Genomic DNA, 57482 nt, shown 5'->3' with positions numbered 1-57482 from the left:
ACCAGCGCAAGCGCCATCCACCCGATTGAATACCCGCCCCCGTTGCTCACACTGCGCCCTGCCCGCCCGTGATCGCCCGCGCACACCGTGTCCGCTGTCGTCGGCGAGGATTATCGCATCATGGCGCGCCCCGCCAGGCCTCGGAGGGCCGCCCCGCGCCCACCGGCCGTATCGCCAGCTGGGTCATCCGCTCCAGCGGAATAGGCCGTTCGATCGCATACCCCTGCAGGCCCTCCACGCCCATCTGCGCCAGCTGATCGGCGACCACCGCCGATTCCACCCATTCGGCCACCACCATCATGTGCAGCTCGCGGCCGACCTCGGTGATCGCGCGCACCGCGGCGCGGTTGACCGGATCCAGGTTCATGTCGCGCACGAACACGCCGTCGATCTTGAGCATGTCCGCCGGCAGTTGCCGCAGGTAGCCGAACGAGGACAGCCCCGAGCCGAAATCGTCCAGCGCCATGCGGCAGCCACGCGCTTTCACCGCATCGATGAAGGCGCGCGCCTGGTCCAGGTTGCTGACCGCCGCGGTCTCGGTGATTTCAAAGCACAGCTTGCGCGCCAGGCCGCGGTTGCGTTCAAGCAGATCGGTGACGAAGGCCAGGAAGCTCGGCTCGGCGATCGACTGCGCGGACACGTTGACGTTGCACAGGCCCAGCTGCTGCACATGGCTCGGGCACACCTGCAGGTGCCGGAACAGCAGCGACAGCACATGCCGGTCCAGTGCCATGCCCATGCCGTATCGCTCCACCGCGCCCATGAACTCGGCCGGCCCCTGCAACGCGCCTTCCGGGCTGCGCATGCGCACCAGAACTTCGTAATGCAGGAACTCCGGATCGCCGACCCGCTCGATACGCTGGGCATACAACAGCATGCGGTTCTCGGCCATCGCGCTGGAAACATGGGCCAACCGCTCCGCTTCGCGCCGCCGCTCATCCAGCGCCATGCGGCTCTCGTTGTAGCAGTGCACCCGGTTGCGACCGGCTTCCTTGGCCGCGTAGCAGGCACTATCGGCGGCGCTCATCAACCAGTTCACATCCGGCGCATCCGGGCTGATCTCAACGACCCCGATGCTGCAGCTCACCCGGGGTGCGCCGTCGCCCTGCTGGATGCTGACCTGGCCAAGCGTGCGCACCACCCGCTGCAGCACCTGCTTGGCTTCATCCTGCCCGGCATTGGCCAGGAACAGGGCGAACTCGTCGCCTCCCAGGCGGCCGACCCAGTCGCCATCGCGCACCGCCCCCACCAGGTAATCGGCGAAGCTGCGCAGCAGCTGATCGCCAGCAGCATGGCCGAGCCCGTCGTTGACCAGCTTGAAGTAGTCCAGATCGATGTAGCACAGCGAGTGGGTGCCGCCCGCGGCCCGTACCGCCACCAGCGCCTGTTCGAGCAGCCGCTCGATCTCGCGGCGGTTGATCAGCCCGGTCAGCGGGTCGTGACTGGCGTGGTGCTCCACCTCGCGTGCCAGGGCATGGTTCTGCGAAACATCTTCCACCAGCGCGAACACCGCCGGCGCCCGCGCCCGGGTGTGCACCACGGTACCGCTCCAGCGCCCCCACATCAGGTTGCCGTCGGCACGCAGGAAGCGCAGCTCACCGGGGCGCAGCTGCCGCGGCCAGTCGATCCGGCCGTGCTCGTCCAGGACCAGCTCGCCCTCCACCAGCAGATCGGCCAGCGACAGACTGAGCAGCGCTTCGCGGCGTTGGCCGAGGATATCGGCCATTGCCTGGTTGGCCTCCATGATGCCGCCGTCCTCATCCAGCTTGAGCATGCCCACCGTGGCCTGGTAGAACGCGGCCCGGAACCGGCTCTCCTGTTCGGTCAGGTCATTGCGCACGCGCCGCGCCAGCAGCACGGCGACCAGGGTGATCGCCAGCACCGACAGCCCGCCGACGATGAAGGTCGTCATGCGCACCATCGCCGCGGTGTGCAGCAACGCGCTGGAGAACGCACGCGCCTGGTTCTGCATCCCCACATCCAGCGCCTGCACCCGGCGCAGCAGGGCCTGCTGCGCCGCCGGTGTCAGTGTGCCGGCGGCATGCCCGGCCTGGACCCGGTCGGTGATGGCCACCAGTTGCAGCAGATCGTTATCGGTGTCGCGCCACAGCCGTACCGCATCGCGGAAATACGGCTGATCGCGCAGGTAGCGATACGAGAGGATCAAACGGTTGATGTCGCCACGGGCGTTGCCGCCCTCAATGAAGCCCTGGCGTGCTGCGGCGATGTCCGGGTCGGCCTGCTCGAGGGCACGGCGGGCGGTGAGATCGCCCAGCGGCACCCGCAGCGCCTGCCGGGTTGCGCCCAGGTCAACAGCATCCCCCGAGGCGATGTACCGCGACAGCGCGTGAGTGGCCTGCTGCTGGCCACGCGACCAGTGGCTCTGGCCCATGATCCACGCCGTGGAGGCCGCCTGCAGCTCCTGGATCAACGCGGAAATCCCGACCAGGCCGATGGCCATGCCGGTCAACAACACGAAGCGCAGGGTCAGGCCCCGCATCGAACACGGTATCGCGGTCCTGCCACTCTCCCTGCGACCTCCAGACATCGCCGATCCCCCCGGGGCTGCGGATGTGGAAACTCATTCCATTGGAGCATGGTCCAATCCGCAGGCTAGGGCCAGCACTGTTGAGACGGTGCGAAACCGGTCGACCGGGACGCGGAGGCCGGATACGACGACGCCAGCCCGGAGGCTGGCGTCGCGTTGATCACCCTGGGGCGATCAGAAGTTGCGCGGACCGCGCGGCTTGAAGCCGTCACGACGCGGCGGGCGGTCGTTGCCGCCCGGGCCGCTGCGCGGGCCACCCGGACCGCCCGGACCACGCGGCTTGCCACCGAACTTCGGCTTGAAGGCCGGACGCGCCGACGGGGTCAGGTCTTCACCCGGCTCGACCTTGCGCATCTGAAGCTGCTGGCCCGAGACCCACACCTTCTTCAGGTGGGTCAGCAGGTCCTGCGGCATTTCGGCCGGCAGGTCCAGCACCGAGAAGTCGTCGTGGATGTCGATGCGGCCGATGAAACGGCTTTCCAGGCCGGCTTCGTTGGCGATCGCGCCGACGATGTTGCCCGGCTTCACGCCGTGGACGTGGCCCACTTCGATACGGAAGGTTTCCATGCCCGGCTCGGCGGCACCGCGCGGGGCGATGTCACGGCGCGGGGCGCGCTCGACGCCGCCTTCGCTGTTGCCGAAGTCGCCTTCCGGACGCGGCGGACGCGGGCCACGGTCGTCTTCACGGCGCGGACCACGCTCGAAGCGCGGCTCGAAACGGGCCGGACGCTCGCCACGGTCGTTGCTGCGCTCGTTGCGCTGATGCGGGGCACGCTCTTCACGGGCACCACGGACCGGCGGGGTCAGCAGGAACGGCGAATCACCCTGCAGCAGCTTGGCCAGCGCGGCGGCGATCTCGATCGCCGGCACGTTCTTCTCGCCTTCCAGGCGCTGCAGCAGGTCGCGGTAGAACTCGGTGCCACCGGCATCGAGCACATCGCTGATGCGGCTCATGAACTTGGTGATGCGGGTGTCGTTGACCGCGTCCACGCTCGGCAGCTGCATCTCTTCGATCGGCTGGCGGGTGGCGCGCTCGATGGCCCGCAGCATGCCCTTTTCGCGCGGGGTGGCGAACAGGATCGCATCACCGGTGCGGCCGGCACGGCCGGTACGGCCGATGCGGTGCACGTAGCTTTCGGTGTCGTACGGGATGTCGTAGTTCAGCACGTGGCTGATGCGCTCCACGTCCAGACCACGGGCGGCCACGTCGGTGGCGACCAGGATGTCCAGCTTGCCTTCCTTCAGCATGCCGATGGTGCGCTCGCGCTGGGCCTGCTGCATGTCGCCGTTGATGGCGGCCGCGGCCAGGCCGCGTGCCTGCAGCTTCTCGGCCAGCTCTTCGGTGGCTGCCTTGGTACGCGAGAAGATGATCATCGCGTCGAACGGTTCCACTTCCAGGATGCGGGTCAGCGCGTCCAGCTTGTGCATGCCGCTCACCCACCAGTAACGCTGGCGGATGTTGGCCGAGGTGGTCGTCTTGCTGACGATGGTCACTTCGGCCGGGTTCTTCAGGTAGGTCTGCGCGATGCGGCGGATCTGCGACGGCATGGTGGCCGAGAACAGGGCGACCTGACGGGTCTCCGGCAGCTTCTTCAGCACGGCTTCGACGTCGTCGATGAAGCCCATGCGCAGCATTTCATCGGCTTCGTCCAGCACCAGCGTCTTCAGCTCGGACAGGTCCAGGGTCCCGCGCTCGAGATGATCGATCACGCGGCCCGGGGTGCCGACGATGACGTGCACGCCACGGCGCAGGGCCGACAACTGCTGGCCATAGGGCTGGCCGCCGTACACCGGCAGCACGCGGAAGCCGGGAATGCCGGAGGAATAGGTCTGGAACGCCTCGGCGACCTGGATGGCCAGTTCGCGGGTCGGCGCCAGCACCAGCACCTGCGGCTTGGTCTGGTTGAAATCGAGGTTGGACAGCACCGGCAGCGCGAAGGCGGCGGTCTTGCCGGTACCGGTCTGGGCCTGGCCGAGCACGTCACGGCCTTCCAGCATGGCCGGAATGGTGGCGGCCTGGATCGGCGACGGGGTTTCGTAACCGACAGTGGCGACGGCCTGCATCACAGCGTCGGACAGGCCGAGATCTGCGAACAGCAGCGGCGCGGGGGATTCTTGGGACATGGGAAACTCCGAAACACCGCCGTTTTGGAAGGCAGTGAGATAAAAAAGGGGAATGGTCCGCGCTTTGGGCGCCCTTTCTTATCGCGTGCCCTGGCGCTGCTCGGTCGGAGGAGAATTCACTCACTCAGGGGGCGATGATACCGCATCGTTCCTGAACAACGTATACAGATTCCGGGATGGATCCCGTTGCCCCGCCTGCTGGCGCACAATACGCGCCCTTTCACGGCCCGGTCCCACGTCCGCGCCTCTTCCCAGGATACCCGCTCCATGCAGACCCTCGAATTTGAACTGGACCGCGACTACGTCGAGCTCAAGCAACTGCTCAAGCTGGCCGACCTGGTCACCAGCGGCGGCGAGGCCAAGACCGTGATCGGCGACGGCCAGGTCCTGGTCGACGGCGAGGTCGAGCTGCGCAAGGCATGCAAGATCCGCGCGGGCCAGCAGGTGCAGTTCGCCGACACCGTCATTCACGTGATCGCCGACAGCGACGCGCCCTGACCCTGTGTGACGACCAACGGTCATCACCTACCGGTGAGGTGGGCCGCGATCAGCTGGCGGAACGGGGCCACCCCGTGCGCCAGCCGCAGTCCGGCCCGGCGCAGCAGCCGCGCCGGCAGACGGTCATCGGTGTACAGCGAAGCGATCGCATTGGTCGCCTCGTAAAGCGGCCGCGAGGCCAGCCGGTGCCCGCGCTCGTAAGCGGCCAGCCCGGCGGGTGCGGCGATGTCGCGTCCCTGCCCGGCGGCCTTGCGCAGGCGCCCGGCCAGGCGATGCTGGCTCTGCAACCCCAGATTGAAGCCATGCGCGGTGACCGGATGCATGCCGACAGCGGCATCGCCGATCAACGCACAGCGATCGCCGGCGAACGCGTTGGCATACACCCCCACGAGGGGATAGGCCACCGGCGTGGCCACCGGCCGCATCGCGCCCAGCCGATGCTCGAAAAAGCCACTGAGGCTGCGGCCGAAATCGGCCTCGTCCTGGGCCATCAAGGCCGCGATCTGCCGCGGCGGCAGCGTGATGACGGCCGAGGCCTGGTCGCCATTGAGCGGCAGCAGGGCCATGGTGCGGCCATAGCCGAACCACTCCCAGGCGGTGTGCTGGTGCGGCACCTCGATCTGCATGCGGCAGACCAGCATCGATTTGCCGAAGTCACGCAGCTGCGCGCCGATCCCCAGCAGGCGGCGGGTGGAGGAGAAGCGGCTGTCGGCAGCCACCACCAGCCGCGCGGCCAGCTGGCGGCCATCGGCCAGGGTCACCACGCTGTGGGCCGGACCCGGGCTCACGGCCGTGACGCTGGCCTGGTCCAGGATCTCCAGACCGGCCTGGCCCTGCACGCTCTGCCAGGCGGCGCGGCGGATCAGATGGTTGGGCACCAGCCAACCGAGGTCGTCACCGGTGCGCTGGTCCGCGGCGAAGGTCAGCGCGAACGGCGAGCCGCCGTCCATCACCTTGGCATCGCGCAGTGGGGAAATCTCGGCGGGATCCAGCTGCGCCCACAGGCCCAGCGATACCAGGATCTGGCGGGAGGCATGGGTCAGCGCGATCTCGCGGCCGTCGAACGCGGCCTGCGCCAACGCGGCACGCGGCTGCTGTTCGATCAGGGTGACGCTCAGGCCGGTATCGGCCAGCGCGCGCGCGAAGCACAGCCCGGTCGGGCCGGCGCCCACCACCACCACATCCACTGACTGCATGATCCCATCCTGCCGTTACGTGTCCATCGCAGCTTAACGCCGCAGCGCCGGCGCCGTCCTTGATCTGGATCAGGCGCGCCAGCGCGGGTTCACAGCAGCGCCCACAGCAGCATCACGATGCCCAGCAGCGATACCAGCCACACCAGGCTGCGCACATACGGCACGCCGGCGGCGTACAGCGGCAGATAGATCAGTCGTGCCCAGAAGTACAGTTGCACGGCCACGGCCGTCATCCCGTCCTGGCGCTGGGTCAGCACCACCGCCAGCACCGCGGCGGCGAAGAAGGGGAAGGTTTCCATGAAGTTGCTCTGCGCCCGCTGCAGGCGCCCGGCCAACGGGCTCGGCGGCGGCATCGGCTGATCGCGCGCCGACGCATTCCAGCCGATCCCGCGCTCACGGGTGATCAGGGTGGAAGGCGCAAACACGTGCACGAGGCCGAGCAGCATCGACCACACCAGCATCTGGATCTCGATACTCATCTGTGCAGGCTCCGGCAATCAGGGGGTGGCGGCACGCACGCTGTAACCGGCCAGTCGCCAGATGCGGTCTTCATCGAACCGGAAGGAGACCAGTTCGCGCACCGGTTGGGCACTGTTGGCAAAGCGCGTGGGGAAACTGACGTTGATGTACAGGCCCTCCGGGACGGTCGCGCCGGCGGCGTACTTGACCCGGGTGACCACTGGCTGGCCGCGCGAGGCCAGCGCGCCAAGGCGCTGACGATCGGCGGTGAGCTGGCTGACGAAGGCCTGCTCGGTGACCGATTTCTTCGCCACGGCGGAGGCGCCTTTCCAGGCCTCGCCCGCACGGTTGGCATCGATCAGATGGGCGACCTGCAGTGCGGCCGCGCTCATCTCCGCATCCTGCTTCTGTACCTGCGCCTGCTGCGCCGGGCTCAATGCCGGGCGTGCCGAAGGAGCGGCGGCCGGCGCGGCAGCGGGCGCGGGGCGCGCCGGAGCCGGTGCAGGCGTGGCCGGCGGCGGAGGCGTCTGGGCCAGCGCGGCGAAAGGCAGCAGAGCGGACAACAGCAGCAGCGGAACACGCATCAGGACACCGTTGGCTGGAAGGAACTGCCTGCCAGTCTACGGGATGGACGTGAGTCCTCCGTCAGTTGCGCTCGGCCGCCTCGGGCGGTGCGGGGCGAGCATCGCCGAGGGTCTGCTCCACCGTCTCCGGCCGACCCGGTGCCGTCGTGTCCGGCAGCAGCGTGGAGACATCGATCTCCGACAGCGGGCTCTCGTCCGGGCAGGTCTCATCCGGGAAGCCGAAGCGCTGCTTCAGTGCCTGGCCACAGCTGTTGACGGCCTCCAGTTCACTGCCTTCGCGCTTGCACTCCTGATCGAAAGCGACCAGGAACGCATCCTTGCGGCGGACAAACGCATCGCCGCATTTGCGCATCTGCTTGATCCGTTCCAGGTCATCCTGCACCGCGTTGGTGCCATCCAGCCCGAACTGACGCAGCTCCTCGGCGGTGAGCAGGCGCAGGCTGCGGTTGGGCACCGTCATCATCAGGTCGGCCACGCCCACGGCCACGCCGTTGCGCTGCAGGTAATCCTTGACGTTGTCGTAGACCTCATGGAGTTCGCGGTTGAGCTCGGCGCGCGAGGTGGCCTTGGAGCTGATCCGCATCATCCGGTGGATGCCGACCTTGCCCGATACCAGCCGGTTGTCGCCGGCGGCCAGCACGAACACGCAGGCGCTGTGGCAGACCGAGCCTTCGCGCACCCAGATCGTCCAGTTGGATTCGCCAATGCGATCCCCCGCCACGATGGCGGCTTCGACCTGGCCACCACTCGAATCCAGATCCAGAATGCGGCGGGAAATACGCTGGGCATCGGCGACCACGGCCAGCCGCGCGACCAGCTCGGAGAAACCGGGATTGATCTTGCCCACATAGCGCACGCGCAGCAGGCCACGTTCGGCGCACGGCTGCAGGGCGGCATCGATACTGGGCCTGTCCAATGCCTCCAGCGGCGCGCCATCGCCCGCATCACCGGCGTAGTCGGTATCGCAGCTGATCCATGCCTTGCCGTTTTCCAGGGCTGCTTCCGGCCAGTTCATATCACCGCGCTTGGGCGCGGGCGGCGGCGGTGGCGGCGCGTCGGCAGCGTTGATCGAGACCATGTGGTCGCCATCGGCGGTCTGTGCCCGCACGGCCTTGTCGGCGGCAGTGACATTGCCCGGGTTTTCCAGCTGGCTGCAACCGGCCAGACCCAGGCACAACAACGGCAACCACCACGACTTGAGCAACATGGACAACCCGGAATCCTTGCGAGGGGGAATGCGCGGCAAAACCAGCGCAGATGCACAGTCTAGTGCGCGACCGGCGCGGCGCGGCAACCTGTCCTGAACCGGGCGACCCGGGGCTGGCATTGGCGTCCGAAAATGGCGAGCCAGCGCTGCTCACCGGGCATAGACTGGCCCCCATGGAGACCGCCCTGCCCCTGGACCACGCCGCCTGCGAAAGCGCCCGCCTTGCCCGCGATGCGCGCTTTGACGGGGTGTTCTTCACTGCCGTGCGCAGTACCGGCATCTACTGCCGACCGGTCTGCCCGGCACCGGCGCCGAAGCCGTCCAACGTCACTTACTACCCCACGGCTGCCGCCGCCGCAGCGGCCGGGTTCCGCCCCTGCCTGCGCTGCCGCCCCGAGTTGGCCCCCGAGGCGCAGGACGCACTCAACAATGAAACGCTGCAGCGCGCGCTCGCCCTGATTCACGATGGCTATCTGCAGGACCAGCCGGTGGCCGATCTGGCCACGCATGTCGGCTTGAGCGCCCGCCAGCTGCAGCGCCTGTTCGTGGCCCGGCTCGGTGCGGCGCCGGCGCAGATCCACGCGACCCGCCGGCTGTTGTTGGCCAAGCAACTGCTCACCGAAACTGCATTGCCGGTCACCGATGTCGCGATGGCCTCGGGCTACAACAGCCTGCGCCGTTTCAACGCAGCCTTTGTGGACGGCTGCGGCATGCCCCCGACCGCGATCCGCCGCCAGCGCGGTGCGCTGACCGAGGGCGCGCTGACCCTGCGCCTGGGCTACCGTCCGCCACTGGATTTCACCGCGATGCTCGGTTTCCTGCGCCGCCGTGCGATTCCCGGCATCGAGCAGATCGACACGGACAGCTACCAGCGCGTGATCGGGCCGCCCGAGCGCCCCTCACTGCTGCGCGTGACCGCCGATCCACGGCGCCCGGAGCTGTTGCTGCACCTGGGCCAGATCGATCCGCGTGCGATTCCGGGCATCGTGCGCCGCGTACGCCGCATCTTCGATCTCGATGCCGACCTGCGCATGGTGCACGCCACGCTCGCGCAGGAACCATTGCTGGCGACGGGTATCGCACAACGCCCCGGGCTGCGCGTACCCGGCGGCTGGGATGGGTTTGAAGTGGCCGTGCGCGCCGTGCTCGGCCAACAGGTCAGCGTGGCGGCCGCCGCCACACTGGCGCGCAGGGTGGTGGATCGCTTCGGCGCCACCCTCGAAGGCATGCCGGCAGGACTGGACCGCCAGTTCCCCTCGCCGGAAGCGCTGGCCCAGGCACCGCTGGAAACCATCGGGCTGCCGCGCACCCGCGCGGCCACCGTACGTGCGGTTGCGCAGGCGGTGGTCGATGGCCGGCTCGATTTCCGTGCCGGCCAGTCGCTGGCCGGCTTCGTGGCGCGCTGCGTCGCCTTGCCCGGCATCGGCCCATGGACCGCGCATTACATGGCACTGCGTGCGCTGGCACTGCCCGATGCGTTCCCGGCCGGCGATCTGGTGCTGCAGCAGGTGCTCGGTGGTGATACGCGACTGAGCGAACGCGCCACCGAGGCCCGCTCGCAGCCGTGGCGACCGTGGCGTGCCTACGCCGTTCTGCATCTGTGGCATCTGGCCACACCGTCTTCGGGAGTTACCTCATGACCCTGCTCTACGACACCTTCGACAGCCCGATCGGCGCACTCACCGTGGCCGGTGACAGCCAGGGCATCCACCACATCCTGTTCGAGAACAACCGTTACGACGCGAAGGGGCGCGAGCACTGGCAGCGCGATGCCCATGCGTTGCGCGGTGCACGTGGGCAACTGCTGGAGTACCTGCGCGGTGAGCGCGTGCGCTTCGATCTCCCGCTTGCCCCTCACGGCACGCCGTTCCAGCTGCGGGTGTGGAAGGCGCTGGCCGATATTCCGTTCGGCCAGACCTGGAGTTACGTGGCACTGGCGCGGCACATCAACCACCCCACCGCCAGCCGCGCGGTCGGTGCCGCCAATGGCCGCAATCCACTGCCGATCGTGCTGCCCTGCCACCGCGTGATCGGCAGCAGTGGTGCGCTCACCGGATTCGGCGGCGGCCTGGAAACCAAGGCTGCCCTGCTGCAACTGGAAGCACGGCGCGATTCGCTGTTCGCGTAACAGGGCATGCGCCGTGGGGTGGCGTATGCCATCGGTTGTCTTCGACGCGTCACCGCCACGCACTATCATGTCGTCATGATTTCCGTCCGCCTTCCACTGGCGCTTGCCGCCGCTCTCTCGCTGGCCGCCTGCGCCACCGCACCGTCTTCCCCGCCTGTCGCGTCTGCGGCGACCGTCGCCCGGAGCGTCCCGGCGCAGCAGCAGAAGCTGCTGCTGATCTCCATCGACGGCCTGCGCGCGGACATGCTCGACCGCGGCATTACCCCGAACATCAGTCGGCTCGTCCACGAGGGCGTGCGGGCGCAATGGATGACGCCCTCCTATCCCGCGCTGACGTTCCCCAACCACTACACGATCGTGACCGGCCTGCGGCCCAACCATCACGGCATCATCCACAACAGCATGCACGAGGATGCACTGGGTAGATTCCAGCTGCACGTGCGCGAATCGGTGGCCGATTCCCGCTGGTGGGGCGGTGAGCCGATCTGGGTGGGTGCGGAAAAGGCTGGCGTGCGCACGGCCGTGTGGTCCTGGCCGGGGAGTGAGGCGGCGATCCAGGGCATCCGCCCCAGCCAGATGCATGGCTACGATGAGACCGTGACCCTGCCCGATCGCGTGGATCAGGTACTGGGCTGGCTGGACCAGCACGGCCCGCAGGCGCCGCGACTGGTGACGCTGTACATGGAGCAGGTCGACAAGGCCGGCCACAATCACGGCCCGGAATCGCACGAGTACGCCGCCGCGGTGGCCCTGGCCGACGGCGCGGTCGGTCGCCTGCTGGACGGTCTGCAGGCACGTGGCCTGGCCGAGGCCACCAACGTGATCCTGATCTCCGACCACGGGATGGCCGGCGTGCCGGACGGCCAGGTGGTGGCCACCGAAGACATGATCGATCCCGCCATTGCCGAGGACATCTCGGTCGGCCAGTCGATCGGGTTCGCCCCGTTGCCAGGCAAGCAGGCGCAGGCCGAGCAGATCCTGCTGGGCGCGCATGCCCAGTACGACTGCTGGACGCGCCAGACCCTGCCGGCGCGCTGGAAGTACGGCAGCAACCCGCGCATCCCACCGATCGTCTGCCAGATGCACGAAGGCTGGGATGCGTTGACCCGCGAGCGCATCGCCAAACGCGGGCCGGGCGATCGCGGCTCCCACGGGTATGACAATGCGCTGCCGTCCATGCGCGCGGTGTTCGCGGCGCGTGGCCCGGCGTTCAAACAGGGGCAGACCCTTCCCCCGTTCGACAACGTAGATGTTTACCCGCTGCTGACCCGCCTGCTGGGGATTCCAGCGGCGCCCAACGATGGCGACGCCGAGCGACTGCTGCCTGCCCTGCGCTGAGCGCGCAGCGGTTTCGGCCGGAACGCAGGCAAAAAAAACGCGGCGCAAGCGCCGCGTTTTTCATGACCCGCCTGGCTGGATCAGCCGGCCTTGGCCACCGCTTTCTTGGCAACGGCCTTCTTGGCCGGCGCCTTCGTCACGGTCTTCTTGGCAACCGGCGCAGCTGCGCCCACGGCCGCCTTGCTCACGACGTGCGAACGCGAATTGCCGTAGCTGGCATTGAAGCGCTTGCCCTTGGCGGTCTTGCGGTCACCCTTACCCATGTCGTAACTCCTTAGTCTGAATGCTGCGAAATCTGATTACCCCGTACTGACACGGGTTCGGCGGGGCCGCCCTCTCAGGCGCCCCCGCGCACGATCGGAAAGCCTACCATGCGCGCTCTCAATGAGCACAGCTGGCGTCATGGACGTGGCCGTGGTTCAGGCGCAGATTCACCAGATGGGCCACGCCAACCAGCACGCCGCCCAGGGTCATCACCACCGCATGCGGCACCGCCGAGTGGTGCAGCGGGCCGTACAACAGGCCCGCCCACAACGCGGTCAGGCCCGGGATCAGGAAGCCCAGCGCGCGCAGCGCGCCATGCCGGCGCCAGCCCCAGACCAGGCTGAACAGGCCCAGCAGGGTGACGAAACTCACCAGCGCCAGCTCAACGCCGTCACTCATCCAGACCGACAGGCCCAGCGATGGCGCAGCGGCCAGCAGCACCGGGAGCACAGCGCAATGCACGGCGCACAGCAGCGAGCCGGTGGCACCGAAACGATCCAGCAGATGGCGAACACGAGCGAACAGGGGCATGACTTCCAGCAGGGTCGGCGAAGCGTTATGGAATAATATAACATCAATCCTGACGCGCACCCTTGCCTCCCCCTGACTTCCCTTCCCCCGTCCCGTTACGGGATTCGCGCGCCCCACCATTGATATATTGTAACAATTGACCGAAGGCCCCTGCCCTATGCGTTCCAGCTCCCTCCTGCTCAAACACCACACCCTGTCGCTGGCCCTTGCCGCCGCGATGCTGCCCTCGCTGGCCATGGCCGCCGAGGATGCCGGCAACCACAGCGACCGCCACCTGACCGAACTCTCCACCGTGAAGGTCACCGCCTCGCCGCTGCAGGGCGATGCCGAATCGCTGGCCCGCCCGGTTGATGTGCTGGCCGGTGAGCGCCTGGACGAGCAGAAGGCCGGCACCCTCGGCGACACCGTGGCCAAGCTGCCCGGCGTGCAGAGCACCTTCTTCGGCCCCGGGGTCGGCCGCCCGATCATCCGTGGGCAGGAAGGTCCGCGCGTGGCGGTGCTGTCCAACGGCATGGGCAACATGGATGCCTCCACGGTGAGCGCCGACCATGCCACCAGCATCGAGCCGTTCCTGGCCGATCAGATCGAGGTCCTGAAAGGCCCGGCGACCCTGCTGTTCGGCAGCGGCGCGATCGGCGGCGCGGTCAACGTGGTCGACGGCCGCATCGCCCGCGAACTGCCGGACCGTCCGCTCAGCGGCCGCGCAGAGCTGCGCGGCAATTCGGTCAACGACGAGCGCAGCGGCATGTTCCGCCTGGACGGTGTCAGCGGCAACGTCGTGCTGCATGTGGACGGCCTGGTCCGCAACGGCGATGACTACCGCATTCCCGGCTACGCGGTGATCGATGGCCTGGAAGATCACAGCGGCCACGACCATGAGGAAGGCGACACCGACGAACCACGCCGCGGCCGTCTGGACAACAGTTCGATCCGCACCCGCGCCGGCGGCGTCGGTGCCACCTGGCTGGGCGATGACGGCTACTTCGGTGTGTCCGCCAGCACCTACCGCACCAACTACGGCATTCCCAACGGCGCGCACGTGCATGCCGACGACGACCATGATCATGACCACGATCACGACCATGGCGATGAGGAAGAAGGTGACGAGCATGACGTCCGCATCGACATGGTGCAGAACCGCTTCGAAGCCAAGGGCGGCATCTACCAGCCGACCTCGTTCCTGAAGAACATCACCCTGCGTACCGCCTACACCGACTACGAGCACACCGAACTCGAAGCCGGCACGCCGGCCACGCGCTTCACCAACCGCGGCATCGAAGGCCGCCTGGAAGCCGTGCAGGAACAGATCGGTGGCTGGGACGGCGCGTTCGGCCTGCAGTTCGGCAACAGCGACTTCGGCGCCAAGGGCGAAGAAGCTTTCGTGCCGGATACCGCGACGAAGAACATCGGCCTGTTCGTGCTGCAGGAAAAGCAGTTCGGCGCGTTCAAGCTGGAGCTCGGCGGCCGCCATGACCAGGTCAAGCTGGACCCGACCGGTGATTACCGCGCCCGCACGTTCGACGCCACCAATCTCTCCGCCGCCGGCATCTGGACCCTCAACGACGCCGTCGACCTGCGCTTCGGCATCGACAGCTCCGAGCGCGCCCCGACCAACGAAGAGCTCTACGCCGCCGGCGCGCACATCGCCACCCGCTCGCTGGAAATCGGCGATGCGAACCTGAAGACCGAACGCGGCCAGCGCGTCGAACTGGGCATCCACACCCACAGCGACCGTGTCGACTTCTCCGCCTCCATCTACCAGACCAAGTTCAAGGACTTCATCTACCTGGCCGACACCGGCGTGGTCGAATCGCTGCCGGTCCGCCTGTGGACGCAGCAGGACGCCACCTTCAAGGGGGCTGAAGCCGAAGCGCTGTTCCATCTCTTCGAAGGCAACACTGGCGACTGGGACCTGCGCGTTTTCGGCGACTACGTCAAAGCAGAACTGGATGGCAGCGGCAGCCGCAGCGTCGACATCGCCGTCCCGCACGGTGATCACAACCACAACTACACCGTGGATCTGGCCAACACCGGCTACCTCCCGCGCATCGCCCCGGGCCGTGTCGGCGCGGACCTGCGCTGGGCCAAGGATGGCTGGCGCGCCTCGGTCGGTGCCGTGCGCTACAGCAGCCAGAAGGACGTCGCCCAGAATGAAGAGCCGAGCAACGGCTACACCCTGGTCGATGCCCACTTCGCCTACCGCTGGGACCGTACCGACAGCAACAGCTACGAAGTCTTCCTGGACGGCAGCAACCTGACCAACCGCGAGGTCCGTCCGCACACCTCCCTGCTGCGCGACTACTCCCCGCTGCCGGGCCGCGGCGTGGCATTCGGGATCCGCGCTTACTTCTGATCGATTCACTGGGTGGTTGCTTGACCCGAGGGGGCCGAAAGGCCCCCTTTTTTGGTGCTTGACCAACTACGTGCATATGCACGTATCATCCAGCACCCACCCCGGCGCACGCCCATGGACCCGCTGACCCAGAGCCCCTGTACCTGCTTCCGCCTGCGCCGCGCCGCACGCCGGCTCTCGCAGATCTATGACGCCCACCTCGCCCCCGCCGGGCTCAGCCTCAACGCGTACTCCATCCTGCGTCGCGCCCCCACACCGCGCCAGCTGGGCGACCTGGCCGAGGCGCTTGGCATGGACCGCACCACGCTCACCCGCAACCTCAAGCCCCTGCTCAGCGCCGGCTGGCTCGAACAACGCCGCGGTGATGACGCCCGGCAACGCCTGATCGTCATCACCGCTGCCGGCAAGGCCTGCCTGCGCCGCGCGCGTCCCCTGTGGCAACAGGCGCAACACGACGTGGAAACCATCTTCGGGCCCACCCCGACCGCCCGGCTCAACGCCCTGCTCGACCAACTCGACCACGCCCTGCCCACCGGAGCCGACGCATGAGCACGTCAACCCCTGCGACCCGCGCACCCTCCATGCATTGGGGCCTGCTGGTTGCGGCCTCCGCCATCCTCATGGTCACCATGGGCGTGCGCCAGACTTCCGGCCTCTACGTCGACCCCATCCACCGCGGCACCGGCGTCAGCATCGTCGAAATCAGCTTTGCACTGGCCATCGGCCAGTTCGTCTGGGGCGCGGTGCAACCCGTGTTCGGGGCCGTCGCCGACCAGCGCGGCGCATTGCCTGTGCTCATCTTCGGTGCCCTGCTGCTGGCGGCCGGGCTGCTGCTGGCACCGCTGCTGACCAGCCCGCTGGGCATGACCTTCACCCTCGGCCTGCTGATGGCCGCCGGCGCCGGCGCCGGTAGCTTCTCGGTCCTGATCGGCGCCACCGCCCATCGCCTGCCAGCGGAAAAGCGGTCGTTCGCCGCCGGCCTCATCAATGCCGGCGGCTCGCTGGGCCAGTTCGTGTTCGCGCCGCTGGTCCAATGGATCATCGGCACCGCCGGCTGGGCGCGGTCCATGATCACCATGGCGGTGATCACCCTGCTCTCGGTGCCCTTGGCCTGGCCGCTGCGACGTCGCGCGGGCGACCATGCGCCCACCGCCGGCGCCACCGATGATGGTGGGCTGCGCGCGCAGTTGCGCGTCGCGGTGCGCGATCGCAGCTACTGGTATCTCCATCTGGGCTTCTTCACCTGTGGTCTGCACATCGCCTTCCTGGTCACCCATCTCCCCGGCGAGATCGCGCTGTGTGGCCTCTCGCCCACCGTCGCCTCATCCTCCATCGCGCTGATCGGGCTGTTCAACGTCGCCGGCAGCCTGATCGTCGGCGCCCTCGGCCAGCGCTACCGCATGAAGTACCTGCTGTTCTGGATGTACGCCAGCCGCGCCGTGATGATCGGGGTCTACCTCGTTGCGCCGCCCACCCCACTCACCTTCTACGTCTTCTCCGCCGCGCTCGGCTTCACCTGGTTGGCGACCGTTCCGCCCACCGCCGGCCTGGTCGGCAAGCTGTTCGGCCCGCGCTACCTCGGCACCCTGTTCGGCCTGACCCTGCTCTCGCACCAGTTGGGCGGTTTCTTTGGTGCATGGCTCGGCGGCCTGGCGCTGGCGCACACCGGCAACTACCTGTGGATGTGGTACGCCGACATGGGCCTAGCCGTGCTCGCCGCGTTGATCAATCTACCCATCCGCGAAGCCCGCATGGGCGGCTGTCACGGCGTGCCCGCGCCGCGCTGAGCTCACCCGCCCTCGACATTGCCCAGCGCGCGCCAACCCGCGCGTGCCAAAACCGACGCCCCCCCTTCCGCGCCGGACAGTTGTGTCCGATGATGCGCGCATGCCTACCCAACGTGCCGACGCGGCCGCCCGCCGTGCCCAGATCCTCGACGCTGCCGATGCCGTGTTCGGCCAGCACGGCGTGACCGCCCCGTTGGACCTGGTGGTCGAGCGTGCCCAGGTCGGCCGGGCCACGCTGTACCGCAACTTCCCTGACCGTGCCGCCCTGGTGGAGGCGCTGCTGCAGCGCACCGTCAACCGCATCGCGCGCCAGGTGCAGACCCTCGGCGACCGCGACGATGCACTGTTCGAAGTGCTGGAAGGGATGGCGAACCGGATCGTCCAATCGCCGGCATTATCGGACTACTGGCGCGCGGTGGATCCGGATCAGATCCCGATCCGGGCCGCGCGCGAAACGATCTTCGAACTGTTGCGCGAACCGATTGCCCGTGCGGTGGCCGCAGGTCTGTGCCGCCCCGATCTGGAAACGACGGACATTTCACTCATCTCAGGCATGCTGGGAGCCGCGCTGCGTGGCAAGACGCGTGACGAACGCGCCCGGCTGGCCACACGCGCCCTGCAATTGCTGCGTGGCGGATTGCGGGGGCCTGCCGACGGGGAGGGATGATGCCGCAGTACCTCAAGCCGGTTCCGGACTGGGAGGAGCACGAAAAACCGACCCTGCCGGGCTCGGCTTCGATGCCGTGGCATCCGCCGCACCGCCGCCTCGCCTATGCGCTGGTGGCGCTGCTGGTCGGGATCACCGGCGGCCTGGGCAATGCGCTGGTCAGTGCCAACCTGCCGTTCCTGCAGGGCCAGCTCGGGCTCACCCCGGCGCAGGGCAGCTGGCTGGTGGCCGCGTATGCCATGGTCAACGTCACCGCCAACCTGCTCGCCTTCAAGTTCCGCCAGCAATACGGCATCCGCCTGTTCGCCGAGATCGGGCTGGGCCTGTATGCCGCGCTGGCGGTACTGCATCTGTTCGTCGGCACCTTCGAAACCACCGTGCTGATGCGCGCGGCCAGCGGCTTCGCCGGTGCGGCCTGCAGCACCTTGGGCACGCTGTACATGCTGCAATCGCTGCCGCGCAAATACACCGGCAATCTGCTGGTGATCGGCGTGGGCATCTCACAGCTTGCGGTGCCGATCGCGTGGCTGGTCTCGCCGGGCCTGGTGGACACCGGGCAGTGGCACAACCTGTATCTGTTCGAGGCCGGGCTGGCACTGTGCGCGTTCGCCGCCGTGGTGGTGCTCAAGCTCCCGCCGGGGGCACAGATCAAGGCGTTTGAACCGCTCGACTTCCTCACCTTCGCGCTGCTCGCTCCCGCCGTCGGCCTGCTGGTGGTCGTGCTGGCGCAGGGCTACACCCGCTGGTGGCTGGATACGCCGTGGCTGGGCTGGGCACTGGTCGCCTCGATCGCGCTGTCCACCACCGCCTTCATCATCGAGCACTACCGCCGCAACCCGCTGCTGCAGACGCGCTGGCTGGCCAGCCTGCCGGTGATGCACTTCATCATCGGTGCGTTCCTGATCCGCTTCCTGACCACCGAGCAGTCCTATGGCGTGGTCGGCCTGATGCGCACGCTCGGCATGGGCCCGGACCAGATGCGCCCGTTGTTCGCGGTGATCCTGGCCGGCGTGATCACCGGCATGGCCGCCAGCTCGCTCACCTTCGGCCCGAAGCGACTCATTCCGCAGTTGTTGATGGCCATCCTGCTGCTGGGCAGCGCGGCCCTGCTCGACCAGAGCCGTACCAGCCTGGATCGCCCGCACGACTTCTTCGCCAGCCAGTTCCTGGCGTCCGTCGGCGCCGGCATGTTCATGGGGCCGCTGATCATGCTTGGCATCACCCAGGCGTTGAAGCAGGGCGTGGACCACATGATCACCTTCCTGGTCACGCTCTCCATCACCCAGACCCTGGGTGGCCTGGCCGGCTCGGCCGTGCTGGGCACCTACCAGCTGCACCGCGAGCAGGTGTATTCCGGTGCGCTGGTCAGCCAACTGGATCCGGCCGACAACGTGGTTGCCCAGCGCTTGAAACAGCAACAGCAGCTCTACGCCAGGCTGATCACCGACCCGGTGCAGCGCAGCGCGCAGGGCACCGCGCAACTGGCGCAGATCACCCGCCGCGAAGCCAACGTGCGCGCGTTCAATGACGTGTTCGCGCTCAGCGGCCGCGTCGCGCTGGTCTTCCTTGGCTGGTTGCTGCTGCTGGCGGTGCGCACCGCCGTGCTCAAGCAATGGCGCAAACGCCACGCGCCGACACCGCCCCTTTCCGCGCCGACGCCTGGCAGCGTCGCGCCCCGATGAGCCCGCCCATGTCGACCCAACCCCCGCACGACGATACCGCCCCGGAGAACGTCAACCCACCGCCGCCGACCGATGCTGCGCCCGCCCCTGCCCCGCCACCCGCGGCGGCCCCCTCGGGCGTGCCCAAGTACCTCAAGCCGAGCCTGCGTGCTGTGATCATCATGATCGTGATCGCCCTGATCGGCATCGCGCTGATCCTGCGCGCCTGGTCGCTGTGGCCGTTCGAGACGTCCCGGGTGACCACCGACAACGCCTACGTGCGCGGCCAGATCACCGTGCTCGCGCCGCAGGTCAACGGCCATGTGACCGAGGTGCTGGTCAAGGACTTCCAGCACGTCAAACAAGGCGAGCCGCTGCTGCGCATCGACGACCGCATCTACCGCGAGAAAGTCGTCCAGGCCGAAGCCGATCTGGACAGCGCCAAGGCCGCGCTGGCCAACTCCGATCAATCCCAGGCACAGAACCGCGCGCAGATCCAGGCCGCGCAGGCCAACCTGTCTGCCGGCCAGGCCGAGCTCTCGCGCTCGCGTACCGAACTCAAGCGCTACGAAGAACTCGCCGACCAGCAACTGGTCGCCCTCAACGACCGTGACAAGTTCCGCACCACCACGCAATCGGCGCAGGCCAGCGTGCTGCAGTCGCAGGCCCAGATCCGCATCGCCGAGGAAACCCTGACCTCCACCCAGGTTGCCCGCAAAGGCCTGGAAGCCCGCGTCGAGACGGCCCAGGCCCAGCTGGAACTGGCGAAGATCGATCTCGCCAACACGGTGATCCAGGCGCCGCGCGACGGTCAGGTCAGCGAAGCCTCGGTGCGCCTGGGCCAATATGTCACCGCCGGCTCGCAGCTGCTGTTCCTGGTGCCCGATGCCTTGTGGGTGGTCGCCAATTTCAAGGAAGGCCAGACCTGGAAGATGCGCATCGGCCAACCGGCCACCTTCTCCGTGGATGCCTTCGATGGCCAGAAGCTGCACGGCCACATCGAACAGATCGCCCCGGCCACCGGCTCGGAGTTCAGTGTCCTGCGTCCGGACAACGCCAGCGGCAACTTCACCAAGGTCGTCCAGCGCCTGCCGATCCGCATTTCCATCGACCCCGATCAGCCGCTGGCACCGCGTCTGCGCCCCGGCATGTCGGTGATCGTCAGGGTGGATACCGCCGAATCGGCGACGCAGATCGACGACTCTCGGAACGCTGATATCATGCCGCCAGCCTCCAATGGAACACGCAGATGAACCCTCCTCCCTTCATTACTCGGGTGGTGCTTCGCAACTATCGGAGCATTGGACAGTGCGATGTCAACCTTGGTTCGCTGGTGTATCTCGTCGGCGCAAACGGCGCGGGCAAAAGCAACTTTTTGGACGCACTCCATTTAGTTAAAGATGCCCTGACTACGTCTCTTGATCAAGCCTTAAACCTCAGAGGCGGTTTATCCGAAGTCCGCCGCCGGTCCGCTGGCCACCCAACTCACTTTAGCATTCGCCTTGAGTTTTCAATTGACGGGAAGAATGGGCATTACGCATTTAAGGTCGGAGCACTGAAGAACCGAGGCTTCGAGGTTCAAACTGAAGAGCTCAGCTTCGGCGGGCAGGGCAAGGGCCCCTTTTACCGAATTGAAAGCGGAAGGGTTAAAGCGAGCAGCGAGGCAGTCATTCCATCACTTACAAGCGACCGCCTTGCTTTAGTAGCCCTGTCAGGCATCAGCTCGTTCAGGCCGGTTTTCGACGCACTCACATGCATGGGCTTCTACAACCTCAATCCAAAGTTGATGAGAGATCTTCAGCAACCCCAAGAGGGGCGGCTCCTTAAACCCGTGGGTGAGAACATCGCGAGTGTAATTGGACACCTGCAGAATGTTAGTCCCGAATCGATCGAAACAATCGAAGAATACTTGCGCACCGTTGTACCTACCGTCCATGGCGTCAACCGCCTTCAAGTTGGACCAATGGAGACTTTGCAGTTCAGGCAAGAAGTACCTGGAGTGAAAGACCCTTGGCGGTTCACTGCGCAAAACATGTCTGATGGAACATTGAGAGCCCTTGGCGTGCTTACGGCGCTTTTCCAGAGCAACCGAGACTTCGCGCCCACTTTCATCGGAATAGAGGAGCCGGAGACTGCACTTCACCCCGGGGCGAGTGCTGCACTGCGAGAAGCCTTGCACCGAGCATCGGTCACTACACAGGTCATCATTACCAGTCACAGCCCAGATCTTCTTGACGACATATCCATTGAAGACACACAGATTCTCGCTGTTGTATCAGAAGCAGGTGAGACCAAAATCGGCGCCATCGATGAAGCCTCGCGACGCGCTATTCGCGAGGGCCTGTTCTCGGCGGGCGAGCTACTAAAGCTTGGACAACTAAATCCGGACAAGGCAGATTTGGAAAGCCAGTCCAAGCAGATCAAGATGTTTGACGGAGTATCGAATTGAGCTGCGTTTCTTGCATCGTTGAGGGGGACGGGGAGGTCGCAGCACTTCCTATCCTGCTTCGCAGGATGGCGGCTTGGCGTAGTCCATACAACTACGTAGATATCCCACAGCCAATTCGAGTCAAGCGCGATAGATTTTTGAATAAGGAGACCGAATTCAGCCGTCATCTTCAATTGGCTGGAATGAAGTGTGGAGATGACGGCTGGGTATTGATCTTGCTGGACGCTGACGACGACTGCCCTGCAGAGCTTGCCCCTAGAATTCTGGCAAGGGCAGCCGCAGTTCTCCCTCATCGCTCTATATCGGTTGTTTTGGCAAACCGCGAGTTTGAGGCTTGGTACATCCGAGCCGCCAGCTCGCTTCATGGGGTAAGGGGTTTAGAAATTTCCGATCGCGACCTGACCTGTGACCCAGAGGCGCCCAGGGATGCGAAAGGATGGCTCCGGCTGAGGATGCGATCGGGAACGTATGGCGAAACGACAGACCAGCCTGCATTTGCCGCACGCGTCGATCTCGAGCTAGCGAAGAGAAGGTGCAGGTCCTTTCAGAAGCTCTGCAAAGAGTGGGACAACCAATTCAGCGTCGCGCATCAGCCAAACGCAGGGCAAAGCGATCCCGCTTAGTGCACTCTCTCGCCTGCGAACACCGACACTCCCCGCTCCGACGAATCCTCCCTCAACGTTTTACCGCCTCCCACATGAATTCCGGCTTCATGTGTGATCCTGCAACTCCGCCGTGGCAACAGCTTTCGTGAGACTGGTCCGATCGTACCGATACCGAGTCGTGATGCGTCTGCGGTGGAGTTCAACGCACTAGCACCGCAAGCCGAAGCCCTTCCTCGACCCCAGTCCGAAACCGTCGGGAAGCGAGTCGGGCAGCTTGGAGCGGGACCGTTGGAGCGGCATGGATGCCGCTCACGAGCCCCCAGGGATGGGTTTACGGCGCGTCCCGTTCCAGGCTGCCCGGCTCGCTTACGCAGAGGGAAACAGAGGGGCTGCTTCACATCTGCTCTCGCGCAGAAACGAAAAAGCCGCGCAGATGCGCGGCTTTTCAACATCAACAGCGTACCGACCAACGGTCGGTACCTACCCCGCACAGCGCGCGCACAGGCCATGCACTTCCAGCGTCTGCGCCTGCGGCTGGAAACCGAGCTCCTTCGCCCGTTTCTCCAGCTGGCTGACAATCTCCTTGTCCTCCAGCTCCACCGCACTGTGGCAACTGTTGCAGATCAGGAACGGCACCGAATGCTGCGCACTGCTCGGATGGTGGCACGCCACGAACGCATTCACCGATTCCAGCTTGTGCACGAAGCCATTGGCCATCAGGAAATCCAGCGCGCGGTACACCGTCGGCGGGGCGTCGGCACCGACGCCCTTGCCGTTGCGCACCCACTCCAGCAATTCGTACGCCTTCACCGGCTTGCCGGCCTCGGCAATCAGGCGCAGCACGTTCGCGCGGATCGGCGTCAGCCGCAGCCCGCGTTCCGAGCACACGCGCTCGACCACCTTCACAAAGTCGGAGGCGTCGTGAACGTGATGGTGCGGAGCGGTACAAGCGGTTTTTGCGGACATGCGCGGTCTCCTGTGGTCAGGCCGTCGGTACTTTAGTGAGTGCGACCTCGATGCGTTTCAAGGCCTCTTCACGCCCGGCCAGGAACACCGTCTGTGAAATGTCCGGGCTGACCTGGGTGCCGGTGATGGCCACGCGCAGCGGCTGGGCCACCTTGCCCATGCCGATCTCAAGCGCCGTCGCCACGTCATGCAGTGCCGCCGAAACGCTCTCCACCGTCCACTCCCCGGCCGCGCCCAACAGCTCGCGGGCCTTGCCCAGCGCCAGTTCGGCGCCCGGCTTGAAGTGCTTGGCCACCGCGGCCTCGTCGTATTCGGTCAGCGGCTGATACCAGACCACCGCCTTCTCGGCCATTTCCTTCAGCGTCTGCACACGGTCGCGCAGTGCCACCACCACGTCGGCCGGCGCCGGACCGGCGTTCAGGTCCAGGCCCAGCTTGTTCAGCTGGTAGACCAGGTGCGGAGCGATGTCGGCCGGCTGTTCGGTCTTCAGGAAGTGCTGGTTGACCCAGCCCAGCTTGGCCATGTCCAGGCGCGCGGCCTTGGAATTGCAGTTGGTCACATCGAACAGATCGATCAGTTCCTGGCGGCTGAACAGCTCCTGGTCGCCATGCGACCAGCCCAGGCGGGCCAGGTAGCTGAGCAGTGCGTCCGGCAGGTAGCCAGCGTCCTTGTACTGCATCACGTCGGCCGCACCGGTGCGCTTGGACAGCTTCGCGCCCTGCTCGTCCAGGATCATCGGCATATGGCCGAACTTCGGCACGGGGGCGCCGATGCCCTCGTACAGATTGATCTGGCGCGGGGTGTTGTTGATGTGGTCGTCGCCGCGGATGACCTCGCTGATGCGCATGTCCCAATCGTCCACCACCACCGCGAAGTTGTAGGTGGGGAAACCATCCGGACGGAAGATCACCATGTCATCGAGTTCGCTGTTGGCGATCTCGATGCGGCCCTTGATCAGGTCGTCGAACACCACCGTGCCCTCGAGCGGATTCTTGAAGCGGATCACGCGGTTCGGGTCGTCCTTGTACGGCAGGCCCAGCTCACGCGCGGCGCCGTTGTAACGCGGCTTTTCCTGCTTGGCCATGGCGGCCTCGCGCATCGCGTCCAGCTCTTCCCTGGTCTCGTAGGCGTAGTAGGCCTTGCCATCGGCGACCAGCTGCTCGGCCACTTCCAGATAGCGGGCCACGCGCTGGGTCTGGTAGATCGGGCCTTCGTCATAGCCCAGGCCCAGCCACTCCATCGCCTCCAGGATCGCGTCGATCGCGCCCTGGGTGCTGCGCTCGCGGTCGGTGTCTTCGATGCGCAGCACGAATTCGCCGCCACGGTGACGGGCCTCCAGCCAGCAGTACAGCGCCGTGCGGGCGCCACCAATGTGCAGGTAGCCGGTGGGACTGGGGGCAAAACGGGTGCGGCAGGTCATGGAGGGCTCAGGGCGGGAAACGGAATCCCGGCAATTTTACCCCGCCCCGGCCGCAAACCGGGCACTCCTTGCGCGGCATGGCGTGGGCGGCCATTTCCCGGCGGCCCACGCGGCAGCCTTCAGGGCGTCAGCAACGGCTTGCGCGGCAGCTTTTCATCGCGCATCGCCGCGTTGTAGACGAACGAGGCCACGATGGCGGCGGCCTGCTTCAGGTCCTCCGGCTCGGCGTGGTCCCAGGTGTCCAGGTTGCTGTGGTGGACGTTGGTGAAGTAGTCCAGGCGGTCCTGAATGAACTGGAACCCGGGCAGGCCAACGCGATCGAACGCGATGTGGTCGGTGCTGCCGGTGTTGCGGGTGGCCACGGTGGTCGCGCCCACGTCATGGAACGGGGCCAGCCACGCTTCGAAGATCGGCACCGCGGCCAGGTTCTCCTGCGCGTAGATGCCGCGGAAGCGGCCCGAGCCGTTGTCCATGTTGAAGTACGCCGAGAACTTGTCGTAATCGCGCTGGCGCTGCAGGGCGCCGGTGGGTTCGCGCATCGAGGCCGGTAGCTTGAGCTGCGCCGGGTCGGTCGGCTCGGGGTAGCGCGCGAAGTGCTTGGACACGTAGTCCTGGGAGCCGATCAGGCCCTGCTCTTCGCCACTCCACAGCGCCACGCGGATCGTGCGCTTGGGCTTGGCGCCAACCGCCTTGAGGATGCGCATGGCTTCCATCATCACCGCCACGCCGGCAGCGTTGTCGGCTGCACCGGTGCCGGTGTGCCAGGAATCCATGTGCGCGCCGAGCATCACGATCTCATCGGCCTTGCCGCTGCCGCGGATCTCGGCCAGCGTGTTGTAGCCCGGCTGGTCCTGCGTATCGGTGAAACGGGCCTCGACATTCACGCGCAGCTTGACCGCCTGCTTCTGGTCGACCGCCCGCACCAGCTGGTTGTAGTGCTCGGCCATCATCGCCAGCTCGGGCACGCCGACCGGTTCGCCCGCCTTGCGTGAGCCACCGCCGCCGACGCGGATGATGCCGTTGTCCCAGCCGCTGATGCTGATCGTGGCCAGCACGCCCTGCTCGGCGAAGAAGACGTTGGTGGCACGGGTCAGTTCCTGCTTCTCCAGGAACTCCTTGGCCTTCTTGGCACGGTCGGCCTTGGCATCGGCGACGTCCTTGGGCACCGCGAACACCTGCAGCTCGGCCAGGCCGGCGTCATCGTGGCGGTGCGAATCGGACTTGGTGGCCCGTTCGTAGTCGCGTGCATCATTGAGCAGCAGGATCTTGCCGGCGATCTTGCCCTTGTACTGATCCAGATCGGCGAGCTTCTTGATCTCGACCTTGATCACCTCGCCCTCGACCGGGCCGTTGGTGCCCGGGGTCCAGGCCTTCGGCAGCGCATACAGCGGCGCCACGCGCGGGCTCAGCAGTTCCACGCTGGCGTTGCTGAACTCCCAGCCGCGGCCGAACGCATCGAAGGCCTCGTCATGGACGTTGACCAGGCCCCACTCGTTGAACTTGCTGCGGGTCCAGGTATTGGCCTCGCCCATCGCGGGCGAATTGGTCAGGCGCGGGCCGATCTGCTCGGTCAGATGGCTGAAGGTCGCCATCACCTGCGACCGGTGGAAGGCTTCCTGGCGGATGCGGCTGACCATGTCCAGGTCCACCGTTTCCTTCGTCTGTGCATCGGCGACGCCACTCAATGCCAATGCCACGCTCAACATGCCCCACTTGAACACGATTACCCCCGCCTCTCGGCCAGACCACGAACAATCCCCGAGTCTATCGGGCGTGGTCCCGGTGCCCCCGGGCCAAGAGTCATGGTCACGCCATCCAGCCGTACCAGAGCTGGCCACGGGCAGGCAGTACCAGCAACCAGCGGCTGCGGTCTTCCGAGGCGCTGGCGTAGACCGCCGCATGCACCGGCCAGTCCGCGGGCAACCCGCGGATGCCGACCTCACGCAACGCCTGTGCACCCTCACGCCACGGCCGATAGTCGCCACACCAGTGCGGCAGCGGCAGGCGTCCGCGCGCCTGCCGTGCCTGTTCCAGAAAGCGTAGCCCGTGCACGGTGATCGCCTCGCAGGTGGCCGGGGCCAAGCCGAAACGCAGCAGCCCCGGCGCTGCCGGCGTACCGGGCAGCGCCCTCAGCGGTGACGGCCATCCCGAGGCCTCGCCCTCCAGCAGCGAAGCCACCTCCAGCCGGGCGGGCAGCGCCCGGCGCACTCGTTCCTGCAGACAGCGGCGCAAGCTCATGTCCGTTCCTCAGCTCAGGCGTGCGCCGAGTTCGTACCAATCGACCCGGCGGGTCACCCACATCACCGCGGCCAGCACGCCGAACAGCAGCAGCGAGCCCATCAGCAGCGCGTTGTTCTCCGAGATCAGCAGCCCGTACAGCGCGCCATACAGGGCACTGAGCATCAGCGCGAAGCCCAGGCCGCGTTTCCAGCTCTTCAATACGCCGGACAGATACACGGTCTGGATGCCGATACAGGCGAGCGCCGAGAGTGCATAGGCCTGCCAGAACGCGATGTGCTCGGAGAGGCTGAGCAGCAGCAGGAAGAAGATCGCCAGCGCCAGGCCGACCATCAGGTACTGCAGCGGGTGGATGCGCAGCTGCTTGATCAGCTCGAACAGGATGAAGCCGACGAAGGTGAGCAGGATGAAGAGGATGCCGTACTTGCTGGCGCGGTCGGCCTGGGTATAGACATCGACCGGATTGACCAGCTCCACGCTTACCGCCTCGGCGTCGATGTCCGGGCGGTTGCGCAGCTGGTGCTGGGCACGCGAGGCCAGCGAGGACACCGCCCACTGGGCGTCGAAGCCCTGCGCGTCGACCTTACGCTCGTTGGGCAGGAAGCTGCCACCGAACAGCGGGTGCGGCCAGGGCGAGCGCAGCGCGATGCGGCTGTCATCGCCCACCGGCACCACCGACAGCGACCGGGTGCCATCCAGCACCAGCTCCAGCTCGACCTTGCTGCCCTTGAGCACGCCACCCCGTTCATCCGCCAGGCCCGGCAAGCCGACATGCAGGCCCGTGCCGATGCCACTGACGCCGCCGGCATCGGGCAACAGCGTCACGGCGTTGCCATCCACGCGCACGTTCGGCGAACCGACCAGGCCACGCACGTCGGCGATGCCCACGGTCAGGAAAGGCGTGCCATACACGCGGCCGGCTTTCACCGGGTAGTCGTCATCGGCGAACGCGGCGCTGATCGTGGCCTTCCAGCTATAGACCGGGACGCGGAACAGGCCGACGCGGCGCTCGTCCGGCTGCATCACGCCGTCCACCGTGAGCGTGGCCGGCATCTGCAGCCACTGGCCCTGCTCGACCTGCTTTTCCTTCTTTTTGGTGCCGGCCGCATCCACGACCTCGACTTCGCGGGTTTCGGTCCACGGCACCACCCGGATCGGTCCGGTCAGAATCTGCGCGCCGGCGCGGCTCTGCGCGACGCGTTGGTACGCCTCGTCGCGGTAGGCCTCACGCTCGCGGATCACCCCCTTGATCAGGCTCAGCGGAATCAGCAGCAACAGGATCAGCCCGCCGACAATGGCGAACCGCAACAGCATCTTCAGGGATTTCATGACCCGTCCTCGGTTGGGAGGGGGCCAGCTTCCCGCGCGCCGGTGTGCGGGGTTTGTGCCGAGTTTGAAGTCTGTGTGAAGTGCAGCGGCGGTCAGCGCCGCGGCGGGACCGAAGGCAGCCGCGACGGCAGCCACAACACCGCCTGCGCGCCGCCGTCATCGCGGTTGCGCAGGCTGACACGGCCGCCGTGCAGGCGGGCCACTTCCTGCACGAACGACAGGCCGAGGCCGGAGCTGCGCTGGCCGGTGCCCGGGCGCGCCAGGGAATAGAAGCGCTCGAACACGCGGTCGAGCGCGTACTCGGGCACGCCACTGCCGCGGTCGGCCACGGTCAGCGCGATGCCCTCGCCTTCTGCACGCGCACCGAGCGTGATGCTGCTGCCGGCGGGTGAGAACGCCACGGCATTCTCCAGCAGATTGTTGAGCGCCTGGCGCAGCAGATAGCCGTCGCCCTGCACGCTCTCGGCCAGCGACTCCACATGGAGTGCTACGCCCGCCGCCTGCGCACGCACCGCCACCGCATCGGTCGCGGCCTGCAGCAAGGGTGCCAAGGCAAGCCGCTCGTGCTTGTGCAGCCAGCCGTACTGTTCCACCTCGGCCAACGCCAGCAGCTTGTCGATGGTTTCGGTGAGCCGCTGCGCCTGGCCTTCAATGCTGCGTGCAAAATGCGCACGGTCGGCATCCGGCAACGGCTCCTGCAACAGTTCGGCGGCACCGCGGATCGCGGCCAGCGGGCTCTTCATTTCATGCGTCAGCGATTGAACGTACTGCTCGACGTAGGCCTTGCCTTCCAGCTTGCGACGCATGGTTTCCAGCGCCTGGCCCAGATCGCCGATCTCGTCGCGGCGCGGCTTCGGCGGCGGCACCGGCTCACCGGCGCTGACCGCCTTGGCGTAGCGATTGAGCCGGCTCACGCCGTGCATCAGCCACGCGGTCATCAGCAGGCCGATCAGCGCCGAGAGACCGATCAGCCAGGCACCGCGCTTCATGATGGCGCGCTGGCTGGCGGCGATGAACGGATCGATGCTGCGGTTGGGTTGGGCCAGGCTGAGCACACCGATCAAGCGGCGCCCATCGGCCGGATCGAAGATCGGCGCGGCCACGTGCATCACCGAGTGGGTATCGTCGCCCGGGGTTTCCGGGCTGGAACGCGCGCCGTATTCGCCACGCAGGGTGCGATAGACATCGTTCCAGCGCGAGTTGTCGCGCCCCACATCGCGCCCGGTCGAGTCGTACACCACGATGCCCTTGGCATCGGTGATGGTGACCTGGTAATCCAGCGTGCGCTTGGGAAAACGCCACACCATCGCCTTCGGGTCACGCCGCTGCGCACGCGCCAGATCGGCGACAAAGCGGCCGTCGCGGATGTGCCCGGCCTTGAGATCGGCGGCGGCCATTTCAGCCAGCACGTTGGCCGCATCGACCAACGTCGACTCCATCGCCTGGCGCACGCCAGGCTTCACTTCGTTGACGAAAATACGCATCACGAAGAACGCGGCGATACCCACGATCAGGAAGAAGCCCAGGAACAGTTTCAGGCCCAGCCGCATGCCTACACCTCCAGTGCGTAGCCCAGGCCACGGTGGGTGCGGATCGGGTCGGTCTCGGCACCGGCGGCACGCAGCTTGGCACGCAGGGTTTTGACGTGGGTATCGACGGTGCGGTCGGCGCTGTCGGCGTCGCTGTCCCAGCCGCGGTCCATCAGCTGGGCGCGGCTGAGGATCGCGCCGGGGCGCTGCAGCAGGGCCGCCATCAGCGCGTACTCGTAGCGGGTCAGGTCCAGCGGCTGGTCACCGAAACGGATCCGGCTGCCCTCGCGATCAATCGAGAAGCGCCCAAGCTGCTGCCAGCCGGTGGTGTCGGCCGGGGCTGCGGACCGGCGCAGGCGCGCGCGCACCCGCGCCACCAGCTCGCGCGGCGAGAAGGGCTTGGCCATATAGTCATCCGCCCCCAGCTCCAGGCCGAGCACCCGGTCGAACTCGTCATTGCGGGCGGTCAGGAAGATCACCGGCACCTCGCTGAAGGTGCGCAACGTGCGGCAGACCTCGAAACCGCTCATGTCCGGCAGGCCGACATCCAGCACCACCACATCGAAGCCGTGCTGGCGCAGCCGGGCCAGCGCCTCCCCGCCGAGCAGGCAATGCTGGGCGCCGTAGCCTTCACTGCGCAGTGCATACAGAACGGTATCGGCGATGGCGGTTTCGTCCTCGACCACCAGGACGTTGTGCAGGGGGTGGCTCATGCGCGCAGCATAGCCGCTGGGCCCGCCGCCCCGTACACTGCGCCGATGAATTACCGCCACGCCTTCCATGCCGGCAACCATGCCGATGTGCTCAAGCACATCGTGCAGCTTGCCCTGCTCGACACCTTCAAGCGCAAGGACAGCCCGTTCTTCGTGCTGGACACCCACGGCGGCGCAGGCCGCTACCTGCTGGCCAGCGAGGAAAGCCGCAAGACGCTGGAGGCCGAAGACGGCGTGATGCGCCTGATGGCCCAGCCGCAGCTGCCCGCGGTGGTGGAGCGCTATCTCAAGGCAGTCCAGGCCGACAACCCGGTCGGGGCGATGATCAGCTATCCCGGCTCGCCCCTGCTGACCGCCCAGACCCTGCGCGAGCAGGACCGCATGGCCGTCTGTGAAGTGCAGGATGCCGAAGCCACCGCGCTGAAGGCACTGTTCGCCCATGACAGCCGGGTGGCCGTGTATCACGCCGATGGCTATGCCCAGAACAAGAAGCTGCTGCCGCCCAAGGCCAACGGCGTGAAGATCGGCCGGGGGCTGGTCCTGATCGACCCGCCCTACGAGGGGCAGGACGCCGAGTACCAGGCCATCCTGGCCTCGGTGACCGAGATCCTGGGCCGTTGGCCGCAGGCCAGCTTTGCGATCTGGTTCCCGATCAAGCAGCGCCGGACCATCCTGCATTTCCTGCGCAAGGCCTGTGCGCTGCCGGTGAAATCGGTGCTGACCGCCGAGCTTCTGATCCGCCCGGACGACTCCCCGCTGCGGCTCAATGGCAGCGGCATGCTGCTGCTCAACCCGCCGTGGCAGTTCGACCAGGTCCTGGCCCCGGCCATGCCGGCGCTCAAGCAGCACCTGGGCGAGGCCGGCGCCTCGACCCGCCTGCAGTGGCTCAAGCAGGCCGAATGACCCCCTGAATCCAGGCCGGAACCCCGGCCTGGCCGGCGCCTCCCGTCCGGCGCGGCGTGAGTGATCCGTTCACGGAACGCTGCCCCCGGGATGCGAGAATCCGAAGACCACCAAGGAATCACCGGTATGGCTACCCGTAACCGCATGCCGCCCTGGCACGAGATTTTCAAGGCCCCCAGTGGCCACGAGCTGCTGATCCGCCCCATCCGGCCCGAAGACGGCCCGCCGCTGCATGCCGCTTTCAGTCTGTTCGGTCCCGAAGAGATCCGCGACCGCTTCCTGCAGTCGGTAACCGAACTGTCGCCGGAAACGACGCAGCGCCTGACCCATCCCAATCCCAAGAGCGAAATCACCCTGGTCGCGGCCGAGTCGCTGCCCGCCGGTGAAGCCGTGGTGGGTGCGGTCGCGCGTGCCTCGATCATCCCCGGCACCCGCGAGGCCGAGTACGCCATCCTGGTCAGCCGCTTCCTGGTCGGCCAGGGCCTGGGCAGGCAGTTGATGCGCAAGCTGGTCAAGTGGGCGCGCGGCAAGTACCTGGATCGTCTGTACGGTGATGTTGCCGAAGAGAACGAGCCGATGAAGCAGCTGGCCGCCTCGCTGGGCTTCCAGCCGATCCCGCACCCGAACGGTACGCCGGGCCTGGTGCGCATGGTGCTGGAACTCGACAGCTGACGCGGGGGCGTCTTTCCGCGCCCTCATCGGCAGAGCCGGCCGCTGGCCGGCTGCCCGCACATCACGCATCGCCTGGAGCCGGCCAACGGCCGGCACTACCGGTAACGTGGATCGGCCGTACGCTTGCCTGCCGCCGGATGACACGGCCGCCACGCTGCGGTCTGCTAAAATCGACGGTTCATGTCACGCACCTCCTATCCCGTTCCGCCGCTGCCACGTCCTGGACAGCTCCGCGCCTGGTGGCGCGCCCCCGCTTCGGCCACGGCGCTGGCGTGGTACATCGCCCGCGCGGCGCAGTCGCACGACGGGCCGTTGCTGGTGGTCGCGCGCGACAACCATGGCGCGAACCAGATCGAAGCCGATCTGCACACCCTGCTCGGCACTGCCGGCGACGTGCCGATCGTGGCCTTCCCGGATTGGGAAACCCTGCCCTACGACGCCTTCAGCCCGCACCCGGACATCATTTCCCAGCGCCTGGCTGCGCTGCACGCCCTGCCTGCGCTCAAGCGCGGCATCGTGGTGGTGCCGGTGCAGACGCTGCTGCAGCAGTTGGCACCGCTCAAGTACGTCATCGGCGGCAGCTTCGACCTGACAGTCGGCCAGCGCCTGGATCTGGACGCGGAAAAGCGCCGCCTGGAATCGGCCGGCTACCGCAACGTGCCGCAGGTGATGGACCCGGGTGATTTCGCCGTGCGTGGCGGCCTGCTCGATGTCTACCCGATGGGGGCCGAGGCGCCGCTGCGGGTGGAACTGCTCGATGAAGACATCGATTCGATCCGCGCCTTCGATCCGGAGTCGCAGCGCTCGCTGGACAAGGTCGAGGCGGTGCACATGCTGCCCGGCCGTGAAGTACCGCTGGATGATCTCAGCGTCTCGCGGGTGCTCAACACGCTGCGCGAGCGCTTCGATGTGGATACCCGGCGCAGCGCGCTGTACCAGGATCTCAAGGCCGGTATCGCGCCGGCCGGCATCGAGTACTACCTGCCGCTGTTCTTCGACAAGACCGCAACCTTGCTCGATTACCTGCAGCCCAACGTGCTGCCGGTGCTGGCGCCGAACGTGTTCGATGCTGCGGCCGCCTTCTGGGCGCAGACGCAGAACCGCTACGAGCAGCGCCGCCACGATGTCGAGCGCCCGCTGCTGGCGCCGGAAGAGCTGTATGCCAGCCCCGAGCAACTGCGCGCCACGCTCAACGGCCTGGCCCGCGTCGAAGTCTGGCCGCTGGATCACGACCGCATCGGCGATGCACAGCCGCTGGGCGACCAGCCCCTGCCGCCGCTGCCGGTGGCCGCACGCGATGCCCCGGCTGCCGAGGCACTGAAATCCTTCATCGGTCATTATCCGGGCCGGGTGTTGATCGCCGCCGATTCCGCCGGCCGCCGCGAAGCCCTGCTGGAAGTGCTGCTCGCCGCCGAGCTGAAGCCGCCGGTGGTCGCCGATCTGCCCGGCTTCCTGGCCGACGACAGCGTGCGCTTCGGCATCACCGTGGCGCCGCTGGAAGACGGTTTCGCGCTGGAAAGCCCGCCGATCGCGGTGCTGACCGAACGTCAGCTGTTTCCCGAACGCGCCGGCCAGCAGCGCCGCAGCCGCCGGGCCGGGCGCGAGCCCGAAGCGATCATCCGCGACCTCGGCGAGCTCAGCGAAGGCTCGCCGATCGTGCATGAAGACCACGGTGTCGGCCGCTACCGCGGCCTGATCGTGCTCGATGCCGGTGGCATGCCCGGCGAGTTCCTGGAAATCGAGTACGCCAAGGGCGACCGCCTGTATGTGCCGGTCGCCCAGCTGCACCTGATCAGCCGCTATTCCGGTGCCTCGCCGGAAACCGCGCCGCTGCATTCGCTCGGTGGCGAGCAGTGGACCAAGGCCAAGCGCAAGGCCGCCGAAAAGGTCCGCGACGTCGCCGCCGAACTGCTGGAAATCCAGGCGCGTCGGCGTGCCCGTGCCGGCCTGGCGCTGCACGTGGACCGCGCGATGTACGAGCCGTTCGCGGCCGGCTTCCCGTTCGAGGAAACACCGGATCAGCTGGCCGCGATCGACGCGACGCTGCGCGATCTGGCCAGCAGCCAGCCGATGGACCGCGTGGTCTGCGGCGACGTCGGCTTCGGCAAGACCGAGGTCGCGGTGCGCGCCGCGTTCGCCGCTGCCAGTGCCGGCAAGCAGGTCGCGGTGCTGGTGCCGACCACCCTGCTGGCCGAACAGCACTACCGCAACTTCCGCGATCGGTTCGCCGATTGGCCGCTCAAGGTGGAGGTGCTGTCGCGCTTCAAATCCACCAAAGAGATCAAGGCCGAACTGGAGAAGGTCGCCGCCGGCACCATCGACGTCATCATCGGTACCCATCGCCTGCTGCAGCCGGACGTGAAGTTCAAGGACCTCGGTCTGGTCGTGGTGGATGAAGAGCAGCGCTTCGGTGTGCGCCAGAAGGAAGCGCTCAAAGCGATGCGCGCCAACGTGCATCTGCTGACGCTGACCGCCACGCCGATTCCCCGCACGCTCAACATGGCCATGGCCGGGCTGCGGGATCTGTCGATCATCGCCACCCCGCCGCCGAACCGGCTGGCGGTCAAGACGTTCATCACCGCCTGGGACAACGCGCTGCTGCGCGAAGCCTTCCAGCGCGAACTGGCCCGTGGTGGCCAGCTGTACTTCCTGCACAACGACGTGGAGAGCATCGGCCGCATGCAGCGCGAGCTGGCCGAGCTGGTGCCCGAAGCACGCATCGGCATCGCCCATGGGCAGATGCCCGAGCGCGAGCTGGAGCGGGTGATGCTGGACTTCCAGAAGCAGCGCTTCAACGTGCTGCTGTCGACCACGATCATCGAATCGGGCATCGACATTCCCAACGCCAATACCATCATCATCAACCGCGCCGACCGCTTCGGCCTGGCCCAGCTGCACCAGCTGCGTGGCCGCGTGGGTCGCTCGCACCACCGGGCGTACGCCTATCTGGTGGTGCCGGACAAGCGCGCGATGACGCCCGATGCCGAGAAGCGTCTGGAGGCGATCGCCTCGATGGACGAACTCGGTGCCGGCTTCACCCTGGCCACCCACGATCTGGAAATCCGCGGTGCCGGCGAGCTGCTCGGCGAGGACCAGAGCGGCCAGATGGCCGAGGTCGGCTTCAGCCTGTACACCGAGCTGCTGGAACGCGCGGTGCGCAGCATCCGCCTAGGCAAGCTGCCGGATCTGGATGCGGGCGAAGAAGCGCGCGGTGCCGAGGTCGAACTGCATGTGCCGGCCTTGATCCCGGATGACTACCTACCCGACGTGCATACCCGCCTGACCCTGTACAAGCGGATCAGCTCAGCGCGTGACAGTGCTGAGCTGCGCGAACTGCAGGTGGAGATGATCGACCGCTTCGGCCTGCTGCCGGACCCGGCCAAGCATCTGTTCGCGATCGCCGAACTCAAGCTGCAGGCCAACGTACTGGGCATCCGCAAGCTGGAACTGGGCGAGAACGGCGGCCGCATCGTGTTCAATCCCAAGCCGGAGATCGACCCGATGGCGGTGATCCAGCTGATCCAGAAGCAGCCCAAGCTGTACACGATGGACGGGCCGGACAAGCTGCGCATCAAGCACCCGTTGCCGCTGCCGGAAGACCGCTTCAGCGCCGCCAAGGCCCTGTTGCTGACCCTCTCCCCGCGCTGATTTCACGCCTGGCGTCGGTCGCCAGGCGCTATCGTTCACTGGGCAGGCGCCACGTGGCGGCCTGCCCGACCCCGGCACTGACGGCCGGCCATCCGACCCCACGTGACCGCCCCCATGTTCGACGACGCCCCTTCGCAGGTCTGCTCCATCGACGCGCTATCGATATCGTTGCAGATGCGCGACCAGTACACCCGTTTCCACTGCGACCGGGTCGGCCTGCTCGGCGATCAGCTGGGCCGCCTGTGCGATCTGGACGACACGCAGCGTGCGCATCTGGCACTGGCCGCCCGCTTCCATGACATCGGCAAGATCGGCATTCCGGACAACGTGCTGCTGTATCCCGCGCGCCTGGATGACGCACAGCGCGCGATCATGCGCACCCACCCCGAACGTGGTGAGCGCATCTTCGCCACCACCGGGCGCAGTGACGCCGCCGAGGTGGCGCGGTTGATCCGCAGCCATCACGAGGCGTTCGATGGCAGTGGTTACCCGGATGGCCTGAAAGGCAGCGACATTCCCCTGGGCGCACGCGTGCTGACCATCGTCGATGGCTACGACGCCATGACCACCACCCGCCCGTACCGCGGCCCGATGCCGCATGCCAAGGCGATGGGCATCCTCGCCGAGCAGCAGGGGGGGCTGGTCGACCCGGAGGTGTTCGGCCTGTTCACCCGGATGATGGCCGCCACTACCTAGTCTCGGCCTGGGTTTGCCGCGAGCGTGCTGGAAAAGAAAAACCCGGCTTTCGCCGGGTTTTTCATGTCTCACTCAACCGCGTGCGATCACCAGATCACAACGCGCTTGTCGTCGGCCCGCACCATTGCATCGCCGGCCTTGCACTCGAACGCCTGCGCGTACGCCGGCATGTTCGACGGCGCGCCGTTGGCACGGAAATTCGCCGGGGCGTGCGGGTCGGTGTTCAGACGCACGCGCAGCTCGCCCTCATTGAAGTTGCGGCGCCACACGGTGGCCCAGTTCATGAAGAAGCGCTGGTCCTGCGTGTGGCCGTCGACCGCTACGTTGGCCTTCGGGTCTTCCTTCAACGCCATCTGCAGCGCGTCGTACGCCACGGTCAGGCCACCCAGGTCGCCGATGTTCTCGCCCAGGGTCAGCTTGCCCTTCACGTTCACGCCCGGCAGCGACTCATAGCCGTCGAACTGCGCGACCAGCTGGTCGGTACGCTGGGTGAAGGCGGCACGGTCGCTGTCGGTCCACCAGTTGTCGAAGTTGCCGTTGGCGGCGAACTGGCTGCCCGAGTCGTCGTAGCCGTGCATCATCTCGTGGCCGATGACCGCACCGATACCGCCGTAGTTCAGCGCCGGATCGGCCTTGGCGTCGAAGAACGGCGCCTGCAGGATCGCCGCCGGGAACACGATCTCGTTCTTGGTGGCGTTGTAGTAGGCGTTGACGGTCTGCGGGGTCATGCCCCATTCGGTCTTGTCGACCGGCTTGCCGATCTTGTTGAGCATGAAGCGGTAGTTGAACGTGCGCGCGGCCTGCATGTTGCCCAGGTAGCTGTCACCGTTGGTTTCCAGGCCCGACCAGTCACGCCACTTGTCCGGGTAGCCGATCTTCGGGGTGAAGCTGGCCCACTTTTCCAGTGCCTTCTTGCGGGTGTCTTCGCTCATCCACTCCAGCTTCTCCAGGCGCGCCTTCAGCGCCACCGAGAGGTTCTCCACCAGGTGCTGCATCTGCACCTTGGAGTCGGCCGGGAACACGGCATCGACATACATCTGGCCCAGGCCTTCGCCGATGGCGCCGTTGACCGACTCCAGCACGCGCTTCCAGCGCGGCTGCATTTCCTTCTGACCACGCAGCGTGGTGCTGTAGAAATCGAAGTTGGCCTTTTCGAAGGCGCTGCTCAGGTACGGCGAGGCGTCATCGATGGTGTGGAAGCGCAGGTAGGCCTGCCAGGTGGCGGCCGGCACGTCGGCCAGCATCTTGTCCACTTCGCCGAAGAAGCCCGGCTGGGCCATCGAGAACTTCTGCGCGGCCGGCACCTTCAGGGTCTCGAACAATGCGGTCCAGCTGAAGTTCGGGGTCAGCTTGTCCGCGTCAGCCGCGCTGACCGGGTTGTAACGCTTGGCCGGGTCACGCATTTCGATGCGCGACATCGAGGCCTTGGCAAGACGCGTTTCGAAGTCCATCACGGCCTTGGCCTGGGTCTTGGCCTGCTCGGCGTCCACGCCGGAGAGGGTCAGCACCTGCGCGATGTAGGCGACGTAGGCGTCGCGGATCTTGGCCTGCGAATCGTCGAAGTAGTAGCCCTTCTCCGGCAGGCCGAGGCCGCCCTGGCCGACATAGGCGATGACGTTGGCCGAATCCTTGTAATCGGCATTGGCGAACAGCGAGAACAGCACGCCCTGGCCCACCGCCTGGCTGTCGCGCAGGTACTGGGTAATGGCGGCGGTATCGTTCAGCGCGGCGATCTTGTCCAGCTGCGGCTGCAGCGGGGTGATGCCGGCGGCCTCGATCTTGGCTTCGTCCGAACCGGTCTTCCAGATGTCACCGATCTTGGCTTCCACCGTGCCGGCCTTGGCCTGGCTGGCGGCAGCCTGCTGGACCAGCGCGTGCTGCACTTCCAGCGAGCGCTCGCGCAGTATTTCGAAGCTGCCCCAGGTGGTCTGGTCGTTCGGGACCGGGTTGGCCTTGAGCCACTTGCTGTTCACGAACCCGTTGAGGTCGGTACAGGCGGCGATGGCGGTGTCCAGATCGGCCGTGTTGAGCGAGATCAGCGCGGTCTTGATCTGCGACTGATCAAACGCCGGCTTGGCATCGGCGGTGGCGGCAGGCGCGGTATCGGTCTTGCCGCAGGAGGCCAGCGACACGGCGATGGCGGCGGTCAGGCCCAGCGGGACCAGCTTGGAAAACTTCATTCGACTCTCCGGCTACAGATGGATGCATCACCCGGATCACGGGCAATCGGGCAGCGTAGCGCGGGAGGGGCCGGGGCGGACCGGCCAAAGGTCACACCATCGCGCGCCGGTAGAGCCACCCCATGGGTGGCCGCGTGAACCGTGCATTGCATGCAGCCACCCGTGGGGTGGCCCTACCCGCGGGGGTAAAGAAAAGGCCGGCTTGCGCCGGCCTTTCGTTGTTATTTCGCCTTGCCCTGGTTGGCCACGGCCTCAGCGGCCTTGCGTGCCGCTTCCGGGTCACCCAGGTAGCGGAACGACTGCACGGTCAGGTCGTCGTTGAGCTCGAACAGCAACGGGATGCCGGTCGGGATGTTGAGCTCCAGGATGGCGTCCTGCGAGACGTTGTTGAGGTACTTGTACAGCGCGCGCAGCGAGTTGCCGTGGGCGGTGACCAGTACGGTCTTGCCGTCCTTGAGCTGGGGGGCGATCGCATCGAACCAGTACGGCAGCACGCGGTCCAGCGTGGTGGCCAGCGATTCGGTGCCCGGCAGCGCGTTGCGGTCCAGGCCGGCATAACGACGGTCGTGGATCGGGTGGCCCGGGTCCTCGATGTCCATCGCCGGCGGCGGGATGTCGTAGGAACGGCGCCAGATCTTGACCTGGTCCTCGCCGTGCCTGGCGGCGGTCTCGGCTTTGTCCAGGCCCTGCAGGCCGCCGTAATGACGCTCGTTCAAGCGCCAGCTCTTGCTGACCGGCAGCCAGTCCTGGTCCAGTTCGGCCAGGGCACCCTGCAGGGTGTGGATGGCGCGCTTGAGCACCGAGGTGTGCGCGACATCGAACTGCAGCCCTTCTTCACGCATCAGGCGGCCGGCGGCGGCGGCCTCGCGGCGGCCCTGTTCGGTCAGTTCCACGTCCACCCAGCCGGTGAAGCGGTTGTCCAGGTTCCACTGGCTCTGGCCGTGGCGCAACAGTACGAGTTTCCGGGTCACTGCAGTATCTCCGACAGATGGCAAGGCAGACCCGCATTGTAGCGGCAACCCTGCCCTGCCCGTCCGCCGCGGCCGGCCCCTGACCCTCAGGGATGCGGATGCCCGTGGTGGCCCTGCGCGTCCGGTGCAGGGCGGCGGCTGTCGTGGCTGTCGTGGCTGCCGTGCGCGTGAGCGGCGTGGTCGTGCCCGGCATGGTCATCGGCGTGCCGGTCGCGGGGGCTGCCGACGCTGCAGGGATCGCCGCAGTGGTCGGCCTCGATCTGCAGGGTCACATGGTCGATGCCGTACTGCTCGTGCAACCGGGTGCCCAGTTCGCGACGCAGGCGGTCCGCATCCACGCCGGTGCCCATCACCACGTGCGCGGTCAGTGCGGGTGTGCTGGAAGCCAGCGCCCATACGTGCAGGTCATGTACGTCCACCACGCCATCGTGTGCGCACAGGGTGCCGCGTACCGCCGCGACATCCATGCCCTTGGGCACGCCCTCCAGCAGCACGTTGATCGCCTCGCGCATCAACACCCAGGTGCGCGGCAGCACCCACAGGCCGATCAGCACGGCCAGGATCGGATCGATCGGCTTCCAGCCCGTCCAGCGGATCAGCAACGCGCCGAGGATCACCGCGACCGAGCCAAGCATGTCCGCCCAGACTTCCAGGTACGCGCCTTTGACGTTGAGGCTCTCGCCGCTGCCGGCGCGCAGCAGCCGCATCGAGATGAGATTGATCACCAGTCCGAACACCGCGATCACCAGCATGCCGGTGGAGGCGATCTCCTGCGGCGCGCGGAAGCGCTGCACCGCTTCCCAGAGAATGTAACCGGCGACCACGAACAGCATGCCGCCGTTGATCATCGCGCCCAGAGCCTCCAGCCGCGCGTAGCCGTAGGTGCGCTTGGCATCGGGCGGGCGCCGGCTGAGCCGGACCGCAACCAGTGCGATCATCAGCGCGAGGGTATCGGTGGCCATGTGCGCGGCATCGGACAACAGTGCCAGGCTGTTGGTCCAGAATGCGCCGGCCACCTCCACCAGCAGGAAGGTGGTGGTCAGCCCCAGCGCCCACCACAGCGGTTTTTCGTGGCGGATCTCGCTGGGCAGATGGTCGTGGTCGTGACCCATGAAAGCTCTCCTGGACAATGCCGGCAGGTTAAGCAGCGCCTCGCGCGGAGACTATTACACTTACCGCAGCGTTCAGTTTGCCATTCAATAACAACAGCGTCCGGCCGCTACCTCTCGACGGCCTGTGTGGCGGGAAGACAATCGTGCATAACGTTCCAAATCTTGATGAGGCCAGCCAACCGCTGGCGCTGGCCTGGGCACAGACACTGGCGCAGACGCCGGCCGCGGCGGCGACACTGCTGGCGAGCCTGTCGGCCGAGAGCCCGCCCGGGCTGGCCCACCACTTCTACGATGTGCTGCTCGAAGACCCGCGCGCGAGCCGGTTCCTCTCGCACGACCAGGTGCGGCTGCGCCTGAAACCGGCGATGCAGCGGTGGCTGCAGCAGATCCTCACCGCCACGCCGGACAGCATCAACGCGCTGGTCGCCGCGCAGCGCGTGATCGGCGACGTGCATGCGCGCGTGGGGATTCCGGTGGATCTGGTGGCGCGCGGCGCGCGCGTGCTCAAGCACCGCCTGTTCGACCGCATCATCGCGCAGGCCGACGAAAGCACGACGGCGTTTGCGGCGATCCACTGCCTCAGCGCTTCGATGGATATCGCCCTGGAAGGCATGACGCTGGCCTACACGCATGCACGCGAGCGCTCTTCGCGCACCGATGCGGCGTATCGCCTGTTCTCGCTGGTGCAGAACGTCAGCACCGAGCGCGAACGCCAACGCGCCCTGCTGCTGGATTGGGAAAACGCACTGCTCTATGCGATGGCGAGCCAGAATGCCGAGGCCGAGCTCACCGGGCTGGCGCAATCGGAGTTCGGCCTGTGGTTCACCCACAAGGGCATCCCGAGTTTCGGCGAAAGCAGCGAGACCGGCCAGGTCGGTGCACTGGTCGCTGCGGTCGATACGCAGTTGCAGGAAGCGCTGGCGCATGCCGATTTCGCGGCGCGCTTCGGGGCATTGCAGGGCATCCGCGAGCGCCTGGCGCAGATCCGCACACTGATGGGCATGTTGTTCGAACGGATCGGCGAGCTCGATGCCGGCAGCGATGCACTGACCAACCTGCTCAACCGTCGCTTCCTGCCGACCGTGCTGCGCCGGGAAATCGAACTGGCCAATTCCACGCAGACGCCGTTCTCGGTGTTGCTGCTGGATCTGGACCATTTCAAGGCGATCAACGATGCGCACGGCCATGACGGCGGCGACCGCGCCCTGCAGCACGTGGCCGCCCTGCTCGGCCAGCTCACCCGCGGCAGCGACTACCTGTTCCGTTATGGCGGTGAGGAATTCGTGGTGGTGCTGGTGGCCGCCACCGCCGCCCAGGCCGAGGTGATCGCCGAGAACCTGCGCAAGCACATCGCGCAGAGCCCGGTGCAACTGGGCAGTGGCCAGAGCCTGTCGCTGACCACCAGCATCGGCGTGGCCGCGCATGATGGCCATCCCGACTACGAGCGGCTGATGGCGCGCGCCGATGCGGCGATGTACCAGGCCAAGAAGCGCGGCCGCGACCGGGTGGTGCTGGCCAGCGATGACCTGCCCGATGCGCCCGGGCGAAAGGCGCTGCAGCGCGGGTGACCCTGTGTGGCCGACGGCAGCGCCGGCCCATCCGCCCGTTGCGGCACGCATGGCTGACCAATGGCGCATGCCCCGCGCGCCCCGTGCGGCGTAGCATCGCGGCATTGCCGTCCGCCACAGGAATCCCCCGATGTCGATCCGCCGCGCCCTGACCCGCCCTGCCCTGCTGCTGCTCCAGTCAGCGCTGCTGATGACACCGCTGCTGGCCACTGCACGCGAGGTGGCGACGCCGGCCGAGCATGTGGATGCCGATGGACCGTACGTGTTCCGTACCGCCAAGGGGCTGGAAGCGGCCTGGGTGTGCAAGGACCACGTGATCCGCCGCGAGCTGCCGGCACGCGGCGAGGCCACCGTGGTCGCCCCCGAGTGCGGCTATCCGCACCCGCTGACCGTGCTGCCGCCACGCACGGCGGAGATCGGCCGGTTCCCTGCCACGCCGCGGATCGTCGCGCTGTCGGACATCCACGGCCAGTACGGCCTGCTCGTGACGCTGCTGCGCGCCCACCACGTGATCGACAGCGAAGACCGCTGGTCGCTGGGCGACGCCACGCTGGTGGTGGCGGGCGATGTGTTCGACCGCGGTCCGCAGGTCACCGAAGCATTCTGGCTGCTGTACAGCCTGCAGCAACAGGCCGCGGCAGCCGGCGGTGCGGTGCACTTCGTGCTCGGCAACCACGAGACGATGGTCCTCTACAACGACCTGCGCTACGTCAACCCGAAGTACCTCAAGACCGCGCAGCTGCTCGGCCGTTCCTACCCCGCGCTGTACGGTCCGGATTCGACGATCGGCCAGTGGCTGCGCACCCGTCCGGTGCTGCTGCGCGTCGGGGACACCCTGTTCCTGCACGGCGGCATCGCACCGGAGAACCTGGACCTGGTGCGCAACATGGCGACCACCAACGCCGGCTACCAGGCCGCAGTCGGGCTGCCCAAGGAGCAGGTCAAGGCCGCACCGGATACTGCCCGCCTGTTCGATGGCAAGACCAGCCCGATCTGGTACCGCGGCTACTTCGATGGACGCATGGATACCGCCCAGGTCGAGACGCTGCTCAAACAGCTCGACCTCGCCCGCATCGTGGTCGGCCACACCTCGATGCCGCATGTCAGCAGCTTCCATGGCGACCGCATCATCGCCATCGACAGCAGCATCAAGAACGGTGAAAACGGCGAGCTGCTGTTCATCGAGAACGGCGCGCTCAGCCGCGGCCTGCTGGATGGCTCGCGGGTGCCGCTGGCCGAAGGCCGGCTCGGCGAAAGCGACTGACCTGGCCGTTCCCGCCGGTCAACCCGCCGCAGCTCACCGTGGCTTGTAGATGCGCGAGACCATCCAGCCGCCGTGACTGCGGAAGCGGCCGCTGTCGCCGGTCAGGGCAAAGCGCAGCGCGACCACCGCGGCGCGCCCGCGGGAGCAATGCCAGTCACGCGCTTTGCGGTAGGCCTTCCGGAAGGCACGGAACGGGCCGCGGGCCTGCGTGGTGTCCAGTTCGGCCTCACGTGCTTCCATCGCCTCAGGTGGGTCCATGGCCTCGGCGGAGGCGGCTGGCGGATGCGCTGCAGCGCGGGTGGCATCTGGATGGAGAGGGTTTGACATGGCGTTCCTTCGATCAACGAGGCCCGGAATCGGCCTCCTGATCGATAAACCGAGAAAACCATCACAAAACTATCGCCCCCGGGACAGACCCGCGTCGTGATCCGCCATGCGCTGCTCCAACCCCTTGATGCGACTCAGAAATTCCGACGTCGGCGCCAGTTCCTGCAGGTGCGGCTGGGCCCGGGCGATCTGGGCGCGGGCGCCAGCGCCATCGCCGTTGGCGAACAATGCCTCCGCCAGCGGGATACGCCACTTGGCGGTGGCCGTGGAATCCGCCCCGTAGAAACCAGCGAATGTCTCCACCAGCTGGGCCGACAGCGGCACTGCCGCGGGATCGCCACGGCGCTGGGCAAGCAGCGCCTGCTGCATCTGCAGGCGCAGCCCCAGCCACGGGGGCAGGCTCGGGTGGGCCTGGCCGAACGCGGCCAGGGCCCGGGCGGCCTCGGCATGCTGTCCGTCCCGGATCAGCCATTCAATCTCGACCAGGCGCAACACCAGCAGCTGCGGCGACTCGGGCGGGAGTTCGCGCCGCCACAGGGCGGCCACCTGCTGCAGCGGTGCCTGCGCCTCGGCCGTGCGGCCGGTACGCAGCAGCAACCGGGCCAGCACCATGTCCACGTCGAGTGTGTCGGCATGCTCAGGCCCGAGCAGCGCCCGATAGCGCGCCAGCGCAGCGCGGTAGTTCTGCTCGGCCTGCACATAGTCGCCGCGGGCTTCCTCCATCAGGCCATGGGCATACTGTTTGACCGCGTAGGCGCGGCTGTCCACGCCATCCACCGCGGCGCTGGTCTGCAGGCTGTTGCGGAAGTGCTGATCGGCCGCCTGGTAGCGGCCAAGATCGAGATACTGTCCGGCCAGCGCGGCTTCGGCCGAGGCGGTGTAGCTGCTGCCTGCGCCGAACATCTGCCGGGTCAGCGCGAAGCTGCGCTCGGCCAGCGCCAGCGCTTCATCGATACGGCCCTGGTTGAGCAGCGTCGAGGACAGCGCGCGCAAGACCCGCTGGTACTCGGCCCCCTGGACACCATGCTCCCGCGATGCCTCTGCCAGACCCTCGCGCAGGATCGCTTCGGCCTTGTCCAGCTCGCCCTGGCTCCGGTACAGATCGCCGAGGTTGGCCATCGCCGCCAGGCCGCCGCGCTGAAGCGGTGCACCGTTTCCCCGCCGACTCAACGCCAGCGCGGAGCGGAAGGAGTGTTCCGCCGCCGCCGGCTGCTCCAGCTGCGCCTGGGCCAGGCCCCGGGCGTTCAAGGCCTTCACCCGCACCGCCGGGGCATCGTCCTGCTCAAGCAGGCCCAACGCGTCCTCTGCACTGCCCAGCGCCTCCTCCTCACGCCCGGCGCTGAGCAGTTGCACCGCCAGACTGGCGCGGGCGTCGGCGATCTCATGCGGCGCGGCGCGCGTGTGCACCAGCCCCTCCACGCTGTCCCGCAGCAGGGCCTGCGCATCCTGCGGTTGACCCAGGTTCTGGTAGGCGCGCCCCAATGCAGCCTGCATCCGCGCGCGCAGCGCGGGCGACACGGTGCGGTCCTGCTCAAGCCGGCGTGCGCCCAGATCGAGCACCTCACGCGCGGTCATCGGCGTGCCGTGGCGCAGCCCCGGATCGGCCGCATCGAAGGCGGCCACCAGTACATCGGCGATGCCGGCGGCAGCCACCGCATTCTGCTCGGCCTGCCGACGCGCCTCGCTCAAGCGCAGCACGAAGGCCAGCACCATCACCGCCACCAGCGCGACGATCACACTGGCGCGCCATTGCCGCCGCAGCAGCAGGCGCGCACGATGCCAGCGGCTGGGCCGACGCGCGCGCACCGGGCGGTGTGCCAGATACCGTTCAATATCCTCGGCCAGTGCGTCGGCAGAGGCATAACGTTCGGCCGGATCCGCGGCAGCGGCCTTGGCCGCGACCGCCAGCAGGTCGGCGGGCACGCCGCGCGCCGGCGGCGGCGTGGCCTGCAGCAGCGCCTCCAGCATCACGCCCAGACTGTAGACATCGCCCACCACACTGGCCGGGCGTCCCGCCAGGCGCTCGGGGCTGGCATAGGCCGGGGTGAGGAAGGCCGCGGCATCGTTGGCGTCACCGAGCAGATGCGCGATGCCGAAATCCAGCAGGACCGGCTGGCCGTCGGGGCGGACCAGTACGTTGCCGGGCTTGAGGTCGCAGTGCACCACGGATTGGGAATGTGCGGCCTGTACCGCGCCGCAGATCTGCACGAACAGGCGCAGGCGTGCGGCCAGATCCAGCGCCAGGGTGCGACAGGCGTCGTCCAGCGGTTCACCCTGTACGTATTCCATCACCAGGTAGGGCTGACCGCCCTCGGCCACGCCCACGTCATACAGCCGGGCGATATGCGGGTGCTGCAGGTCGGCCAGGATCTGGCATTCGCTGGCCAGCCGCGTGGCCAGTACCGGGTCGTAGGCGCGGCGGATCAGCTTGATCGCCACTTCGCGCCGGTACAACGCATCGGCGCGCTCGGCCAGGAACACCACCCCCATCCCGCCGACGGCCAGCAACCGGCTCAGGCGCCACGGGCCAAGCCGCTGCCCGACCAGCGTGGCCGGATCATCCATCGCGGCCATCACGGCGGCGAGCGCGTGCTCGACCCGGCCCAGGTCGGCGGTCTGCGCGCGCAGCAGCTGCAGGGTTTCGTCGATCGCGGCCGGGTCATCGCACAGCTCACCCAGCGCCGGGCGCCAGCGCGCCTCGGGCAGATCGCAGACCGCGTCGAACAGCCCCCGCACCGTCTGCCAGCGGTCTGGGCCGGTCATGCGCGCGTGGCCGGCCCAGCCAGATGCCGGTTCAACCACGCCTTGGCAAACCGCAGATCGCGATCGACCGTGGGCACCGACACATCCAGCGCCAGGGCAATCTCTTCGCGGCTCATGCCACCGAAGTACATCCATTCCACCGTGCGTGCGGCGCGCTCATCCAGGGCGGCCAGTTCCTCCAGCGCGCGGTTCAGGGCCAGCACTTCGAAGGCATCGTGATCAGGGCTGGCTTCCAGGTCGGCATACGACAGGGTCAGGTTGATCGCACCTCCGCCCCGCTTGGAAGCCGCCATCGCGCGTGCGTGGTCCACCAGCACGCTGCGCATCTTCAGCGCCGCCAATGAAAGGAAATGCACGCGATCGCGGTAGCCGATCTCCCCACCGATCATCCGCATCAGGGCCTCGTGCACGAGCACGGTCGGCTGCAGCACGCCATCCTGGGGGGTGCCCAGCCGCGCCACGGCCATGCTACGCAGCTGCGCATACAGAAGCGCCAGCAGTTGATCGCGGGCGGCGATGTCCTGCTGCTCGCTCCAACGGCGCAGCAAACGGGTGACATCCTGGCGCTCGGCCGCTGGAGGTGTCGCGTCAAAAGACATGTGGGGCGGGTCCGTGCATCACAGCAGGCGATCAGCCTGCAGTATCGCCGATCCCCATCCCCATGGGGCGGCGGTGCCGCGGCGATCTCCATCACCGCGGCACCGCAACCGGGCTACTTCCCGCGCTTGGCCAGATTCTCGCGTAGCGTTTCCAGCCGCGTGGAGAGATCCTTCAACGCGCTGCCGCCCTTGCCGACCAGCCAGGACACCTCCTCTTCCATGAAACCGGTACGGCTGTGTTCGGTGTCCGGGAGCGGCGGCAGGATGTGCGCGAAGTAGGTCTTGTCGAGCACCCGCCGCAGCAGTCGCTCGCCCGGGAAGGGTGCGTTGTTGTTGAGCGCACGCGCCGCCTTGATCAGGTTGCGGATGTCGTACTGGGTCGGGCTCAGGTCCGGCACCTGCTTGGGCAGGTCCAGCAGCGTATACACCGCCACGCGGGCGGTGCGCACCGAACTTTCCATGGTGAACACCACATCGTTGTGGGTCTCCACGAACTGCCCCAACAGGCCAAGGTTGGTGCAGCCCCCGGGCACGACGTGCGGGCGGTCGCCGGCCGCGCGTGGCATGAACTGCGCCGTGATGTAGGGCATCAGCGCGGTGCGCACCTTGGTGTTGGCGACGATCTCATCAAGCTGATCGACGATGCCCAGGTGGTAGCTCAGCTCGGCCAGGATCTCGCGGCCGGTACAGGCTGGCATCGGCTTGGCCACGTGGTTGCCGTTCTGGTCCATCAGCAGCGCATACACCCACACCACCAGCACATCCTTGGGCTGGTCGACGAAGTGCGGCTGGCGGTTGACGGTGAAGCTCAGCACCCAGGTGGAGTCGGTGAAGGTGATCACGCCGCCGGTCACGGTCCTGCCCGAGTACGGGTCGTTGACCGAGAGTTCCCTGATCTTGTCCACCAGTGGCGAGGGGCGGCAGGTCAGCGTGGCCGACTCCCACATCGAGCGGTTGATGTCACCGTGGAATTTCTCCGGTTTGCCGAAGATCGGCGACTGTGCAGCGAGGTTGCGCCACAGTGCCCAGTCACTGTCCTGCCCCCGTGTTTCGCGCGGACGCTGCAGCACCGGCACCGTGTCCATGTCGCCATAGACGGTGCCCTCGGTCATCGAGCCGGTCAGCGCGAACACCAGGTCGCCCTCGGCCACCGGCAGCAGCGTATCGTTGCCCGCCACACGGCAGCGCAGCCCGGTGACGGTGCGGGTATCGCCTGCCACGCGCATGTCCAGATCGTACACGCGGGTACCGAAGGTGACCTGCACCCCCTGGTCGCGCAGCATCTTCACCAGCGGTTTGACGAAGCTCTCGTACTGGTTGTATTTCGGGAACACCAGCGCGGACATGTCGTTCAAGCCGTCGATGGCGTCCAGGAAACGGTGCATGTACAGCTTCATTTCCAGCAGGCTCTGCCAGTTCTCGAAGGCGAACATCGAACGCCAGAAGAACCAGAAATTACTCTGCAGGAAGCCATCACTGAAGTAGTCCTCGATGGTCACATCGTCGAGATCTTCCTTGCGTTTGAGCAGCAGCTTGACCAGTTCCCACTGCTGCGGCTTGCTCAGCCCAAAGGTGGAGAAGTCCTGGATCTTCCCCTGCTGATGCATCAGCCGGGCCTTGGAGTAGTTCGGGTCGTTGTCGTTCACCGCCCGGTACTCGTCCAGCACGCTGTAGCCGGCGGGCAGTTCCAGCGCAGGCACGTCCTGGAACATGTCCCAGAAATTGTCGTAGTTCCAGTTCATCTCGCGGCCGCCGCGAACCAGGTAGCCCTGCTCGGGGTCGCCGGCCCCATCGAGCGAACCGCCTTCGATGTCCAGGCTGTCGATCAGGGTGATGTTCGCCGCAGGCATGCCGCCATCGCGGATCAGATAGAACGCCGCGGCCAGGCCGGCAATACCGGTGCCGATGATCCACGCCTTGCGGTTCGCCACGCCGGCCGGTGCGACCGGGCGATTGCGCATGTAGGCGCCCATCATGTCCGGCGGCGGCAGTGTGTTCTCGGGCCGGTTGGACCAGTAGGCCCCCGTGGCATCGGGTTCTTTATCGATCACCGGTGCCCGGTGCACGCCCTGTTGCTCGACAGCCATATCACCACGCCTTTTTCGATGGACCCACAGGAGGCACCGGATGGGCCGGTACCTGGCAGCACGGTTTCCTTACCGCACGGCCCCCTGCTGGCACCGCGCTGCACCCTTGGATGGTACGCACCCCACCTGTGGCGGCATTGATCCGCATCAATGACACCCCTGTTGCATCTCATGCGACACATGTCGCACACTTGCGACACCTCGCCACACCGGGATTGCCATGTCTGCACTGCCTACCCCTTCCAATGCCGAACTGGAACTGCTCAAAGCGCTGTGGCGCCAGGGCGCCTGCAGTGCGCGCGAAGTCCACAACGGCGCCGCCGCGGCGCTGGACTGGTCCTACTCGTCCACCCGCAAAACGCTCGAACGCATGGTCGACAAAGGGCTGGTGGAAGAAACGGTCGAGCACGGGCTGAACATGTACCGCGCCAAGGTCGGCAAGGTGGCCACGCTGGCGGCACTCAGCACGGACTTCGCGCGCCGGGTGCTCGAGATCGATGGCGCATTGCCGGCACAGGCCTTCGCCGACAGCCGCCTGCTCAGCGAACAGGAACTGCAGCAGCTCGATGCGCTGCTGCGTGCCCCCGCCAAGGACGATCCGGCATGAGTGGGCTGACGCTGGGCTTCTGGGGCGTGCATACCGTTGGCGCCCTTGCAGGCGGCTGGGTGGCGTGGTCTGCCGGGCAACGTGTCCACCGGCGGCTGGGTCTCTCCCACGCCGCGTATGGCTATTGGATGGGGGTGTGGTTGCTGGCGGTGACGCCGGTCCTGCTGTCGGTGGGTATGGCGCTGTGGGCCCCCGCACCGCTCATCTCGTTGCCACCGGCACTGATGATGCCGCTGCCGGTCGCGCTGGACCTCGGGGCTGCCGGTGCGGCGGAAGGGCGCCTGGTGAGTTCCCCTTGGGCGGGGGTGGCCACTACCACGTGGCTGGCCGCGCTCTATGTCACCGGCCTGGGTATCGCATTGCTGCGCGTGCTGGTTGGCACGCGGGCGACCGGCCAGCTGTGCCGGGCGACCCTGCCGATCGCAGCGGAGGCCTGGCCGGGCCCGCGCAGCCGTGCGTCGGCGCAGCGGCTGCGCTCGGCCGGCATCGTCTGCCGGGTCAGCGCGCTGCCGGTGAGTCCGTTCGCGGTGCGCTGGCCGCGCCCGTTGATCGTGCTGCCCCTCTCGGCCGTGGAGCAGCTGGAGGATCGTGCACTGAACCTGATCCTGGGCCATGAGGCGGCGCACCTGACGCGCCGCGATCCGCAGCGCGCCGGCCTGATGGCGATACTCAACGCCCTGCTGTGGTTCAACCCGTTCCTGCGCCGCCTCACCGCGCGCGTGCAGCTGGCGGCCGAGCTGCGATGTGATGCGCAGGCCCTCGCGGGGGATGCACAGGGCGGGCGTGACTTCGCCACGGCGTATGTGCGCACGCTGCGCCTTTCCGCAGCGGCTCACGCACCCACCACCGCCCTGACCCACCGCGATCTGGCCGGGCATGAAATCCGCATCCGGCACATGCTGCATGGCGATGCCGCGCGGCCGCTGTCGGGATCGCGACGCGCGCTCCTGCTGGGCAGCGCACTGCTGATCGGCGCCCTGTTGGTGGTCATGCAGGCCAGTGCCGCGCGCCCCGTGCCGGGCCCCGCCGTCACTGGCACCCCAAACGAGATCTCGGCGACGGAGGCGGCACTGCCGCTGCCGCCGTTGAGCGAGGCCCCCATCGAGGTGCAGTTCCAGGCACCGCTGGCCGCACCGAGGATCACCGGACATTTCGGCGATACCGGCAGCATCCGCCAGCGACCGCATCGCGGCACCGATTTCGGCGCGCGCCCGGGCACGCCGGTCCTCGCGCCGGCAGACGGCCGCATCGTGGCGGCAACCACCGCCTACCCCGACGGTCCGCAGTACGGCACGGTGGTGGTCATCGACCACGGTCAGGGCTGGCAGACGTTGTACGCGCACCTGCAGGGCGCCGATGTGGTGGTCGGCCAGCAGGTCCACGCCGGCGAGCAGATCGCACGGGTCGGCAGCACCGGGCGCGTGACCGGACCGCACCTGCATCTGGAGATGCTCCGCAACGGTGAGCGCGTCGATCCGCAGGCGCACCTGCCATGACCGGCTAACCCGCTCCACATCCCCACCCCACTGCTGCATTTCGTTTTCCTGGCCACAGGAGGGGCGCGTGTTGCCCCGCGAAATGCCCCCTGCCCTCCTGCACGGACCGCCCCATGTCACCGACGTTCCGCATCGTACTTGCCCTGACCCCGCTGTGTGCCGCGTTCTCCAGCGCTGGACAGTCACTGCCCGCAAAGCAGGCGCCGCCGCCCACCGAACTGGAGACCGTGCAGGTGCAGGGCACCGTGTACGACGCACGCCGCGAGGACACCGCCACCCGGATCGTGGTCGACGCTGAAGCGCTGCGCCAGTACGGCGACATCGGTCTGGTGGACGCGCTCAAACGCCTGCCCGGCATTACCGTCGGCACGGGTGCGCCCGGCCGCAGCGGCACGCTGTCATTGCGGGGGTTGGGTGCGGGCTATACCCAGATCCTGCTCAACGGCCAGAAAGCGCCCGCCGGGTTCGACCTGGACTCGCTCACGCCGGAGATGGTCGAGCGCGTGGAGATCATCCGCGCACCCACCGCCGACCAGCGCGCCGAAGCGATCGCCGGCTCGATCAACATCGTGCTGGCCGCAGGCGCGCGAAAGGACAGCGGGCAGCTGTCGGTGGCCTGGGGCAACAGCAACGGCCGGAACACGCCCTCGGTCAGCTGGCAGCGCAACCGGCGCGCCGACCACCGCAGCAGCGCGATCACGGCGACCGCATCGCGCCGCGAGTTCCTGGTCGAGGAAACCGGTACCGAGCGTGCATGGAATCGGCAGGGAACACCGACCACCCTGCGTGACACCTCCCTGCGCGCCAGCGGAAACCGCGATGTGCTCTCAGTGGCCCCCAGCCTCGAAGCGACGCTGGAGAACGGCGATATCTTCGCGCTGCAGGGCTTCGCCGATGCGAGCCGGTTCAACCGCATCACCGACATCGACTGGGCCACCACGCTCGGCGCCCCACTACAGACCACCCGCTATCAACAACGCACGCGCATCGACGTGGCGCAGGCCAATGGCAGCATGACGTGGACGCGGGCGTTCGAACGGGGCGGCACGTTCACCACCAAGCTGCGCCTGGGCGGCAACCGCGAGCGCTACGCCTATCGCGAACAGGGCCAGGCAGCGGATGGGCGACAGAACCTGGAGGACCACACCGACGCGCGGTTGACCGTGGGCGATCTGAACAGCAGTGGCAAGTACACGCTGCCCGCCCGCGGGCGGCATGCGCTGCAGCTCGGCTGGGAGGGCAGCGAGGATCGCCGCGATGAAACACGCGTGCAGCAGCTGTTGCCTGTCCACGAGGGCGGCGTGGTGGCGATCAGCGACCTGGCTTTCGACGCGCGCATCCGTCGCCTGGCGCTGTACGTGCAGGATGACATCTCGCTGAGCGAGCGCTGGTCCCTCTATGCCGGCGCACGCTGGGAACAGATCGATACCCGCAGTGACGGCAGCAGCTTCAGCGGCATTCAGCGCCGTGACCAGGTGCTCTCACCGGTGTTGCAGTCACTCTGGAAAATGCCCGGCACCCGGGGCGACCAGCTGCGCGTCGCGCTGACCCGGACCTATCGCTCGCCTACGCTGGCTTCGCTGATCCCGCGCCCGTACACCTCCACCAACAACCGCCCGCTCAACCCCGACGAACGCGGCAACCCGGCGCTGCGGCCCGAACTGGCGACCGGCGTGGACCTGTCCTACGAAACCTACGGCAAGGACGGCGCGCAGCTCAGCATCGGCGGTTATGCGCGCCGGATCAGTGAGGTGATCCGCACCGAAACACATCTGCAGGACGGTCGCTGGGTGGCCACGCCGGTCAACGGCGGCACTGCGATGACCTGGGGGCTGGAGATGGATACGGCATTCCGTCTGCCGCAGCTGATCGCAGGCGCGCCGGCCGTGGCGGTGCGTTTCAATGCCACCGCCAACGATTCGCGCGTGGATGATGTGCCCGGTCCGGACAACCGGCTTGATGAGCAGGTGCGCTTCAGCGGCACCTTGGGCGCGGATTACGAGATCCGCACCGGCTGGACGGTCGGCGGCAGTTACACCTACCGCACCGGCGGCACGGTGCAGGTCAGCCCCGGCCAGTTCGAGATCAGTGCGTACGGGCGCGAGTTGGACCTGTACTCGCTGTGGTCGCTGCGCGCAGGCAGCAAGCTGCGGCTGAGCCTCAACAACGCGCTGCACCGGGCGCTGCACACGGGGCAGGAGCGGGTCAGCGAAGACGGTACCGAGCAGCTGCGGCGCCAGCGCAGGGCATCCCCGCTGCTGCGCCTGCAGCTGGAACTGCCGCTCTAGCCCGGCTCAGCCCGGCTGGCGGCTGGCCTCACCTACCGCCGGCAGCGCACGCGCGCGGCCCGGCTTGCTCGGGAAGGCATGGCGCACGATCCGCCACATCACCTGGCCGAACTGCCGCGGCAGCGAACCGGTGTTGTAGTGCTGGCCGTAGCGCGCGCAGATGTCCTTCACTTCGACCGCGATCGCCGCGTAGCGGTTGGCCGGGATGTCGGGGTAGAAGTGATGCTCGATCTGGTGGCTGAGGTTGCCCGACATGACGTTCATCAGCTTGCCGCCGGTCAGGTTGGATGAGCCGCGCAGCTGGCGCAGGTACCAGTGGCCACGGGTCTCATCACGCACGCATTCCTTCGGGAAGGTTTCGGCCTCGGCGGTGAAGTGGCCGCAGAAGATGATCACGTAGGTCCACACGTTGCGGATGAGGTTGGCGACCACGTTGCCCAGCAGCACCGGCAGGAAGAAGGGGCCGGCCAGCGCCGGGAACAGCAGGTAGTCCTTGAACATCTGCTTGCCCATCTTGCGGCCGACCGGGCGGAACTGCCTGCCCAGCTGCTTGAGCGTCATTTTGCCGGCAAACACGCGGCCCAGGCGCAGGTCCTGGATCGCGATGCCCCATTCGAACAGCAGCGCGAACACCACCGCGACCACCGGCTGCATCAGGTAGAACGGGCGCCAGCGCTGCTCGGGGAAAATGCGCAGCAGCCCGTAACCGATATCGTCGTCCAGCCCGCGCACATTGGTATAGGTGTGGTGGCGGAAGTTGTGGGTCTTGCGCCAGGCGTCGGCGGTGCCGACGATATCCCACTCGTACGTGCTGCCCTGCAACTGCGGATCGCCCATCCAGTCGTACTGGCCATGGATGACGTTGTGCGCCAGCTCCATGTTTTCCAGGATCTTGGACAGCGCCAGCATCACCACGCCGGCGATCCACGCCGGGATCAGCACGCTGTGCACGAAAGCGCCGAGGAACAGCAGCGCGCGGCCGGCCACGCCGGTCCAGCGTACGGCGGCCACGACGCGGCGGATGTAACGCGCGTCGCGCGCACCGAGCGTGGCCAGCTGGCGCGCGCGCAATGCATCGAGTTCAGCGCCGAAGGCCTGCAGTTCGGCCGGGGACAGCGCGCGGTTGTGCACGGAAGACATGGTCACAGCTCCAGGATCAGGTCGGTGCTGGCGCTGTTCACGCACAGCTTTACTTGCGTGGCCGGTTCGGCCGCATGCTCGCCGGTCAGGGTGTGGCGGGTGACGCCGGACACCTTGCCGCAGACACAGGTGTTGCAGATGCCCATGCGGCAGCCGCTGGCCGGGCGCAGCCCTTCGGCTTCCAGCGCCTGCAGCAGCGACGTGCCGCGTGGCAGGGCAAGCGTGCGGCCGCTGCGGCGCAGTTCGACCTGCACCGTGCCCTCTTCGGCATCCGGCAGCACTGGCGGTGTGAACGCCTCGGACTGCAGCGACGCGACCTGGCCCTGCAGCCGCGCCTGCGCTGCATCGACGAAGCCACCCGGGCCGCACACCAGAGTGCGGGCGGTGCTCAGATCGCCCAGCGTCGCGAAGGCGAATGCATCCACACGCGACGCCGGTGCCGCCGGGTCGCGGGTCAGCGCGATGTGCAGCGTGAACGAGGGATGGCGCGCCGCCAGCGCGGCCAGCTCTTCGGCGAAACAGACTTCCTCACGCCGGCGTGCCCAGTACACCAGGTCCACCTGGCCCGGCATGCCGGCACCATCGAGCTGACGCAGCAGCGCGCGCATCGGGGTGATGCCGCTGCCAGCGGCCAGCAGCAACAGCCGCGCGCCAGAGGCCTTGGGCAAGGTCATTTCACCGAACGCCTGGCCCAGCTCAAAGACCTCACCGATCGCCGCGGCATGGGCCAGATGCTGGCTGACGGCACCGCCGGCGATGGCCTTGACGGTGATCGCCAAGCGACCGTCGGCCAGCACGGTCGGGCTGTAACTGCGCGACAGGCGGCGGCCATCGACTTCGACGCCGAGGGTGACGTGCTGGCCCGGCAGCAGACCACGGAAATGGCGGTTGGGCTTCAGCACCAGGGTGACCGCATCCGCGCTCTCGGCGGTGCGCGACAGCAGCCGGGCCAAGGGGCGGCGCAGCGTCCACAGCGGGTGCAGACGGGTGCCCCAGAAGTCGAACAGCGCTTCGGGGACCCAGCGGCGGGGGCTGGCGGCGTGACGGCGGGCGGCAATGCGCGGGACGGTGCTCATGCTTCGCACTATACGGCCGAGCATACGACTGTGTATACAGTTGTATATTGCCGGGACGGGCTATGATTCAGGGACTTGACCCCGCTGCCCCTGATGACCTCCCCAGACCTGCCCCTGCCCGCCTCCGACGACGCCCATCCCGCGCGCAAAGCCTCCATCTCCCGCGAGGATCTGCTGGCCGCGGCATTGGCCCTGATCGGCCCGCACCGCAGCGTCTCCACGTTGAGCCTGCGCGAGGTCGCGCGTGAAGCCGGGATCGCCCCGAACTCGTTCTACCGGCAGTTCCGCGACATGGACGAGCTGACCGTGGCCCTGATCGACCTGGCCGGGCGCTCACTGCGCACGATCATCGGCGAGGCGCGCCAGCGCGCCGCCTCCTCCGACCGCAGCGTGATCCGCCTGTCGGTGGAGACCTTCATGGAGCAGCTGCGCGCCGATGACCGCCTGCTCCATGTCCTGCTGCGCGAAGGCACGGCCGGCTCGGATGCGTTCAAGCATGCGGTGGATCGCGAACTGAATTACTTCGAAGACGAACTGCGGGTCGACCTGATCCGCCTGGCGGCCGCCGACGGCGCGCGGCTGCATGAACCGGCCCTGGCCTCCAAGGCGATTACCCGGCTGGTGTTTGCGATGGGTGCGACGGCGGTTGACCTGCCGCCGGAGAAGGATCCGGAACTGATCGAGCAGCTGACCCAGATGCTGCGGATGATCATCACCGGGGCACGCACGTTGGCAGGCAGTCCGCCGCTGCGCTGATCCGGCCTGCGGGCCTCGCACAAAAAAATGACGACCCACCGGGCCGTCATTTTTGATCCTGTTGCACGCCGCAACTGCAGCGCAGTGGGCGGCGCTTGATCAGCGGTACTGACGTTCGCAGCGACGCTCAACCACGCGATCACCATTCTTGGACTGCTGGTTGCCCTGGATCTGGCGGCCTGCGGCACCACCGGCCACGGCACCGGCAACCGTCGCCAGCTTCTTGCCGTTGCCGCCACCCACCTGGTTGCCCAGCAGACCACCCACGACCGCGCCGGTCGCGGTGCCGGTGATGCGGTTGGGATCCTTGGAATTACGCTGGACCTCGACGTTGTGGCACACCACCTTGCTGCCGTCGTTGAAGCGGCGTCCCTCGTCCTTGGGGCCATAGGTCTGGGCGCCGGCAACGGCCGATACGGCGAGCAGACTGCCCAGGCACAACACGCGGAAGCTCGTCTTCATGGTCGATCCCTGTTTATGGAACATGGCCCGAGTGTCTGCCTGCCGGCGGCAAGCCCGGGTGAAGTTGCGTCCACGCCACGTCAACGCCAGCGGCGGCGTTCAGGCCGCAGCCATCCAGCCATGCGCGCTTACAGCCGCTCGCGGATCGTCTGCCGCAACGCGTCCAGATCCTTGGCGAACGCATCGATGCCGCTGGCCAGCTTCTCCGTCGCCATCGGGTCGGCCGCCAGATCCGCCGCAAAGCGCGCCGCATCGATCGGCGTCACCTGCACC

47 protein-coding genes and 1 pseudogene (1 of these 48 running past the window's edge) are annotated in these 57482 nt (G+C 67.3%); 21 read left to right on the top strand and 27 right to left on the bottom strand.

Annotation, left to right across the window (positions count from 1 at the left end; all coding sequences use genetic code 11):
• From ABE546_RS15675 to ABE546_RS15665, 3 genes are all read right to left on the bottom strand, one after another.
• On the bottom strand, positions 1-17 hold the 5' end (the start) of the coding sequence (locus ABE546_RS15675) for a diguanylate cyclase (protein ID WP_346464418.1). It extends 1618 nt beyond the left edge of the window; 17 of the gene's 1635 nt are visible here — the first part of the coding sequence; its start codon is at positions 15-17; its stop codon lies off the left edge, out of view.
• 101 nt (positions 18-118) lie between these two features.
• Positions 119-2500, bottom strand: a complete 2382-nt coding sequence (locus ABE546_RS15670; protein WP_346464417.1) for an EAL domain-containing protein — start codon at positions 2498-2500, stop codon at positions 119-121.
• A 222-nt stretch (positions 2501-2722) separates the two neighbouring features.
• Positions 2723-4672, bottom strand: coding sequence for a DEAD/DEAH box helicase (locus ABE546_RS15665; RefSeq protein ID WP_346464416.1), 1950 nt, complete (start codon positions 4670-4672; stop codon positions 2723-2725).
• 267 nt (positions 4673-4939) lie between these two features.
• Between ABE546_RS15665 and ABE546_RS15660 the strand changes: the two genes are divergently transcribed.
• Positions 4940-5170, top strand: a complete 231-nt coding sequence (locus ABE546_RS15660; RefSeq protein WP_019184435.1) for an RNA-binding S4 domain-containing protein — start codon at positions 4940-4942, stop codon at positions 5168-5170.
• 23 nt (positions 5171-5193) lie between these two features.
• On the opposite strand, the gene ubiM is transcribed toward ABE546_RS15660, so the two are convergent.
• The 4 genes from ubiM to ABE546_RS15640 all read right to left on the bottom strand — a co-directional run bounded on the left by ubiM (position 5194) and on the right by ABE546_RS15640 (position 8613).
• On the bottom strand, positions 5194-6366 hold the full coding sequence (gene ubiM, locus ABE546_RS15655; RefSeq protein WP_313217693.1) for a 5-demethoxyubiquinol-8 5-hydroxylase UbiM: 1173 nt from the start codon (positions 6364-6366) through the stop codon (positions 5194-5196).
• 89 nt (positions 6367-6455) lie between these two features.
• Positions 6456-6845, bottom strand: coding sequence for an MAPEG family protein (locus tag ABE546_RS15650; protein ID WP_346464414.1), 390 nt, complete (start codon positions 6843-6845; stop codon positions 6456-6458).
• Between the two features lie 18 nt (positions 6846-6863).
• Positions 6864-7409: a DUF4019 domain-containing protein gene (locus ABE546_RS15645; RefSeq protein ID WP_313217691.1), complete on the bottom strand. Its 546-nt coding sequence runs from the start codon at positions 7407-7409 to the stop codon at positions 6864-6866.
• A gap of 61 nt (positions 7410-7470) precedes the next feature.
• Positions 7471-8613, bottom strand: a complete 1143-nt coding sequence (locus tag ABE546_RS15640; protein ID WP_346464424.1) for a hypothetical protein — start codon at positions 8611-8613, stop codon at positions 7471-7473.
• 176 nt (positions 8614-8789) lie between these two features.
• On the opposite strand from ABE546_RS15640, the gene ABE546_RS15635 reads away from it, so the two are divergent.
• From ABE546_RS15635 to ABE546_RS15625, 3 genes are all read left to right on the top strand, one after another.
• Positions 8790-10256 (top strand): AlkA N-terminal domain-containing protein, encoded by a 1467-nt coding sequence (locus ABE546_RS15635; protein WP_313210787.1) that lies wholly within the window; start codon positions 8790-8792, stop codon positions 10254-10256.
• On the top strand, positions 10253-10744 hold the full coding sequence (locus ABE546_RS15630; protein ID WP_313210785.1) for a methylated-DNA--[protein]-cysteine S-methyltransferase: 492 nt from the start codon (positions 10253-10255) through the stop codon (positions 10742-10744). The genes ABE546_RS15635 and ABE546_RS15630 overlap by 4 nt, the downstream gene beginning before the upstream one ends.
• Before the next feature lie 75 nt (positions 10745-10819).
• Complete coding sequence (locus ABE546_RS15625) at positions 10820-12082, top strand: ectonucleotide pyrophosphatase/phosphodiesterase (RefSeq protein WP_346464412.1); 1263 nt, start codon at positions 10820-10822, stop codon at positions 12080-12082.
• 80 nt (positions 12083-12162) lie between these two features.
• Here ABE546_RS15625 and ABE546_RS15620 read toward each other — a convergent pair whose 3' ends face one another.
• On the bottom strand, positions 12163-12345 hold the full coding sequence (locus ABE546_RS15620; protein ID WP_019184443.1) for a 30S ribosomal protein THX: 183 nt from the start codon (positions 12343-12345) through the stop codon (positions 12163-12165).
• 118 nt (positions 12346-12463) lie between these two features.
• A complete protein-coding gene (locus tag ABE546_RS15615; RefSeq protein ID WP_121041406.1) occupies positions 12464-12877 on the bottom strand; it encodes a MerC domain-containing protein in 414 nt (137 codons plus the stop codon).
• Positions 12878-13034: 157 nt separating this feature from the next.
• On the opposite strand from ABE546_RS15615, the gene ABE546_RS15610 reads away from it, so the two are divergent.
• The 7 genes from ABE546_RS15610 to ABE546_RS15580 all read left to right on the top strand — a co-directional run bounded on the left by ABE546_RS15610 (position 13035) and on the right by ABE546_RS15580 (position 21794).
• Entirely contained in the window at positions 13035-15230 is a 2196-nt protein-coding gene (locus ABE546_RS15610) for a TonB-dependent receptor (protein ID WP_346464410.1), read from the top strand.
• 114 nt (positions 15231-15344) lie between these two features.
• Positions 15345-15779 carry a MarR family winged helix-turn-helix transcriptional regulator gene (locus tag ABE546_RS15605; protein WP_346464408.1) on the top strand — a complete coding sequence of 145 codons (435 nt, stop codon included), beginning with the start codon at positions 15345-15347 and terminating at the stop codon, positions 15777-15779.
• The gene (locus ABE546_RS15600) at positions 15776-17017 is read left to right on the top strand and encodes an MFS transporter (RefSeq protein WP_346464406.1); all 1242 of its coding nucleotides are present in this window, start codon (positions 15776-15778) and stop codon (positions 17015-17017) included. The genes ABE546_RS15605 and ABE546_RS15600 overlap by 4 nt, the downstream gene beginning before the upstream one ends.
• A 100-nt stretch (positions 17018-17117) precedes the next feature.
• Complete coding sequence (locus ABE546_RS15595) at positions 17118-17684, top strand: TetR/AcrR family transcriptional regulator (protein WP_313210773.1); 567 nt, start codon at positions 17118-17120, stop codon at positions 17682-17684.
• Positions 17681-19366 carry an MFS transporter gene (locus ABE546_RS15590; protein ID WP_313217681.1) on the top strand — a complete coding sequence of 562 codons (1686 nt, stop codon included), beginning with the start codon at positions 17681-17683 and terminating at the stop codon, positions 19364-19366. The genes ABE546_RS15595 and ABE546_RS15590 overlap by 4 nt, the downstream gene beginning before the upstream one ends.
• Positions 19367-19374: 8 nt before the next feature.
• Positions 19375-20598, top strand: a complete 1224-nt coding sequence (locus tag ABE546_RS15585) for an HlyD family secretion protein (protein WP_346464404.1) — start codon at positions 19375-19377, stop codon at positions 20596-20598.
• A complete protein-coding gene (locus ABE546_RS15580) occupies positions 20595-21794 on the top strand; it encodes an AAA family ATPase (protein WP_346464402.1) in 1200 nt (399 codons plus the stop codon). The genes ABE546_RS15585 and ABE546_RS15580 overlap by 4 nt, the downstream gene beginning before the upstream one ends.
• Before the next feature lie 1085 nt (positions 21795-22879).
• Here ABE546_RS15580 and ABE546_RS15575 read toward each other — a convergent pair.
• The 7 genes from ABE546_RS15575 to creB form a co-directional block, all read right to left on the bottom strand.
• Positions 22880-23365 carry a Fur family transcriptional regulator gene (locus ABE546_RS15575; RefSeq protein ID WP_019184450.1) on the bottom strand — a complete coding sequence of 162 codons (486 nt, stop codon included), beginning with the start codon at positions 23363-23365 and terminating at the stop codon, positions 22880-22882.
• Positions 23366-23381: 16 nt separating this feature from the next.
• Positions 23382-24785: a glutamate--tRNA ligase gene (gene gltX / locus ABE546_RS15570; RefSeq protein ID WP_346464400.1), complete on the bottom strand. Its 1404-nt coding sequence runs from the start codon at positions 24783-24785 to the stop codon at positions 23382-23384.
• 119 nt (positions 24786-24904) lie between these two features.
• Positions 24905-26491 (bottom strand): M20/M25/M40 family metallo-hydrolase, encoded by a 1587-nt coding sequence (locus tag ABE546_RS15565; protein WP_313219159.1) that lies wholly within the window; start codon positions 26489-26491, stop codon positions 24905-24907.
• Between the two features lie 100 nt (positions 26492-26591).
• Complete coding sequence (locus tag ABE546_RS15560) at positions 26592-27023, bottom strand: hypothetical protein (RefSeq protein ID WP_313212851.1); 432 nt, start codon at positions 27021-27023, stop codon at positions 26592-26594.
• A 9-nt stretch (positions 27024-27032) separates the two neighbouring features.
• Positions 27033-28352, bottom strand: a complete 1320-nt coding sequence (gene creD / locus ABE546_RS15555) for a cell envelope integrity protein CreD (protein ID WP_346464398.1) — start codon at positions 28350-28352, stop codon at positions 27033-27035.
• Between the two features lie 92 nt (positions 28353-28444).
• Positions 28445-29902 (bottom strand): two-component system sensor histidine kinase CreC, encoded by a 1458-nt coding sequence (gene creC / locus ABE546_RS15550; RefSeq protein WP_346464397.1) that lies wholly within the window; start codon positions 29900-29902, stop codon positions 28445-28447.
• Between the two features lie 2 nt (positions 29903-29904).
• Entirely contained in the window at positions 29905-30594 is a 690-nt protein-coding gene (gene creB, locus ABE546_RS15545; protein WP_346464395.1) for a two-component system response regulator CreB, read from the bottom strand.
• Between the two features lie 45 nt (positions 30595-30639).
• Between creB and rlmJ the strand changes: the two genes are divergently transcribed.
• From rlmJ to ABE546_RS15525, 4 genes are all read left to right on the top strand, one after another.
• Positions 30640-31497, top strand: coding sequence for a 23S rRNA (adenine(2030)-N(6))-methyltransferase RlmJ (gene rlmJ, locus ABE546_RS15540; RefSeq protein WP_282263631.1), 858 nt, complete (start codon positions 30640-30642; stop codon positions 31495-31497).
• Between the two features lie 126 nt (positions 31498-31623).
• Positions 31624-32169 carry a GNAT family N-acetyltransferase gene (locus tag ABE546_RS15535; RefSeq protein ID WP_019184458.1) on the top strand — a complete coding sequence of 182 codons (546 nt, stop codon included), beginning with the start codon at positions 31624-31626 and terminating at the stop codon, positions 32167-32169.
• A gap of 180 nt (positions 32170-32349) precedes the next feature.
• Positions 32350-35817: a transcription-repair coupling factor gene (mfd, locus tag ABE546_RS15530; RefSeq protein WP_313212860.1), complete on the top strand. Its 3468-nt coding sequence runs from the start codon at positions 32350-32352 to the stop codon at positions 35815-35817.
• Positions 35818-35931: 114 nt separating this feature from the next.
• Positions 35932-36513, top strand: a complete 582-nt coding sequence (locus ABE546_RS15525) for an HD domain-containing phosphohydrolase (RefSeq protein WP_346464393.1) — start codon at positions 35932-35934, stop codon at positions 36511-36513.
• Between the two features lie 86 nt (positions 36514-36599).
• On the opposite strand, the gene ABE546_RS15520 is transcribed toward ABE546_RS15525, so the two are convergent.
• The 3 genes from ABE546_RS15520 to ABE546_RS15510 all read right to left on the bottom strand — a co-directional run bounded on the left by ABE546_RS15520 (position 36600) and on the right by ABE546_RS15510 (position 40776).
• Positions 36600-38693, bottom strand: a complete 2094-nt coding sequence (locus ABE546_RS15520; RefSeq protein ID WP_313212864.1) for a M13 family metallopeptidase — start codon at positions 38691-38693, stop codon at positions 36600-36602.
• Positions 38694-38914: 221 nt separating this feature from the next.
• Positions 38915-39664: a 2,3-diphosphoglycerate-dependent phosphoglycerate mutase gene (gene gpmA, locus ABE546_RS15515; protein ID WP_313217670.1), complete on the bottom strand. Its 750-nt coding sequence runs from the start codon at positions 39662-39664 to the stop codon at positions 38915-38917.
• Positions 39665-39750: 86 nt separating this feature from the next.
• Positions 39751-40776 (bottom strand): cation diffusion facilitator family transporter, encoded by a 1026-nt coding sequence (locus ABE546_RS15510; RefSeq protein ID WP_346464391.1) that lies wholly within the window; start codon positions 40774-40776, stop codon positions 39751-39753.
• Positions 40777-40919: 143 nt separating this feature from the next.
• Here ABE546_RS15510 and ABE546_RS15505 point away from each other — a divergent pair, with 143 nt between their 5' ends.
• Both ABE546_RS15505 and ABE546_RS15500 read left to right on the top strand, forming a co-directional pair.
• On the top strand, positions 40920-42344 hold the full coding sequence (locus ABE546_RS15505) for a diguanylate cyclase (protein ID WP_313217666.1): 1425 nt from the start codon (positions 40920-40922) through the stop codon (positions 42342-42344).
• A gap of 130 nt (positions 42345-42474) precedes the next feature.
• Positions 42475-43608: a metallophosphoesterase gene (locus ABE546_RS15500; RefSeq protein WP_346464389.1), complete on the top strand. Its 1134-nt coding sequence runs from the start codon at positions 42475-42477 to the stop codon at positions 43606-43608.
• Positions 43609-43641: 33 nt separating this feature from the next.
• Here ABE546_RS15500 and ABE546_RS15495 read toward each other — a convergent pair whose 3' ends face one another.
• The 4 genes from ABE546_RS15495 to ABE546_RS15480 form a co-directional block, all read right to left on the bottom strand.
• Positions 43642-43935, bottom strand: a complete 294-nt coding sequence (locus ABE546_RS15495) for a hypothetical protein (protein ID WP_346464387.1) — start codon at positions 43933-43935, stop codon at positions 43642-43644.
• Between the two features lie 69 nt (positions 43936-44004).
• Positions 44005-46698, bottom strand: coding sequence for a tetratricopeptide repeat protein (locus ABE546_RS15490; RefSeq protein WP_346464385.1), 2694 nt, complete (start codon positions 46696-46698; stop codon positions 44005-44007).
• Positions 46695-47297, bottom strand: coding sequence for an ECF-type sigma factor (locus ABE546_RS15485; protein WP_313213033.1), 603 nt, complete (start codon positions 47295-47297; stop codon positions 46695-46697). Before ABE546_RS15485 ends, ABE546_RS15490 begins: the two co-directional genes overlap by 4 nt.
• Positions 47298-47410: 113 nt before the next feature.
• Positions 47411-49384 carry an oleate hydratase gene (locus ABE546_RS15480; protein WP_346464383.1) on the bottom strand — a complete coding sequence of 658 codons (1974 nt, stop codon included), beginning with the start codon at positions 49382-49384 and terminating at the stop codon, positions 47411-47413.
• Between the two features lie 220 nt (positions 49385-49604).
• Between ABE546_RS15480 and ABE546_RS15475 the strand changes: the two genes are divergently transcribed.
• The 3 genes from ABE546_RS15475 (at position 49605) to ABE546_RS15465 (ending at position 53775) form a co-directional block, all read left to right on the top strand.
• The gene (locus tag ABE546_RS15475) at positions 49605-49991 is read left to right on the top strand and encodes a BlaI/MecI/CopY family transcriptional regulator (protein WP_313213037.1); all 387 of its coding nucleotides are present in this window, start codon (positions 49605-49607) and stop codon (positions 49989-49991) included.
• Positions 49988-51487: a M23/M56 family metallopeptidase gene (locus ABE546_RS15470; protein ID WP_346464381.1), complete on the top strand. Its 1500-nt coding sequence runs from the start codon at positions 49988-49990 to the stop codon at positions 51485-51487. Before ABE546_RS15475 ends, ABE546_RS15470 begins: the two co-directional genes overlap by 4 nt.
• 113 nt (positions 51488-51600) lie before the next feature.
• Positions 51601-53775 (top strand): TonB-dependent receptor, encoded by a 2175-nt coding sequence (locus ABE546_RS15465; RefSeq protein WP_346464379.1) that lies wholly within the window; start codon positions 51601-51603, stop codon positions 53773-53775.
• Positions 53776-53781: 6 nt separating this feature from the next.
• Here the strand turns inward: ABE546_RS15465 and ABE546_RS15460 are convergent, their stop codons facing one another.
• Complete coding sequence (locus ABE546_RS15460) at positions 53782-54915, bottom strand: acyl-CoA desaturase (RefSeq protein WP_313213059.1); 1134 nt, start codon at positions 54913-54915, stop codon at positions 53782-53784.
• A gap of 2 nt (positions 54916-54917) precedes the next feature.
• Positions 54918-55991 carry a ferredoxin reductase gene (locus ABE546_RS15455; protein WP_313217652.1) on the bottom strand — a complete coding sequence of 358 codons (1074 nt, stop codon included), beginning with the start codon at positions 55989-55991 and terminating at the stop codon, positions 54918-54920.
• A 93-nt stretch (positions 55992-56084) separates the two neighbouring features.
• Here ABE546_RS15455 and fabR point away from each other — a divergent pair, with 93 nt between their 5' ends.
• On the top strand, positions 56085-56747 hold the full coding sequence (gene fabR / locus ABE546_RS15450) for an HTH-type transcriptional repressor FabR (RefSeq protein WP_026069985.1): 663 nt from the start codon (positions 56085-56087) through the stop codon (positions 56745-56747).
• Between the two features lie 99 nt (positions 56748-56846).
• On the opposite strand, the gene ABE546_RS15445 is transcribed toward fabR, so the two are convergent.
• Together ABE546_RS15445 and ABE546_RS15440 are read right to left on the bottom strand one after the other, a co-directional pair.
• Complete coding sequence (locus ABE546_RS15445; RefSeq protein ID WP_102789149.1) at positions 56847-57209, bottom strand: glycine zipper 2TM domain-containing protein; 363 nt, start codon at positions 57207-57209, stop codon at positions 56847-56849.
• A 128-nt stretch (positions 57210-57337) separates the two neighbouring features.
• Positions 57338-57482: pseudogene (locus tag ABE546_RS15440) on the bottom strand (transaldolase); the annotation flags it as partial.

The sequence above is a fragment of the Stenotrophomonas sp. TWI377 genome, assembly GCF_039674525.1.
Lineage (GTDB): Bacteria > Pseudomonadota > Gammaproteobacteria > Xanthomonadales > Xanthomonadaceae > Stenotrophomonas.
This window is presented reverse-complemented; position numbering and strand designations above follow the sequence as displayed.

Coding starts and splice junctions, on each gene's coding strand:
- mfd (WP_313212860.1), top strand. CDS start 32,350: ATGTCACGCACCTCCTATCCCGTTCCGCCGCTGCCACGTCCTGGACAG.
- ABE546_RS15475 (WP_313213037.1), top strand. CDS start 49,605: ATGTCTGCACTGCCTACCCCTTCCAATGCCGAACTGGAACTGCTCAAA.
- ABE546_RS15645 (WP_313217691.1), bottom strand. CDS start 7,409: ATGCGTGTTCCGCTGCTGCTGTTGTCCGCTCTGCTGCCTTTCGCCGCG.
- ABE546_RS15510 (WP_346464391.1), bottom strand. CDS start 40,776: ATGGGTCACGACCACGACCATCTGCCCAGCGAGATCCGCCACGAAAAA.
- ABE546_RS15585 (WP_346464404.1), top strand. CDS start 19,375: ATGTCGACCCAACCCCCGCACGACGATACCGCCCCGGAGAACGTCAAC.
- creD (WP_346464398.1), bottom strand. CDS start 28,352: ATGAAATCCCTGAAGATGCTGTTGCGGTTCGCCATTGTCGGCGGGCTG.
- ABE546_RS15620 (WP_019184443.1), bottom strand. CDS start 12,345: ATGGGTAAGGGTGACCGCAAGACCGCCAAGGGCAAGCGCTTCAATGCC.
- ABE546_RS15485 (WP_313213033.1), bottom strand. CDS start 47,297: ATGTCTTTTGACGCGACACCTCCAGCGGCCGAGCGCCAGGATGTCACC.
- ABE546_RS15615 (WP_121041406.1), bottom strand. CDS start 12,877: ATGCCCCTGTTCGCTCGTGTTCGCCATCTGCTGGATCGTTTCGGTGCC.
- ABE546_RS15665 (WP_346464416.1), bottom strand. CDS start 4,672: ATGTCCCAAGAATCCCCCGCGCCGCTGCTGTTCGCAGATCTCGGCCTG.
- ABE546_RS15525 (WP_346464393.1), top strand. CDS start 35,932: ATGTTCGACGACGCCCCTTCGCAGGTCTGCTCCATCGACGCGCTATCG.
- ABE546_RS15500 (WP_346464389.1), top strand. CDS start 42,475: ATGTCGATCCGCCGCGCCCTGACCCGCCCTGCCCTGCTGCTGCTCCAG.
- ABE546_RS15455 (WP_313217652.1), bottom strand. CDS start 55,991: ATGAGCACCGTCCCGCGCATTGCCGCCCGCCGTCACGCCGCCAGCCCC.
- ABE546_RS15495 (WP_346464387.1), bottom strand. CDS start 43,935: ATGTCAAACCCTCTCCATCCAGATGCCACCCGCGCTGCAGCGCATCCG.
- ABE546_RS15470 (WP_346464381.1), top strand. CDS start 49,988: ATGAGTGGGCTGACGCTGGGCTTCTGGGGCGTGCATACCGTTGGCGCC.
- ubiM (WP_313217693.1), bottom strand. CDS start 6,366: ATGCAGTCAGTGGATGTGGTGGTGGTGGGCGCCGGCCCGACCGGGCTG.
- ABE546_RS15580 (WP_346464402.1), top strand. CDS start 20,595: ATGAACCCTCCTCCCTTCATTACTCGGGTGGTGCTTCGCAACTATCGG.
- ABE546_RS15445 (WP_102789149.1), bottom strand. CDS start 57,209: ATGAAGACGAGCTTCCGCGTGTTGTGCCTGGGCAGTCTGCTCGCCGTA.
- ABE546_RS15560 (WP_313212851.1), bottom strand. CDS start 27,023: ATGAGCTTGCGCCGCTGTCTGCAGGAACGAGTGCGCCGGGCGCTGCCC.
- ABE546_RS15650 (WP_346464414.1), bottom strand. CDS start 6,845: ATGAGTATCGAGATCCAGATGCTGGTGTGGTCGATGCTGCTCGGCCTC.
- fabR (WP_026069985.1), top strand. CDS start 56,085: ATGACCTCCCCAGACCTGCCCCTGCCCGCCTCCGACGACGCCCATCCC.
- ABE546_RS15635 (WP_313210787.1), top strand. CDS start 8,790: ATGGAGACCGCCCTGCCCCTGGACCACGCCGCCTGCGAAAGCGCCCGC.
- ABE546_RS15670 (WP_346464417.1), bottom strand. CDS start 2,500: ATGCGGGGCCTGACCCTGCGCTTCGTGTTGTTGACCGGCATGGCCATC.
- ABE546_RS15520 (WP_313212864.1), bottom strand. CDS start 38,693: ATGAAGTTTTCCAAGCTGGTCCCGCTGGGCCTGACCGCCGCCATCGCC.
- ABE546_RS15465 (WP_346464379.1), top strand. CDS start 51,601: ATGTCACCGACGTTCCGCATCGTACTTGCCCTGACCCCGCTGTGTGCC.
- ABE546_RS15605 (WP_346464408.1), top strand. CDS start 15,345: ATGGACCCGCTGACCCAGAGCCCCTGTACCTGCTTCCGCCTGCGCCGC.
- creC (WP_346464397.1), bottom strand. CDS start 29,902: ATGCGGCTGGGCCTGAAACTGTTCCTGGGCTTCTTCCTGATCGTGGGT.
- gltX (WP_346464400.1), bottom strand. CDS start 24,785: ATGACCTGCCGCACCCGTTTTGCCCCCAGTCCCACCGGCTACCTGCAC.
- ABE546_RS15565 (WP_313219159.1), bottom strand. CDS start 26,491: ATGTTGAGCGTGGCATTGGCATTGAGTGGCGTCGCCGATGCACAGACG.
- ABE546_RS15595 (WP_313210773.1), top strand. CDS start 17,118: ATGCCTACCCAACGTGCCGACGCGGCCGCCCGCCGTGCCCAGATCCTC.
- ABE546_RS15490 (WP_346464385.1), bottom strand. CDS start 46,698: ATGACCGGCCCAGACCGCTGGCAGACGGTGCGGGGGCTGTTCGACGCG.
- ABE546_RS15575 (WP_019184450.1), bottom strand. CDS start 23,365: ATGTCCGCAAAAACCGCTTGTACCGCTCCGCACCATCACGTTCACGAC.
- ABE546_RS15610 (WP_346464410.1), top strand. CDS start 13,035: ATGCGTTCCAGCTCCCTCCTGCTCAAACACCACACCCTGTCGCTGGCC.
- ABE546_RS15625 (WP_346464412.1), top strand. CDS start 10,820: ATGATTTCCGTCCGCCTTCCACTGGCGCTTGCCGCCGCTCTCTCGCTG.
- ABE546_RS15460 (WP_313213059.1), bottom strand. CDS start 54,915: ATGTCTTCCGTGCACAACCGCGCGCTGTCCCCGGCCGAACTGCAGGCC.
- ABE546_RS15630 (WP_313210785.1), top strand. CDS start 10,253: ATGACCCTGCTCTACGACACCTTCGACAGCCCGATCGGCGCACTCACC.
- ABE546_RS15660 (WP_019184435.1), top strand. CDS start 4,940: ATGCAGACCCTCGAATTTGAACTGGACCGCGACTACGTCGAGCTCAAG.
- creB (WP_346464395.1), bottom strand. CDS start 30,594: ATGAGCCACCCCCTGCACAACGTCCTGGTGGTCGAGGACGAAACCGCC.
- ABE546_RS15600 (WP_346464406.1), top strand. CDS start 15,776: ATGAGCACGTCAACCCCTGCGACCCGCGCACCCTCCATGCATTGGGGC.
- ABE546_RS15480 (WP_346464383.1), bottom strand. CDS start 49,384: ATGGCTGTCGAGCAACAGGGCGTGCACCGGGCACCGGTGATCGATAAA.
- rlmJ (WP_282263631.1), top strand. CDS start 30,640: ATGAATTACCGCCACGCCTTCCATGCCGGCAACCATGCCGATGTGCTC.
- ABE546_RS15590 (WP_313217681.1), top strand. CDS start 17,681: ATGATGCCGCAGTACCTCAAGCCGGTTCCGGACTGGGAGGAGCACGAA.
- ABE546_RS15535 (WP_019184458.1), top strand. CDS start 31,624: ATGGCTACCCGTAACCGCATGCCGCCCTGGCACGAGATTTTCAAGGCC.